Origin of the sequence: Hydrogenophaga atypica (genome assembly GCF_042665215.1) — a bacterium.
GTDB classification, from domain to species: Bacteria; Pseudomonadota; Gammaproteobacteria; order Burkholderiales; family Burkholderiaceae_C; genus Hydrogenophaga; species Hydrogenophaga defluvii_A.
On record NZ_JBHTCA010000013.1, the window covers coordinates 57,672 to 107,170 of the forward strand.

The 49,499-nt window shown below is 65.2% G+C and carries 43 protein-coding genes and 3 tRNA genes (1 of these 46 only partly in view); 14 read left to right on the forward strand and 32 right to left on the reverse strand.

What is annotated here, in order from left to right; genetic code table 11:
* From infC to ACFQPB_RS15465, 3 genes are all read right to left on the reverse strand, one after another.
* Positions 1-16, reverse strand: the start of a protein-coding gene (gene infC / locus ACFQPB_RS15455; RefSeq protein ID WP_382203733.1) for a translation initiation factor IF-3. The gene continues 587 nt to the left of window position 1, outside the view; 16 of the gene's 603 nt are visible here — the first part of the coding sequence; its start codon is at positions 14-16; the stop codon falls past the left edge of the window.
* 93 nt (positions 17-109) lie between these two features.
* The gene (gene thrS, locus ACFQPB_RS15460; RefSeq protein ID WP_382225060.1) at positions 110-2,029 is read right to left on the reverse strand and encodes a threonine--tRNA ligase; all 1,920 of its coding nucleotides are present in this window, start codon (positions 2,027-2,029) and stop codon (positions 110-112) included.
* Between the two features lie 213 nt (positions 2,030-2,242).
* A complete protein-coding gene (locus tag ACFQPB_RS15465; protein ID WP_382225063.1) occupies positions 2,243-3,532 on the reverse strand; it encodes a sensor domain-containing diguanylate cyclase in 1,290 nt (429 codons plus the stop codon).
* Between the two features lie 204 nt (positions 3,533-3,736).
* On the opposite strand from ACFQPB_RS15465, the gene ACFQPB_RS15470 reads away from it, so the two are divergent.
* The 6 genes from ACFQPB_RS15470 (at position 3,737) to ACFQPB_RS15495 (ending at position 9,297) form a co-directional block, all read left to right on the forward strand.
* The gene (locus ACFQPB_RS15470; RefSeq protein WP_382225066.1) at positions 3,737-4,753 is read left to right on the forward strand and encodes a sulfate ABC transporter substrate-binding protein; all 1,017 of its coding nucleotides are present in this window, start codon (positions 3,737-3,739) and stop codon (positions 4,751-4,753) included.
* A complete protein-coding gene (locus tag ACFQPB_RS15475; protein WP_382225068.1) occupies positions 4,750-5,283 on the forward strand; it encodes an RBBP9/YdeN family alpha/beta hydrolase in 534 nt (177 codons plus the stop codon). The genes ACFQPB_RS15470 and ACFQPB_RS15475 overlap by 4 nt, the downstream gene beginning before the upstream one ends.
* Before the next feature lie 104 nt (positions 5,284-5,387).
* Positions 5,388-6,386: a sulfate ABC transporter substrate-binding protein gene (locus tag ACFQPB_RS15480; RefSeq protein ID WP_382225071.1), complete on the forward strand. Its 999-nt coding sequence runs from the start codon at positions 5,388-5,390 to the stop codon at positions 6,384-6,386.
* Entirely contained in the window at positions 6,387-7,289 is a 903-nt protein-coding gene (cysT, locus tag ACFQPB_RS15485; protein ID WP_382225074.1) for a sulfate ABC transporter permease subunit CysT, read from the forward strand.
* Positions 7,286-8,212 (forward strand): sulfate ABC transporter permease subunit CysW, encoded by a 927-nt coding sequence (gene cysW, locus ACFQPB_RS15490; protein WP_382225077.1) that lies wholly within the window; start codon positions 7,286-7,288, stop codon positions 8,210-8,212. The genes cysT and cysW overlap by 4 nt, the downstream gene beginning before the upstream one ends.
* Positions 8,209-9,297, forward strand: a complete 1,089-nt coding sequence (locus tag ACFQPB_RS15495) for a sulfate/molybdate ABC transporter ATP-binding protein (protein WP_382225079.1) — start codon at positions 8,209-8,211, stop codon at positions 9,295-9,297. The genes cysW and ACFQPB_RS15495 overlap by 4 nt, the downstream gene beginning before the upstream one ends.
* Here the strand turns inward: ACFQPB_RS15495 and ACFQPB_RS15500 are convergent.
* A complete protein-coding gene (locus ACFQPB_RS15500) occupies positions 9,227-10,186 on the reverse strand; it encodes a LysR family transcriptional regulator (protein WP_382225082.1) in 960 nt (319 codons plus the stop codon). The two genes, ACFQPB_RS15495 and ACFQPB_RS15500, sit on opposite strands and share 71 nt — an antisense overlap.
* 131 nt (positions 10,187-10,317) lie before the next feature.
* On the opposite strand from ACFQPB_RS15500, the gene ACFQPB_RS15505 reads away from it, so the two are divergent.
* Entirely contained in the window at positions 10,318-11,310 is a 993-nt protein-coding gene (locus tag ACFQPB_RS15505; RefSeq protein ID WP_382225084.1) for a Bug family tripartite tricarboxylate transporter substrate binding protein, read from the forward strand.
* Positions 11,307-12,440 (forward strand): M14 family metallopeptidase, encoded by a 1,134-nt coding sequence (locus ACFQPB_RS15510; RefSeq protein WP_382225086.1) that lies wholly within the window; start codon positions 11,307-11,309, stop codon positions 12,438-12,440. The genes ACFQPB_RS15505 and ACFQPB_RS15510 overlap by 4 nt, the downstream gene beginning before the upstream one ends.
* Position 12,441: 1 nt before the next feature.
* Here the strand turns inward: ACFQPB_RS15510 and ACFQPB_RS15515 are convergent, their stop codons facing one another.
* Positions 12,442-14,085 carry an acyl-CoA synthetase gene (locus ACFQPB_RS15515; protein WP_382225089.1) on the reverse strand — a complete coding sequence of 548 codons (1,644 nt, stop codon included), beginning with the start codon at positions 14,083-14,085 and terminating at the stop codon, positions 12,442-12,444.
* Between the two features lie 77 nt (positions 14,086-14,162).
* Between ACFQPB_RS15515 and dnaG the strand changes: the two genes are divergently transcribed.
* The 4 genes from dnaG (at position 14,163) to ACFQPB_RS15535 (ending at position 21,079) form a co-directional block, all read left to right on the forward strand.
* Positions 14,163-16,133, forward strand: coding sequence for a DNA primase (gene dnaG / locus ACFQPB_RS15520; RefSeq protein ID WP_382225092.1), 1,971 nt, complete (start codon positions 14,163-14,165; stop codon positions 16,131-16,133).
* A gap of 259 nt (positions 16,134-16,392) precedes the next feature.
* Entirely contained in the window at positions 16,393-18,741 is a 2,349-nt protein-coding gene (gene rpoD / locus ACFQPB_RS15525; RefSeq protein ID WP_382225095.1) for an RNA polymerase sigma factor RpoD, read from the forward strand.
* A gap of 155 nt (positions 18,742-18,896) precedes the next feature.
* On the forward strand, positions 18,897-19,784 hold the full coding sequence (locus ACFQPB_RS15530) for a DMT family transporter (protein WP_382225098.1): 888 nt from the start codon (positions 18,897-18,899) through the stop codon (positions 19,782-19,784).
* A gap of 65 nt (positions 19,785-19,849) precedes the next feature.
* Positions 19,850-21,079 (forward strand): esterase/lipase family protein, encoded by a 1,230-nt coding sequence (locus tag ACFQPB_RS15535; protein WP_382225101.1) that lies wholly within the window; start codon positions 19,850-19,852, stop codon positions 21,077-21,079.
* On the opposite strand, the gene arsA is transcribed toward ACFQPB_RS15535, so the two are convergent.
* From arsA to ACFQPB_RS15560, 5 genes are all read right to left on the reverse strand, one after another.
* Positions 21,048-22,844, reverse strand: coding sequence for an arsenical pump-driving ATPase (gene arsA, locus ACFQPB_RS15540; protein ID WP_382225104.1), 1,797 nt, complete (start codon positions 22,842-22,844; stop codon positions 21,048-21,050). The genes ACFQPB_RS15535 and arsA overlap by 32 nt on opposite strands.
* A gap of 62 nt (positions 22,845-22,906) precedes the next feature.
* The gene (locus tag ACFQPB_RS15545) at positions 22,907-24,250 is read right to left on the reverse strand and encodes a HAMP domain-containing sensor histidine kinase (RefSeq protein ID WP_382225107.1); all 1,344 of its coding nucleotides are present in this window, start codon (positions 24,248-24,250) and stop codon (positions 22,907-22,909) included.
* Positions 24,247-24,936: a response regulator transcription factor gene (locus tag ACFQPB_RS15550; RefSeq protein ID WP_382225110.1), complete on the reverse strand. Its 690-nt coding sequence runs from the start codon at positions 24,934-24,936 to the stop codon at positions 24,247-24,249. The genes ACFQPB_RS15545 and ACFQPB_RS15550 overlap by 4 nt, the downstream gene beginning before the upstream one ends.
* A 9-nt stretch (positions 24,937-24,945) precedes the next feature.
* Positions 24,946-25,227: a hypothetical protein gene (locus ACFQPB_RS15555; RefSeq protein ID WP_382225113.1), complete on the reverse strand. Its 282-nt coding sequence runs from the start codon at positions 25,225-25,227 to the stop codon at positions 24,946-24,948.
* 2 nt (positions 25,228-25,229) lie between these two features.
* The gene (locus ACFQPB_RS15560; protein WP_382225116.1) at positions 25,230-25,700 is read right to left on the reverse strand and encodes a Spy/CpxP family protein refolding chaperone; all 471 of its coding nucleotides are present in this window, start codon (positions 25,698-25,700) and stop codon (positions 25,230-25,232) included.
* A gap of 152 nt (positions 25,701-25,852) precedes the next feature.
* Between ACFQPB_RS15560 and selD the strand changes: the two genes are divergently transcribed.
* Positions 25,853-26,890 (forward strand): selenide, water dikinase SelD, encoded by a 1,038-nt coding sequence (gene selD / locus ACFQPB_RS15565; protein WP_382225119.1) that lies wholly within the window; start codon positions 25,853-25,855, stop codon positions 26,888-26,890.
* Positions 26,891-26,911: 21 nt separating this feature from the next.
* Here selD and ACFQPB_RS15570 read toward each other — a convergent pair whose 3' ends face one another.
* The 8 genes from ACFQPB_RS15570 to ACFQPB_RS15605 all read right to left on the reverse strand — a co-directional run bounded on the left by ACFQPB_RS15570 (position 26,912) and on the right by ACFQPB_RS15605 (position 33,763).
* Entirely contained in the window at positions 26,912-27,913 is a 1,002-nt protein-coding gene (locus ACFQPB_RS15570) for an aldo/keto reductase (RefSeq protein ID WP_382225122.1), read from the reverse strand.
* A gap of 72 nt (positions 27,914-27,985) precedes the next feature.
* Entirely contained in the window at positions 27,986-28,933 is a 948-nt protein-coding gene (locus tag ACFQPB_RS15575) for a Gfo/Idh/MocA family oxidoreductase (RefSeq protein ID WP_382225125.1), read from the reverse strand.
* A gap of 10 nt (positions 28,934-28,943) precedes the next feature.
* Complete coding sequence (locus tag ACFQPB_RS15580; RefSeq protein WP_382225128.1) at positions 28,944-29,810, reverse strand: class III extradiol dioxygenase subunit beta; 867 nt, start codon at positions 29,808-29,810, stop codon at positions 28,944-28,946.
* Positions 29,811-29,812: 2 nt separating this feature from the next.
* Positions 29,813-30,256, reverse strand: a complete 444-nt coding sequence (gene ligA / locus ACFQPB_RS15585) for a protocatechuate 4,5-dioxygenase subunit alpha (protein ID WP_382225131.1) — start codon at positions 30,254-30,256, stop codon at positions 29,813-29,815.
* A 2-nt stretch (positions 30,257-30,258) separates the two neighbouring features.
* Positions 30,259-31,191 (reverse strand): amidohydrolase family protein, encoded by a 933-nt coding sequence (locus ACFQPB_RS15590; RefSeq protein ID WP_382225134.1) that lies wholly within the window; start codon positions 31,189-31,191, stop codon positions 30,259-30,261.
* Positions 31,192-31,199: 8 nt separating this feature from the next.
* Positions 31,200-31,883 carry a 4-carboxy-4-hydroxy-2-oxoadipate aldolase/oxaloacetate decarboxylase gene (gene ligK, locus ACFQPB_RS15595; RefSeq protein ID WP_382225137.1) on the reverse strand — a complete coding sequence of 228 codons (684 nt, stop codon included), beginning with the start codon at positions 31,881-31,883 and terminating at the stop codon, positions 31,200-31,202.
* A 133-nt stretch (positions 31,884-32,016) separates the two neighbouring features.
* Positions 32,017-33,045, reverse strand: a complete 1,029-nt coding sequence (locus ACFQPB_RS15600) for an amidohydrolase family protein (protein ID WP_382225139.1) — start codon at positions 33,043-33,045, stop codon at positions 32,017-32,019.
* Between the two features lie 28 nt (positions 33,046-33,073).
* The gene (locus ACFQPB_RS15605; protein WP_382225142.1) at positions 33,074-33,763 is read right to left on the reverse strand and encodes a substrate-binding domain-containing protein; all 690 of its coding nucleotides are present in this window, start codon (positions 33,761-33,763) and stop codon (positions 33,074-33,076) included.
* A 131-nt stretch (positions 33,764-33,894) separates the two neighbouring features.
* Between ACFQPB_RS15605 and ACFQPB_RS15610 the strand changes: the two genes are divergently transcribed.
* On the forward strand, positions 33,895-34,788 hold the full coding sequence (locus ACFQPB_RS15610; protein ID WP_382225144.1) for a LysR substrate-binding domain-containing protein: 894 nt from the start codon (positions 33,895-33,897) through the stop codon (positions 34,786-34,788).
* Between the two features lie 12 nt (positions 34,789-34,800).
* Here the strand turns inward: ACFQPB_RS15610 and ACFQPB_RS15615 are convergent, their stop codons facing one another.
* From ACFQPB_RS15615 to ACFQPB_RS15680, 14 genes are all read right to left on the reverse strand, one after another.
* Positions 34,801-35,175, reverse strand: coding sequence for a hypothetical protein (locus ACFQPB_RS15615; RefSeq protein WP_382225147.1), 375 nt, complete (start codon positions 35,173-35,175; stop codon positions 34,801-34,803).
* Positions 35,176-35,179: 4 nt separating this feature from the next.
* On the reverse strand, positions 35,180-35,845 hold the full coding sequence (locus ACFQPB_RS15620; RefSeq protein ID WP_382225150.1) for a nucleotidyltransferase family protein: 666 nt from the start codon (positions 35,843-35,845) through the stop codon (positions 35,180-35,182).
* A 172-nt stretch (positions 35,846-36,017) separates the two neighbouring features.
* Positions 36,018-36,091, reverse strand: a tRNA-Cys gene (locus ACFQPB_RS15625).
* 71 nt (positions 36,092-36,162) lie between these two features.
* Positions 36,163-36,238 (reverse strand) — tRNA-Gly (locus ACFQPB_RS15630).
* A gap of 87 nt (positions 36,239-36,325) precedes the next feature.
* Positions 36,326-38,758: an endopeptidase La gene (gene lon, locus ACFQPB_RS15635; protein ID WP_382225152.1), complete on the reverse strand. Its 2,433-nt coding sequence runs from the start codon at positions 38,756-38,758 to the stop codon at positions 36,326-36,328.
* A 150-nt stretch (positions 38,759-38,908) separates the two neighbouring features.
* Entirely contained in the window at positions 38,909-40,174 is a 1,266-nt protein-coding gene (clpX, locus tag ACFQPB_RS15640) for an ATP-dependent Clp protease ATP-binding subunit ClpX (protein WP_382225154.1), read from the reverse strand.
* Between the two features lie 122 nt (positions 40,175-40,296).
* Entirely contained in the window at positions 40,297-40,911 is a 615-nt protein-coding gene (gene clpP / locus ACFQPB_RS15645) for an ATP-dependent Clp endopeptidase proteolytic subunit ClpP (RefSeq protein ID WP_382198232.1), read from the reverse strand.
* Between the two features lie 141 nt (positions 40,912-41,052).
* Positions 41,053-42,363 carry a trigger factor gene (gene tig / locus ACFQPB_RS15650; RefSeq protein WP_382198230.1) on the reverse strand — a complete coding sequence of 437 codons (1,311 nt, stop codon included), beginning with the start codon at positions 42,361-42,363 and terminating at the stop codon, positions 41,053-41,055.
* A gap of 67 nt (positions 42,364-42,430) precedes the next feature.
* Positions 42,431-42,517, reverse strand: a tRNA-Leu gene (locus tag ACFQPB_RS15655).
* Positions 42,518-42,609: 92 nt separating this feature from the next.
* Positions 42,610-43,266, reverse strand: a complete 657-nt coding sequence (locus ACFQPB_RS15660) for an aspartate/glutamate racemase family protein (protein WP_382225168.1) — start codon at positions 43,264-43,266, stop codon at positions 42,610-42,612.
* A 1-nt stretch (position 43,267) separates the two neighbouring features.
* Positions 43,268-45,835, reverse strand: a complete 2,568-nt coding sequence (locus tag ACFQPB_RS15665; RefSeq protein ID WP_382225157.1) for a TRAP transporter permease — start codon at positions 45,833-45,835, stop codon at positions 43,268-43,270.
* Positions 45,836-45,913: 78 nt separating this feature from the next.
* Entirely contained in the window at positions 45,914-46,882 is a 969-nt protein-coding gene (locus tag ACFQPB_RS15670) for a TAXI family TRAP transporter solute-binding subunit (RefSeq protein WP_382225171.1), read from the reverse strand.
* 221 nt (positions 46,883-47,103) lie between these two features.
* Positions 47,104-48,459, reverse strand: a complete 1,356-nt coding sequence (locus tag ACFQPB_RS15675; RefSeq protein ID WP_382225159.1) for an aspartate aminotransferase family protein — start codon at positions 48,457-48,459, stop codon at positions 47,104-47,106.
* Positions 48,456-49,313, reverse strand: coding sequence for a MurR/RpiR family transcriptional regulator (locus tag ACFQPB_RS15680; protein ID WP_382225162.1), 858 nt, complete (start codon positions 49,311-49,313; stop codon positions 48,456-48,458). Before ACFQPB_RS15680 ends, ACFQPB_RS15675 begins: the two co-directional genes overlap by 4 nt.
* Positions 49,314-49,499: the final 186 nt, after the last annotated feature.

Here is a 49,499-nt window from a genome sequence, read left to right on the forward strand (position 1 = left end):
GAAAGTTGGTAGCGATGGTGAAATCCTTTTCCTGTAGTAAGTCGCAAACGACAAAAAACCGTGGCCGAGGGTCAACTCAGGCCATCCAGGCGATCACACACGAGGGAAATCACACCTTGGATGCCAGGTCTGCCGCGATGAGTTGCACGAACGCATCAAGCGACATCACACCGAGGTCTTTGTTGCCCCGGGCCCGCACGGCTACAGCGCCAGCCGCCTTCTCTTTGTCGCCCGCGACGAGGATGTAAGGCAGCTTTTGCAACGAATGCTCACGTATTTTATACGTAATTTTCTCGTTGCGCAGATCCGTCACCACCCTAAGGTCTTGATTTGGCAGCGCTTTTTTGAGCTTTGCGGCAATTTCGCGACAGTAATCGCCCTGCGCATCGGTGATGTTGAGCACCGCGACCTGCGTTGGCGCCAGCCACACAGGCAGTGCACCGGCATGCTGTTCGATGAGGATGCCGATGAAGCGCTCCAGGCTGCCGACGATGGCACGGTGCAGCACGATGGGGCGGTGGCGGTTGCCATCTTCACCCACGTATTCCACGTCCAAGCGCTCGGGCAAGTTGGGGTCCACCTGGATGGTGCCGCACTGCCACTCGCGGCCAATCGCGTCCTTGAGCGTGTACTCGATCTTGGGGCCGTAGAAGGCGCCTTCGCCCGGCAGGTACTGGAATTCGCAGCCCGATGCGCGCAGGCCGTCGGCCAGGGCGTTTTCGGCGCGGTCCCAACTCTCGTCGCTCCCAATGCGCTTTTCAGGCCGCGTGGACAGCTTGTAGATGATGTTGGTGAAGCCAAAGTCCTTGTAGACCTTTTGCAGCAGTGTGGTGAAGGCGACGACCTCGGACTGGATCTGGTCTTCGGTGCAGAAGATGTGGCCATCGTCCTGCGTGAAACCGCGCACGCGCATGATGCCGTGCAGACCGCCGCTGGGTTCGTTGCGGTGGCAGTTGCCGAACTCGCCGTAGCGCAGCGGCAGATCGCGGTAGCTCTTGATGCCCTGTTTGAAGATGAGCATGTGGCCGGGGCAGTTCATCGGCTTGAGCGCGTAGTCGCGCTTTTCCGATTCGGTCACGAACATGTTCTCGCGGTACTTGTCCCAGTGGCCGGTTTTCTCCCACAGGCTTTTGTCCAGGATTTGCGGGCCCTTGACTTCGAGGTAGCCGTTGTCGCGGTAGACCTGGCGCATGTACTGCTCCACCTCCTGCCACACGGTCCAGCCCTTGGGGTGCCAGAACACGGTGCCGGGCGAGTGTTCGTCGAGGTGGAACAGGTCCAGCTCGCGGCCCAGCTTGCGGTGGTCGCGCTTCTCGGCCTCCTCCAGCATGGTGAGGTAATTCTGCAGGTCTTCCTTGTTGGCCCAAGCAGTGCCGTAAACACGCTGCAGCATCTCGTTGCGGTGGTCACCACGCCAGTAGGCGCCGGCCACCTTCATGAGCTTGAAGTGCTTGAGCTTGCCCGTGCTGGGCACGTGCGGGCCACGGCACAGATCCTCAAAATTGCCTTCACGGTACAGGCTCACGTCCTCGTTGCTGGGGATGCTGGCGATGATCTCGGCCTTGTAGTGCTCGCCCAGGCCTTTGAAGTAGGCCACCGCCTCGTCGCGCGGCAGCACGCGGCGCACCACCGGCTCGTCCTTGGCAGCCAGCTCGGCCATGCGCTTTTCGATGGCGGCCAAATCTTCAGGCGTGAAAGGCCGCTTGTACGAGAAGTCGTAATAAAAGCCGTTGTCGATGACGGGGCCGATGGTGACTTGCGCCTCGGGGAACAGCTCCTTGACGGCATAGGCCAACAAGTGGGCGGTGGAGTGACGGATCAGCTCCAGGCCATCGGCGTCTTTGGCGGTGACGATGGCCAGGGCGGCGTTCTGCTCGATGCGAAAGCTGGTGTCCACCAGCTTGCCGTCCACCTTGCCGCCCAGCGCGGCCTTGGCGAGGCCAGCGCCGATGGAGGCAGCGACCTCGGCCACGGTGACCGGGCCGGGAAATTCACGTTGAGAACCGTCGGGGAGCGTGATGTGCAACATGGGGCATCCAGAAAACAAAAAGCGCGGCATGGGCCGCGCTGATGAGAGTGAAAAAGACAAATGGGCAGGCGCGAACTGCGGGCCTTAGCAGGCCAGGAGGGTGCCTCGTGTAGTTCGCGGTGTCATAACCAGGGTGCCTTTCTCGCTCTTGAAAATTCGCTACTGAATAACGAAAGCCGCACTATTTTCCCACAACTCGCAGGCCGTACGCCCTCAAGCCGCCCATTCCACGCGGTTTCGGCCGTTGCGCTTCGCGCGGTAAAGCGCCGCATCGGCATCGAACAACAAGTGCTGTGCGTCCAGGCGATCGCCCTCGGCAACCGCCACACCCATGCTGACGCTGACAGGCACATCGCGAACCTGCACGGCCGCCTGCACCTCGACACGCAGCTTGTCAGCCAACTGCATCACCCCCTCCGGCGTGGTGCCCGGAGCGATCAACACAAACTCTTCGCCACCCCAGCGGCACACCCGGTCCGAGCTGCGTATGCCGGAGCGCAGCACGTCGGCGATGCGCTGCAACACGGTGTCGCCCGTCCCGTGGCCAAAACGGTCATTGATGGTCTTGAACGCATCAACGTCAATGAACACCACCGCCAGCGGCAGCGCCATGCGCCGGCACAAGCTGAGTTGCGACTCCAAAAAGCGCAGGCCTTCGCGACGATTGGGCAGCCCGGTCAGCACGTCGTGTGCGGCCATCTGCTGCAACTGCGCCTCCAGCTCCTTCTGGTCGTTGATGTTGCGCACCGTGCCGACCACCCGGGCCGGCGAGCCATCGGGCGCGTGGTCGCAGACGCGGCCGCGGTCGTGCACCCAGATGTAGTGGCCGTTGCGGTTGCGCAGGCGGTACGCCGCCTCGTACCGTTCGCGCTTGCCATGCAAATGCGCCTGCAAGGTGCCTATGACCGAGGGCTTGTCTTCGGGGTGCACGTTGTCTGACCAGGTGCTCAACACCGGCGCCATTTCGTCCGGCCCGTAGCCCAGCATGCGCTTGAGCTGTGGGCTGAAAAAGAGCTGCCCGGTGGGAACGTCCCAGTCCCACAGCCCATCGCTGGCCTCGTTCAAGGCAAACCAGAGCTGGCGTTCTCGGGACTGCGCGTCGCGCTCCTGCTCCACCCGGTTGGTGATGTCGCGCGCCACCGACAGAAAGTAGGGCCGGCCGTCCATGCTGAAGTGGGTGGTGTTGACCTCCACCACCACCTCGTGGCCGTCCTTGTGCCGATGCCGCCCGTTGAAGCGGTAACAGTCGGTGGCACGGATGGCGGCGGCAATTTCGGACCACTGCGGCATGCCGTGCACATCTTTCTGCAGACTCAGCACGCTGTGGTTGAGCACTTCTTCGGCACTGAGGCCCAGGCTCTCCCACGCTTTGCGGTTGCCCCAGACGATGTTCGAGGTGTCCGGGTCCAACAAATACACCGCGTCGGCCATCTGATCAAACAGAAGGTGCAGTTGCGCGGCTCCAGTGACGGGTTGCGACGACATGGCGTGTGTGGTGGACATTTTTGTATACAGCCTGTCCACATCCTACCCGTTTGCCCAAGCTTACCCCCCTGGGTAGGTTTGGCACTGGCGCGTTACGCGTTGCGCCACAAGGTTTTTTTCTTCAGATGATTCCGTAATAAACAACCAAAAAACGATTGGTTCCGTTTATGAACGAATCTCCAGATCATGCGAACACCCGATGTTCTCCAAAGGATGTTTTCCATGATCTCCCGCCGCCAAACCCTGCGCCTGCTGAGCGCCGTCACCCTCGTCGCCGCCGGCACCGCCGCACTGGCCCAAGCCCCCGCCCCGGTCACCTTGCTCAACGTGTCCTACGACCCCACGCGTGAGCTCTACGTCGAATACAACGCCGCCTTCATCAAACACTGGAAGGCCAAGACCGGCCAGGACGTCACCATCAAACAAAGCCACGGTGGCTCGGGCAAGCAGGCACGCTCCATCATCGACGGCCTGGACGCCGACGTGGCCACCCTGGCCCTGGCCGGCGACACCGACGCGCTGCACACCAACGGCAACTGGATCCCCAAGGACTGGCAAAAGCGCCTGCCCCTGAACAGCTCGCCCTACACCTCCACCATCGTGCTGGTGACACGCGCCGGCAACCCCAAAAACATCAAGGACTGGGACGACCTGATCCGCCCGGACGTGAAGGTCATCACGCCCAACCCCAAGACCTCGGGCGGCGCGCGCTGGAACTACCTGGCCGCGTGGGAGTTCGCCAAACGCAAGTACGGCGGTGACGCCAAGGCCAAGGAATTCGTGGCCAAGCTCTACAACAACGTGCCCGTGCTCGACACCGGTGCGCGTGGCTCGTCCATCAGCTTTGCGCAACGCAACCAGGGCGATGTGTTCATCAGCTGGGAGAACGAGGCCTATCTGCTGGAGAAGGAGTTCGGCAACAAGGTGGACTTCGTCTACCCCAGCCTGTCCATACTGGCGGAGCCGGCAGTGACGGTGGTGGACAAAAACGTGGACAAAAAAGGCACCCGTTCTGTGGCCGATGAATACCTGAAGTTCCTCTACACCGAAGAAGCGCAAGACATCATCGGCAAACACTTCTACCGCCCGACCTCGGCCAAAGCACAGGCCAAGTACGCCAAGCAGCTGCCCAAGCTCAACCTGTTCAAGATTGAAGAGGCCTTTGGCGGCTGGGAGCAAGCGGCGAAGGTGCACTTCGCGGACGGCGGCAGCTTCGACCAGATCTACACCACCAGATGAGCACGGTGGTCATCGTTCCGGGCTGGAAAGGCTCGGGCCCTGGTCACTGGCAAAGCCTGTGGGCACAGCAGCTCGAAGGCGCGGTGCGCGTGGAACAAGACAACTGGGCCGCCCCCAACCGGCGCGACTGGGTGCAGCGCCTGGCCGACACCATCCTGGCCCAGCCGGGGCCGGTGGTGATCGCAGCGCACAGCCTCGGCTGCATCACCACCGTGCACCTGCCGCCGGCGGCGCTGGCCCGCGTGGCCGGCGCCTTGCTGGTGGCCCCTGCGGACCCCGAACGCCGTGGCGTGCTGGCCGACTTCGCGCCCGTGCCCTACCAGCCGCTGCCGTTTCGCAGCGTGCTGGTGGCCAGCGACAACGACCCCTATTGCCCGGTGCGCCTCGCCGGCGCCTATGCACGCGCCTGGGGCAGCGACTTTGTGCGGCTGCCCCATGCAGGGCACATCAACATCGAATCGGGCCACGGCGACTGGCCGCTCGGCCTGGCTTTGTTGCGGTCGCTGGCGCCCGCCACCGTCGTGGCCTGATTCTTTATGTGTTTTTGAACATAAAGAAACAAGAACAAAGTCGTTTGTATTTGTGAAGCGCGTCTTCAGAATCGCGCCCATTCCCTGATTTCCTGGAGCTGTTCATGACCGTTTTTTCCCTGCGCACCACCGTGGCCGCCTTGGCACTCGCCACCTCGTCGCTGGCCGGTGCCCAGACTTTGCTCAACGTCTCGTATGACGTGGCGCGCGAGTTCTACAAAGACCTCAACGTCGCCTTTGTGGCGCAGCAGAAAAGAGCCACCGGCAAAGACATCAAGGTGGACCAGTCGCACGCGGGCTCCAGCGCCCAGGCGCGTGCCGTGGCCGATGGCCTGGAGGCCGATGTGGTGACCTTCAACACCACCACCGACGTGGACTTCCTGGCCGACAAGGGTGTGGTCGCCAAGGACTGGCGCCAGAAATTCCCCAACGGCGCGGCGCCCACCACCTCGACCATGCTGTTCCTGGTGCGCAACGGCAACCCCAAGGGCATCAAGGACTGGGACGACCTCATCAAGCCCGGCGTGCAGGTGGTGGTAGTCAACCCCAAAACCGGCGGCAACGGCCGCATGGCCTACCTCGCCGCCTGGGGCCAGGTGCGCGCCAAAGGTCGCACCGACGCGCAGGCAGCCGAGTTCGTGAGCAAGCTCTACAAAAACGTGCCGGTGTTGGCACGCGGCGGGCGCGACGCCACGGGCATCTTCCTGCAACGCAACATCGGTGATGTGCTGGTGACCTTCGAATCCGAGGTGGTGTCGGTGGACAACGAATTCGGCAAAGGCAAAGTCGACGCCATCCACCCCAGCGCCTCCGTCATTGCGGAGAACCCGGTGGCCATCGTCGAACGCACCGTGGCCAAGAAAGGCACGGGCGAACTGGCCAAGGCCTACCTAGATTTCCTCTACAGCCCCGAGGGCCAAGAGATCGCCGCCAAACACAACATCCGCCCGCGCAACGAAGCCGTGCTGAAGAAATACGCCAGCGCCTTCAAGCCCATCAAACTGTTCAGCGTGAACGACTACTTCGGCTCCCTGGCCGAAGCGCAGAAGGTGCACTTCAACGACGGCGGCCAGTTCGACAAGCTCTACACCGCGGGCAAATAAATGTCGCAGTCCGTCACCCTGGCCCTGCACGGCTCGGAGGCGCTGGACGCGCCGCCGCCCGGCCACAACAGGAAACGCGCGGCCAAGCGCGTGTTGCCCGGCTTCAACCTCACGCTGGGCTACACGGTGTTCTACCTGAGCCTGATCGTGCTGATCCCGCTGTCGGCCCTGGTCATCAAGACCTTCTCGCTGACCTGGCCGCAGTTCGTCGAGGCCGTGACCGCGCCGCGCGTGCTGGCCTCGTACCGCCTGACCTTCGGCGCTTCGCTGATCGCGGCGTTGGTCAACGTGGTGTTTGGCCTGCTGGTGGCCTGGGTGCTGGTGCGCTACAGCTTTCCGGGCAAGAAGATCGTGGACGCCCTGGTGGACCTGCCCTTCGCCCTGCCCACGGCCGTGGCCGGCATTTCGCTGACCGCGCTGCTGGCCGGGAACGGTTGGATTGGTCAGTACCTGGAGCCCCACGGCATCCAGCTCGCCTTCAACCCCAACGGCGTGGTCATCGCCCTCATCTTCATTGGCCTGCCCTTTGTGGTGCGCACGGTGCAGCCGGTGCTGGAAGACGCTGAGAAGGAACTGGAAGAGGCCGCCATGTGCCTGGGCGCCACACGCTGGCAGACCTTCACCAAGGTCATCCTGCCCAGCATCGGCCCGGCCCTGCTGACGGGTTTTGCCATGGCGTTTGCGCGCGCCATCGGCGAGTACGGCTCGGTCATCTTCATCGCCGGCAACATGCCCATGGTGTCCGAGATCACGCCACTCATCATCATCGGTAAGCTTGAACAGTACGACTACGCGGGCGCCACCGCCGTGGCCTCGGTCATGCTGGGCATTTCCTTCATCCTGCTGCTGGTCATCAACGGCCTGCAGACCTGGCAACGCAAGCGTTCGGGGGCCTCGTCATGAGCGCGCCGATCAAAAAATCGCCCCACACCACCGAGGCGCCGTGGGTGCGCTACACGCTCATCGGCGTCGCGCTGACCTTCATGTTCCTGTTCCTGGTGCTGCCGCTGGCTGCCGTGTTCACCGAAGCCCTGCGCAAGGGCTGGGACGCCTACTGGGAAGCGCTGAAAGAGCCCGATGCCTGGGCCGCCATCCGCCTGACCCTGATCACCGCCGCCATCGCCGTGCCACTGAACCTGGTGTTCGGCATCGCGGCGGCCTGGTGCATCGCCAAGTACGAGTTCAAGGGCAAGTCCTTTCTCACCACCTTGATCGACCTGCCCTTCTCGGTGTCGCCCGTGGTGGCCGGCCTGATTTACGTGCTGGTGTTTGGTGCGCAGGGCTGGCTGGGGCCGTGGCTGATGGCACACGACATCAAGATCGTGTTTGCCGTGCCCGGCATCATCCTGGCCACCATCTTCGTCACCTTCCCCTTCATCGCGCGCGAACTCATCCCGCTGATGCAGGCGCAAGGCAATGAAGAAGAACAGGCCGCCCAGGTGCTGGGTGCCACGGGCTGGCAGACCTTCTGGTTGGTGACCCTGCCCAACATCAAGTGGGGCCTGATCTACGGCGTCATCCTGTGCAACGCGCGCGCCATGGGCGAGTTCGGCGCGGTGTCGGTGGTGTCTGGCCACATTCGCGGCCAGACCAACACCATGCCCCTGCACGTGGAGATCCTCTACAACGAGTACCAGTCGGTGGCGGCGTTTGCCGTGGCCTCGCTGCTGGCCCTCTTGGCCATCGTCACGCTGGCCATCAAGAGCGTGGTGGAGTGGAAACACGAACGCGAAATGAAGGCGATTGCCGAGCTACCGCCTGAAAACCCGGCGGGCCGCGACACGCCAGCAAGCGTCGCCCCCCTGACCCTGAAAGCCGCACCATGAGCATCGAAATCCGCAACGTCAGCAAACAGTTCGGCGACTTCCGCGCCCTGGGCGATGTGAGCCTGGACATCGGTTCGGGCGAACTGGTCGCCCTGCTGGGGCCCTCGGGCTGTGGCAAGACCACCTTGCTGCGCATCATCGCCGGCCTGGAGACAGCCGACGCCGGCAGCATCCACTTCAGCGGCGAGGACGCCACCGAGAAACACGTGCGCGACCGCAACGTGGGCTTCGTGTTCCAGCACTACGCGCTGTTCCGCCACATGACGGTGTTCGAGAACGTGGCCTTCGGCCTGCGCGTCAAGCCGCGCGGCCAGCGGCCCAGCGAAGCGCAGATCAAGGCCAAGGTGACCGACCTGCTCAAGCTGGTGCAACTCGACTGGCTGGCCGACCGCTACCCCTCGCAGCTCTCGGGCGGCCAGCGCCAGCGCATCGCCCTGGCCCGCGCCCTGGCCGTGGAGCCACAGGTGTTGCTGCTGGACGAGCCCTTTGGTGCCCTGGATGCCAAGGTGCGCAAGGAACTGCGCCGCTGGCTGCGCCGCCTGCACGACGAACTGCACGTGACCTCCATCTTCGTCACCCACGACCAGGAAGAGGCGCTGGAAGTGGCCGACCGCGTGGTGCTCATGAACCGCGGCCAGATCGAACAGATCGGCAGGCCGCAGGACGTGTGGGACCACCCGGCCAGCCCGTTTGTGTACGGTTTCCTGGGTGACGTGAACCTCTTCCATGGGCGCGCGCACGAAGGGCTGCTGCACCTCGATGGCGTGTCGATCGACACCCCCGAACACGCCGGTGCGCAAGACGCCAAGGCCTTTGCCTATGTGCGCCCACACGACCTGGACGTGCGCCGCTACACCCCGGGCGAAAGTGGCATCGTTGCCGAACTGCAGCGTGTCATCGTGGTCGGGCCCATTGCACGGCTGGAACTGTGGCCGCTGAACGACCAGGCGCCCGGAGGACACGACCCGCTGATCGAGGCCCAGATGCCAGCCGAACAGTTCCGCGCGCAAGGCTTCAAGGACGGCGAGAAGCTGGTGGTTTCACCACGGCGCGCCCGCGTTTTCCTGCAGCCACAGCCGGCGTGAGGCTGCCCTGCGCCACCGTCAACAGGCCATCGGCAAATTGGCGCGCGGCCGGCGTCAGCCCGCCCATGTGCTGACTGACCAGTGACACGCGCAGCTGCGGCAGCCGCTCCCTCAGCGGAAGCGGCACGATGGTCTGCGCCAGCTGCGGGTCGTCCAGCACCACGTTGGACATGAGCACCAGCGCGTCGGTGCTGCGCACCAACGACAACGCGATGTACAGCGACTGCACCATCATCACCTGACGCGGCGGCTCGCCACACAAGGCCAGCATCCTGTCCACAATCACGCGCTGCCCGTAGCCCGGCAACAGCCACAGGCAGTCGCGCAGCTCGCTCAGCAACCGTGCCTGCGCCAATGGATGGTTGCGCCGCGCCATGACCTGAAGCGGCACGCGAAACAGCACCTGGCGGTCCAGTTGATCGTCCACCGGCTCATCCAGTTCGCTGATCACCGCAAAGTCGTACTGCCCCACCTTCCACAAGTCACGCGGATCGCTCAGCGACAGTTCGTGGATGTCCAGGCGCACACCCGGCCGGGCTTGCCGGAAGGCGTCCAGCGCAGGGGCCAGCACACGCGCGGCAGCCCCCGAACTGAAAGCCAGCCGCAACGAGCCGCTGCTGCCGTCGCGCAGTTGCGCGAGTTCATCCTGCGCCTGACGCCATTCTTCCAGCAGGCGCAGCGTGCGCCGATGCAAGGATTCACCCAGCGGCGTCAGCACCACACCACTGGTCTGGCGCAGCAGCAGCGCCGCCCCGGCCTGGCGCTCCAACTCACGCACCACATAGGTCACGGCGGGCTGGGTCAGGCCCAGACGGCGCGCGGCCGCACGGATGCTGCCGCACTCCACCACCACCGCAAACACTTCCAGTTGACCCGTATTGAACTTCATGCTGAACACGTCCTTTCAGTGAAAGAATTTTCTTTTCTTTATGCCATAAATTTTGTCTTTTACTTATCTCTACAAGTGCCTAAAGTTCGCGACACCAACGATCCTTCAACCCCTGTTTGCCGGAGAAAACCTTGAGCACTTCATGCCCCAACACCCGCCGCCGCCTGCTGGGCGCAGCCACCGCACTCACCTTGAGCCTGGGCCTTGCGGCCCCCGCGCTGGCGCAAAGCAGCGCCCAGCCGGTGCGCATCCTGGTCGGTTTCCCGGCAGGCGGTGGCGTGGATGCCGCCTCGCGCCACGTGGCAGAGGTGCTGTCGCAACAGATGGGCCAATCCTTCGTGGTCGACAACCGCACCGGCGCGGGCGGCCAGATCGCTGCCGTGGCTCTCAAACAGGCGGCCCCCAACGGGCAGACCCTGTTCATGTCCAACGACCACACCGTGGTCATCGTGCCGCAGACCATGAAGTCACCTGGCTTCAACCCGGCCACCGATTTCGTGCCGGTGGCGCGCGTTGTCCAGATCGCTTTTGGCCTCGCCGTGCACCCTTCCACACAAGCCCACCGTCTGGCCGACTACGGCAAGTGGGTGCGCGAGCAGGCGGACCGTGGCGCCGTTGGCGTGCCCGCGCCGGCCAGCGTGCCTGAGTTCACCACGGGCCTGCTCGGCCAGCACCTGGGCGCCGCCACGAACGCGGTGCCCTACCGGGGCGGCGCGCCGATGGTGGCCGACCTGATCGGTGGCCAAATCCCCGCCGGCATCACATCGCTGAGCGAATTGCTGCCCCAGCAGAAAGCCGGCAAGCTGCGCGTGATCGCGGTCTCCGGCACCCAGCGCTCGGCTTTGCTGCCCGACGCACCCACCTTCGCCGAACAGGGCGTCAAAGGCGTGGAGCAATCCAATTTCCTGGCGTTGTACGCGCCGGCCGGCACCCCCGCCCCGGTGATCAAGCGCTACCAGGATGCCTTGCGCGAGGCACTGGCACAGCCCGCGCTGCGTGAAAAGCTCGAGGGCCTGGGCATGCAGGTGGATTTCGCCGCTGGCGACGTGCTGGGCCGCCAGATGACTCAAATGACCGAGACGTGGGGTCAACTGATCCGCGCCAGCGGCTTCAAGCCCCAATGAGCGCGCACGTCATGCCCCTGCAAGCGCCCCCGCCCGCGCATTGTTTCCCGGCCGACTACGCCCAGGGCCGCGCCCGCTTCCTTGAGGCGGCCATCGCTGCTGGTGCAACACTCACCCACCATGTGCTGCCCGGTCACCGAGGCCGTCAGGGCGAAGAACTGGCGCTGGACGCTGCCCTGTTGCCGGCCCGCGCCGACGCAGACGGGCGTGCGCCTTTGCTCATCGTCTCCAGCGGTGTGCATGGGGTGGAGGGCCTGTGTGGCTCGGGTTGCCAGCAACACCTGCTGCACGATGCCGAGCTGCTGGCACTGGCGTGGGCGCGGGGGGTGGACGTGCTGATGCTGCACGCCATCAACCCGCACGGCTTCTCGCACCTGCGGCGTGGCAACGAAGACAACGTCGACCTGAACCGCAATTGCATCGACTTCAATGCGAGCGGTGTCACGCCCAACCCCGGCTACGCCACGCTGCACCCGCTGCTGGTGCCCCCGAGTTGGCCGCCTGCGCCCGAGATCGCGCGGGCACTGAACGACACCATCCATCGCCTGGGCGTCGCGGCTTTTCGTCGTGCGGCCACGGCGGGCCAGGCCACCCACCCGGACGGGCTTTTTCACAGCGGCCACGCACCGAGCTGGAGCAACCGCACGGTGCGCTCACTGCTGCGCGCGCACGGTGCACAACGCACCGAGGTTGCGTGGGTGGACCTGCACACCGGCCTGGGGCCACGTGGTCACGGCGAAAAAATTCACGCGGGCCGCACCGAGCAGGCCGACCTGATGCGCGGCCGGCGGCTCTGGGGCGCCGATGTGGTGGCGGCCTGGGAAGGCCAGTCGGCCTCCGAGCAGGTGCGAGGCCCGGTGGTGAGCTGCATCTACGACGAATGCCCCCAAGCCGACGTGGCCGCGGTTGCGCTTGAGTTCGGTACCGTGCCTTACGACACGTTTCTCGACGCCTTGCGCGCAGACCAATGGCTGCACAACCACCCCAACGCACCGGCCGACCTGGCGGCCAGCATCCGTCAGGGCATGAAAGACGCCTTCTACGTCGATGCCGACGACTGGCGCGGCATGGTGGCGGCCCAAGCCCGGGTGGCGGTGCTTCAGGCCTGCCTGGGCTTGGGACGACGCTGAATCAGACGTCAATCGCCGCCGCCGACCCCGCCGCCTTGCGCAGTTCAAACTTCTGGATCTTGCCGGTGCTGGTCTTGGGCAATTCGCCAAACACCACCGCGCGCGGTACCTTGAAACCCGCCAGGTGCTTCTTGCAATGGGCCACGATGTCCTCGGCCGTGGCGGTGGCGTTGGCCTTGAGTTCGATGAAAGCGCAAGGCGTTTCGCCCCAGCGCGCGTCGGGCTTGGCCACCACGGCAGCGGCCAGTACGTCGGGGTGGCGGTACAACACGTCTTCCACCTCAATGGAAGAGATGTTCTCGCCGCCCGAGATGATGATGTCCTTGCTGCGGTCCTTGATCTTGATGTAGCCGTCGGGGTACTGCACCGCCAGGTCCCCGCTGTGGAACCAGCCGCCCTTGAAAGCCGCCTGCGTGGCCTCGGGGTTCTTGAGGTAACCCTTCATGGCGATGTTGCCGCGGAACATGATTTCACCCATGGTCTCACCGTCCCAAGGCACGGGTGCCAACGTCTCGGGGTCGAGCACCTGCACATCGCGTTCCAGGTGGTAGCGCACGCCCTGGCGGGCGTTGAGGCGGGCGCGCTCGCCCACGTCGAGTGTGTCCCATTCGGGGTGTTTCACACACACCGTGGCCGGGCCGTACACCTCGGTCAGACCATAGACGTGGGTGAGGTCAAAACCCAGGTGCTCCATGCCCTCGATCATGCTGGCCGGCGGCGCGGCGCCGGCCACCATGGCCTTGATGCCGGCCGGCACGCCGGCCTTGAGGTCCGTCGGCGCGTTCACCAGCAGGCCATGCACGATGGGCGCGCCGCAGTAGTGCGTGACGCCGTGATCGCGCATGGCATCGAAGATGGCCTTGGCCTCAACCCGGCGCAGGCACACGTTCACACCCGCCCGCGCCGCCAGCGTCCAGGGGAAACACCAGCCGTTGCAATGGAACATGGGCAGCGTCCACAGGTAGACGGCGTGTTTGGGCATGTCCCATTCCATCACGTTGGACAAAGCGTTCAAGGTCGCGCCCCGGTGGCTGTAGACCACACCCTTGGGGTTGCCGGTGGTGCCACTGGTGTAGTTGAGCGCGATGGCGTCCCACTCATCGCCAGGCAGTGCCCATTCAAATGCAGCATCGCCCTGGGCCAGAAAGGCCTCATAGCTTTGGTTGCCCAAGGCGTCACCCGGACCATGAACCGCGTCCTCTGCATCGATCACCAGCAGCGGTGTGGTGGCCTTGCGCAGCGCCAGGGCCTTTTTCATCACCGGCATAAACTCCACGTCCACGATCACCGCCTTGGCCTCGCCGTGGTCGAGCATGAAGGCCACGGTCTCGGGGTCCAGGCGGGTGTTGATCGCATTGAGCACGGCACCCGCCATGGGCACGCCGAAGTGGGCCTCCACCATGGGCGGCGTGTTGGGCAACATCACGGCCACGGTGTCGTTCTTGCCAATGCCGTGGCGTTGCAGGGCACTGGCCAGTTGGCGGCAGCGGCGGTAGGTGTCGCCCCAGGTCTGGCGCAGGGCGCCGTGCACGATGGCCAGGCGGTTGGGGTGCACCTCGGCGCTGCGCTGCAAAAAGGACAGGGGCGACAGCGGCGCATGGTTGGCTGCGTTCTGCGGCAGATCACGCTCATACATGTGGGTCATGGGGTCTCCAGTTGCACGGGAATCAGCCCGCAATTTAAGCCATCCGGCTGACGCAGGGGGCAAGGCAAAATACCCCCATGGCCATCCCCCCATCCTTTATCCAGGAACTGCTCTCCCGCGTGGACGTGGTGGAGGTGGTGGGTCGGCACGTGCAGCTCAAGAAGGGCGGCGCCAACTTCATGGGCTTGTGCCCGTTCCACGGTGAAAAGTCGCCCTCGTTCAGCGTCAGCCCCAGCAAACAGTTCTACCACTGCTTCGGCTGCGGTGTCAGTGGCGACGCGATCAAATTTCTGACCGAGCACACGGGCGTGAGCTTCATCGAAGCGGTGAAGGACCTGGCTGGACAGGTGGGCCTGCAAGTGCCCGAGGACGAAGCCTCGCCCCAGGACCGTGCCCGCGCCGCTGCTGCGCGCGAAAAACAGGTCACGCTGACGGATGTGCTGGAGAAGGCCGCCCACGCCTATGCAAAACAGCTCAAGGGCGCGCCCCGTGCGGTGGACTACCTGAAAAAGCGCGGCCTCACCGGCCAGATTGCCAAGACCTTTGGCCTGGGCTACGCACCCGAAGGCTGGCGCTTTTTGTCCACGGTGTTCCCCGACTACGCCGATGCCCGGCTGGAGGAAAGTGGCCTGGTCATCGTGCATGAGAACGAAGGCGAGGAAACCAAGCGCTACGACCGCTTCCGTGACCGCATCATGTTCCCCATCCGCAACGTCAAGGGCGAGGTCATCGCTTTTGGTGGCCGCGTGCTGGACCAGGGCGAGCCCAAGTACCTCAACTCGCCTGAGACGCCGGTGTTCAGCAAGGGCCGCGAGCTGTACGGTCTGTTCGAAGCCCGCACCGCCATGCGCCAGCTCGGCTACGCGCTCGTCACCGAGGGCTACATGGACGTGGTGGCCCTGGCCCAGCTGGGCTTTGGCAACGCGGTGGCCACACTGGGCACGGCGTGCACGGCCGAACACGTGCACAAACTGTTCCGCTTCACCGACGCGGTGGTGTTCAGCTTCGACGGCGACGCCGCCGGCCGGCGCGCCGCGCGCAAGGCGCTGGACGCCGCCCTGCCCCTGGCCACCGACACCCGCAGCGTTAAGTTCCTGTTCCTGCCAGCCGAACACGACCCGGACAGCTTCATCCGCGAACACGGCGCCGAGGCCTTTGCCGCCGCCGTCAAAGGCGCGCTGCCGCTGAGCCGCTTCATGCTCGACGCCGCCAGCGCCGACTGCGACCTCGACACCGCCGAGGGGCGCGCCCGGATGGCCAGCCAGGCCCGCCCGCTGTGGACCGCCATGCCCGATGGCGCGCTCAAGCGCCAGTTGCTGGGCGACATCGCCGACATGGTGCAGCTGGGCCAGCACGAGCTGGGCGAGCTGTGGCAGTTGCCGGGCCAGGGCGCACCCCGCAAAGGCAGCGCGAACAAGCGCCCACCCGCACCCGACTACCACTCGGAGGGCGGCTACGCACCCGACGAACCCAGCGGGTACAGCCCAAGCCCCCGCTACAGCAACAACGCTGGCGGCTATGGGGCAAGCACCCGCACCCGGCGCGACGGCAAACCCTGGCCCAACAAACCCACGACCGACCGACCGCGCCGCCCGCCCGGTGGCCGCTCGCGCCCCGCCAGCCGCAGCGACCGCGCGGTGGGTCTGCTCCTGGCCAACGCCCAGGCCTGGGAGAGCCTGAGCGCCGAAGACCAGGCCATGCTGGCCCACCTGCCCGACCCGCACGGGGCGCTGTTGACGTGGCTGGAGGCCCAGCTGCACGAACACGGCGCCCAGCCCTGGGCGGCGCTGCGCGAGGGCCTGCGCGGTCACCCCTTCGAATCCTTTGCCCTCCAACAGGTCGAGCAGGCCACAGCGGGCAACGACGCCGAGGCCGAGCTGGTGGAGCTGCGCGACGTGATGGACCGCATGCGCCTGGACCAGTGGGAAAACGAAGCCAGCGAGCTGGCCACGCTGGCGGCCGACGACCCCGCCGCCCTGCAACGCCTGCGCGAACTCAGCGCCCGGATTCGCGCCCACAAAACCCCAAAATCCGGGACGCCGGTATAATCCAAGGTTTCCCGCAAGCGCGACAGCAGCACCTCCGGACCAGCCTACCGTCCACCAGCGACGACCGAGCCACCACACTCGACAGGCCCACCGCCCCATGACCCCGTCGTGGCGGCCCCGCAAGGACTGCACACCAAATGTTCGCCCACACAGCTTGCACCCAGGCCCTGCCTTCAGCAGGCGCTTGACCGAGCCCCATTGGCTCGGGCGTTCCGTGTTCCCGCCCGTTCGTGTTTGTCCCGACATTTTTGAGGTCCGCATGCCCCAGAAGAAGTCCAGCCCGTCCGCCGCTGCCCGCACCACGCCCGCCAAAAAGGCCGCGTCCAAGCCCGCTGAAGCCGTGCCCAAGCCCAAGACGAAAGCCCCCGCTGTGACCGCCAAGACCCCCGCCCCTGCTGCCAAGGCCGCCAAACCCCTGTCCAAAGCCGCTCAACTCAAACAAGCCGCTGACGAACTGCTGGCCAGCGCAGCTGAAGCCGAGCCCAAGAAAAAAGCCGGCCGCCCGGCCAAAGCCGCAGCCGCCCCCAAGGCAGACAAACCGGCCGCCAAACGGGGCCGCAAGCCCAAGGCGGCGGCGGCCAAAGACAGCGATGGGCTGGACGATGCCGACCTGTCGGACATCGAAGACCTGACGGAAGAGGTGGCGGAAGAAGCGGTGGCAGAGACCACCGAAACGACCGAAAAGGTCAAGCCGCTGCGCATGAAGATCAGCAAGGCCAAAGAGCGCGCGCTGATGAAGGAGTTTGGCCTCGACGACACCGTGTTGTCGGAAGAGGAAGCCAAGCTGCGCCGGGAACGCCTGAAGACCCTGATCAAGCTGGGCAAGACGCGCGGCTACCTGACCCACGGTGAAATCAACGACCACCTGCCCGACAAGCTGGTGGAAGCCGAGACGCTGGAAGTGGTGGTCTCGCTGCTCAACGACATGGGTGTGGCCGTTTATGAACAGACGCCCGACGCCGAAACGCTGCTGCTGAACAACACCGGCCCCACCGCCGCCACCGAAGAAGAAGCCGAGGAAGAAGCCGAAGCCGCCCTGTCCACCGTGGACAGCGAATTCGGCCGCACCACCGACCCGGTGCGCATGTACATGCGCGAAATGGGCACGGTGGAGCTGCTGACGCGCGAAGGCGAAATCGAGATCGCCAAGCGCATCGAAGGCGGCTTGAACGACATGATGGCCGCCATCAGCGAAAGCCCGGCCACCATCGCCGAAATCCTGGCCATGGCCAACGAAATCCGCGATGGCAAGGTCGTCATCTCCACCGTGGTGGACGGTTTTGCCGACGCCGACGCGGCCGACGACTACGTGGCCGAAGAAGACTTCGATGACTACGACGAGGCCGACGACGACGATGGCAAGGGCGGCTCCAAGGCACTGACCCGCAAGCTCGAAGAACTCAAGCGCGAAGCGCTGAGCCGCTTCGACAGCATCGCCGAGCTGTTTGAAAAGCTGCACAAAACCTACGACAAGGAAGGCTACGGCGGTGCGCACTACATCAAGACCCAAAAGGCCATCACCGAACAGCTGATGAGCATCCGCTTCACCGCCAAGGCGATCGAGAAGCTGTGTGGCACGGTGCGCGATCAGGTGGACGGTGTGCGCAAGAAAGAACGCGAACTGCGCCGCATCATCGTGGACAAATGTGGCATGCCGCAGGAGAAGTTCATCGCCGACTTCCCGGCCAACCTGCTCAACCTGCAATGGGTGGAAAAGCAGGCCGCCGCTGGCAAGCCCTGGAGCACGGTGATGGCACGCAACATCCCGCCCATCCAGGAACTGCAACAAGGCCTGATCACCTTGCAGTCCAGCGTGGTGGTGCCACTGTCGCACCTGAAGGACATCCACAAGCGCATGAACGCGGGTGAATCGTCATCGCGCGACGCCAAGAAAGAAATGATCGAGGCCAACCTGCGCCTGGTGATTTCCATTGCCAAGAAGTACACCAACCGGGGCCTGCAGTTCCTGGACCTGATCCAGGAAGGCAACATCGGCCTGATGAAGGCGGTGGACAAGTTCGAATACCGCCGTGGCTACAAGTTCTCGACCTACGCCACCTGGTGGATTCGCCAGGCCATCACCCGCTCGATCGCAGACCAGGCGCGCACCATCCGCATCCCGGTGCACATGATCGAGACGATCAACAAGATGAACCGCATCAGCCGCCAGCACTTGCAGGAGTTCGGCTTCGAGCCCGATGCGTCCATCCTGGCGGCCAAGATGGAGATTCCCGAGGACAAGATCCGCAAGATCATGAAGATCGCCAAAGAGCCGATCTCCATGGAAACGCCGATTGGGGACGACGACGACAGCCACCTGGGCGATTTCATCGAGGACAGCGCCAACACCGCGCCCATCGATGCCGCCATGCAGGCCGGCCTGCGCGATGTGGTCAAAGAAATCCTCGACAGCCTGACCCCGCGCGAAGCCAAGGTGCTGCGCATGCGCTTCGGCATCGAGATGTCCACCGACCACACACTGGAAGAAGTGGGCAAGCAGTTCGACGTGACGCGCGAACGCATCCGCCAGATCGAGAGCAAGGCGGTGCGCAAGCTCAAGCACCCGAGCCGCTCGGACAAGCTGCGCAGCTTCATAGATAGCCTGTGACCCCCCTGCGCCGCGCCTAAGGGCGCGTCACCCCCCCAGGGGGCGACACCAGCCGTCCGGCAAAGCCGGCCCGGCGGTGTCCCCGGATGGGGTGTTTGGTGCGCTGATATTGTTTCGCCCCGGCCACATGGTCGGGGTCATTTTTTTGTGGGCTTATGAACGCAGAAAACCGGCGCGGCATCGTGATGATGTCGGCGGCCATGGCTTTTTTCATCGCCAACGACGCGCTGGTCAAGCTCGTGAGTGCCTCGCTGCCCACGGCCCAACTGATCTTCGTGCGCGGGCTGCTGACCACGCTGCTGCTCGGTGGCGTGGTGCTGGGCAGTGGCCTGGCGGCGCAGTGGCGGCACATGCTGCAGCCCACCGTGGCGCTGCGCGCGCTGTTCGATGCGGGCGCCACCTTCACCTACCTCACCGCACTGTTCCACCTGCCCATTGGCAACGCCACGGCCATCAACCTGTCGGCGCCGCTGTTCCTCACGCTGTTCGCGGTGTTTCTGCTGGGTGAACGGGTCGATGCCAAGCGTTGGGCGCTGATCGTGCTGGGCTTTGTGGGCGTGTTGCTGGTGGTGCAACCCAGCGCCGAGGGCTTCAACGCCTATGCGCTGCTGTGTGTGTTCGCCACCTTGCTGCACGCGGCGCGCGACCTGCTCACCCGCCGCGTGCCGGCGCAGGTGCCCTCGCTCATCATCACGCTGGCCACGGCCTGCACGGTCACGGTGCTGTCGGGTCTGTGGAGCCTGGGCGGCGAGTGGCGCCCCATGGGCAGCGCCTCGATGGCGCAACTGGCCGGTGCCGCCCTGTGCCTGGCCGCCGCCTACCACCTGCTCACGCTGAGCATGCGCGCGGGCGACATGAGTGTGATTGGCCCCTTCCGCTACAGCGGCCTGCTGGTGGCGCTGCTGCTGGGCTACCTGCTGTGGGGCGACGTGCCCAACGCGCTGGCCTGGGGTGGCATCGCGCTGCTGGTGGCGGCCGGCCTGGGCATGCTGCACAGCGAGCGCCAGCGCTCACGTGCCGCGCTGGACGCGGCGACGGACTGAAGCGACGCTCCCGTTGTTGGGTGCGCTCCTCTAACGCGCCGGGCGTCTCGGGCCCACAATGGCCCATGACCAAGCCCGCTATCCCCCAACACCTGCGCCGCTCTGACCTGCGCGCCACCGCCCAGCTGTTGACGCTGGCCACCCGCCAGGTGGCACAGGTGGTTGAAGGCATGCACCGCGCGGTGTTTGACCGCATTGGGCTGCCCGGCGCCGATGCACCAGGGCGCACGCGCGGCATCACGGGCTTGGTGTACCGCAGCATCGACGGCGTGGCGGCTGGGGTGGGCATCGGCGCCGAAGCGCTGCTCGCAGGGGCCGAGCGTTGGCTGCCCCCCGCCCCTGACGGGCCGGACTCACCCCAGCGCCTGGCGCTGCGCGCCGCACTCAACGGCGTGATGGGCGACCGCCTGGCGGCACAGGGCAACCCGCTGGCCCTGCCCATGCAACTGGTCCACGCAGGCACGGTGCTGGACACCGCCACCCGCCTGACACTGCCCGGGGCACCAGCGCGGCTGCTCATTGTCTTGCACGGCTTGTGCATGAACGACCAACAATGGACCGCCACCAACGGCACAGACGTGACGAACCACGGCGACACCCTGGCACAGGCCATGGGCGCCACCCCCCTGTTCGTGCGCTACAACACCGGCCGCCACATCAGCGACAACGGGCGCGAACTTGCGGCCCAACTCGAAGCCCTGGTGCGCGCCTGGCCCGTGCCCGTGACCCAGATCACCCTGATGGGCCACAGCATGGGCGGCCTGGTGGCGCGCAGCGCCGTGTTTGCCGCCCAACAGGCGCGCCTGGCCTGGCCTGGCCAACTGCGCCACCTGGTGACCCTGGGCACGCCCCACCATGGCGCGCCGCTGGAGCGCGCCGGGCAGTGGGTGCACACCCTGCTGGGCGCCCTGCCCCACACCGCGCCGCTGGCCACACTGGCGCGGCTGCGCAGCGCCGGCATCACCGACCTGCGGTTCGGCCAGGTGAGCGACGATACGCCCACGCCCACCGACCGCTTTGCCCACACCGACGACCGCCGCCAGCCCCTGCCCTTGCCCGAGGGCGTGGCCTGTTTTGCCATGGCCGCCACCCTGGCAGGCCAACGCAGCCGCGTCGCCGAACGTTTGCTGGGCGACGGTCTGGTGCCGCTGCGCAGCGCACTCGGTCAACACGACGACCCGGCCCACCAACTGGCGTTTGCGCCCGACCACCAATGTGTGCTTTACCGCACCGGGCACCTGGGCCTGTTGAGCAGCCCGGCCGTCACGGCGCAGTTGCTGCGTTGGCTGGCCTGACGAGGGCGCCCAAAGCGGCCACACCCACCGGCGCCTGCGGCAACCACGGCAGCACAAAGGTGCGCTGCGCCAGGCCGCTGGCAATGCGTTCGGCCTGCCTGTGTTCGCCCACCAGCCGCGCCTGCAGCAGTGGGTCGTGGGTGCCGGTGGCCGCCAGGCTTTTGTTGATGACCCAGGCCCAGGGTTCGATGTGGGCACGCCGCAAGTCGTCCTGCAAGGCGGCGGCCTGGCTCACCGGCGTGACCTCGGGCAAGGTGACGATGAGCACGCGGGTCATGTCGGCATCCTGCAAGCGCATCAGCGGCGTGATGAGGTGGGCCGTGCCACCCTTGCCTTCGTACTGGCTCATCATCTGCCGGTGGTAGGCGCCGGTGGCGTCCATCAGCAGCAGGCTGTGGCCGGTGGGGGCGGTGTCCAGCACCACAAACGCGGTGCGCGCCTCGTTGACCACACGGCTGAAGGCGTGGAACACCGCCACCTCTTCGGTGCAGGGCGATTGCAGGTCTTCCAACAGCAGGGCGCGGCCGGCATCGTCCAGCGCCTTGCCACGCGTGGCCATCATCTTGGCGATGTAGGCCTCGGTCTCAGCTTTCGGATCGATGCGGCCCAGCTTCAGACCTGGCAGCGCGCCGGCCAAGGCATCGGCCACGTGTGCGGCCGGGTCGGTGGTGGTCAGGTGCACCGCGTGGCCGCGCTGCACCAGGCCCACCGCCAGGGCAGCGGCGATGGTGGTTTTGCCCACGCCGCCCTTGCCCATCACCATGACCAGGCCATGGCCGTGGGCCGCCAGCTCATCGACCAGGTGCGCGAGCGGCTCGCCCGACAGCGCGATCTCGGATGCCGAGACCCGCGTGGTCGGTGCCGTGTCACCACTCAGCAGCGCCCGCAGCGCGGGCACGCCCACGGTGTCGAAGGGCCGCAGCGGCACCTCATCGAGCGGCAGCGCTGCCAGCACCGCGGGCAAATGCCGCACCGCGTCGCGGCCCAATGCTTCGATGGCGTTGGCAATGGGGTCATTCGGATCGGAGGCATGAAACACCCCGTTGACGGCCAGACGCTGGTGGCTCAAACCCAGGGCGCTCAGTTCCTCGGCCGTGCGCGCGGCTTCCTGCATGGGGCGCGGATCGGGCCGCGTGACCAGCACCACGGTGGTCAGCGCCGGGTCGCTCAGGGCGCGCAGGGCGGCGTTGAAGCGCGCTTCCTGCATCTTCAGGCCCGAGTGCGGCCCCAGGCACGAAGCACCCCGGTCGTTGCCGGCCAGAAAACCGGTCCACGCCTTGGGCAGGCTGAGCAGACGCAGGGTGTGCCCGGTGGGCGCGGTGTCGAACACCACGTGGTCATGCGGGGTGCCACCGCCCTCGCCGGCCAGCAGCGCGGCAAACTCGTCGAAAGCGGCAATTTCGGTGGTGCAGGCGCCCGAAAGCTGCTCGCGCACAGTCGCGCGCTCCTGCTCACTGGCGCTGGCCGCCAGTTGCGCCAGCACGCGCTGGCGGTAGGCCTCGGCGGCGGCATCGGGATCGATGTTAAGCACTTCGAGCCCGGGCACGCCAGGCACGGACACCGGCTGGTTGGACAGCGGCACGCCCAGCATCTCGTCGAGGTTGGATGCGGCGTCCGTGCTGACCAGCAGCACGCGCCGGCCACCGTCGGCCAGCGCGATGGCGGTGGCGGTGGACAAGGAGGTTTTGCCCACACCGCCCTTACCTGTGAAGAAAAGAAAGCGGGTCGGGTCGGTGGCAAAGCCGGGCAACGTGAGCGTGTTCATGTGGTCAGCATCGCACAGCCCGGCGTGGCCCGCACTGACGCGGGTCAAGGCCAGGCCTTGTGTCAGGGCCTGGGCAGGGTGACGGTGGCACGCAGGCCCGGGCCCGCGTTCTCGAAACACAACCCACCCCCATGCGCTTGCGCCACCAGCTTGCACAGGTACAGCCCCAGGCCCACGCCACCGGCGCTGCGGGTGCGGGCGCTGTCGGGGCGGTAGAAGGCTTCGCTCAAGCGGTGAAGTTGCTCGTCGGGCACGCCCGACCCATGGTCGCGCACCACAAGCTGCACCTGGCCCGCCTCCACCGCCAGCGACAGCTCAGGTGCTTGTGTTGACGCCGCCCCGTGGCGCAGCGCGTTGTCGAGCAGGTTGCGCAGCAGCAGGCGCATGCGCACCCGGTCCAGCAACAGACTGGGAAAGTGCGGCGGTACCCGCACGCGCACCTCAGCCGCTCGCACATGGCGCGCAGCCAGTTCGGTCAGCACCTCGTGCGCCAGCGCGGGCAGGTCCACCGGCTCGCGCTGCAGGGCCGCGTGCGGGCTGGACAGGCGCTCGCTCTCCAGCAGGTCAGTGATCTGGGCCGACATCTCCTGCAGGTCGCGCAGCAGGGCCTGGCGCTGGGGCAACACGTCCTCGCTTTCGGGCAGCAATTCGGTGTTGAGCCGCGCGCGCGTCAGCGGGCTGCGCAGCTCGTGGCTGATGGCCAGCAGCAGCGCACGCTTAGCGTCCAGCATTTGCTGGATGTCCTGGCCCATGGTGTTGATGGTGGCGGCCAACTGACCCAACTCGTCGGGCCGGTTCGCGTGCTGCACGGGGATGGGTTGCGAAAAGTCCCCGGCGCCAAAACGGCGTGCGCCAGCGCGTATGTCGTCCAGTGGGCGCAGCATGCGGCGCACGATGAGGAAAGCGGCGAGCGTGAGCAACAGCAGCGTGACCAGGGTCAGGCCAATCAAGCGCGGGCGGCGCTGGAAGGCATCGTCGTTGAGACCGAACTCGATCTGATGGCCATCGGCCGTGGTGCGACGCAGCAGGCGTGACCAGTCAGCGTCCTCGCCGGCGTTCGACTCCCGCTTCCAGCGCGCGCGCTCGTGGTCGGGGTGTGAACGCCAATTGACGCGGGGGCCCTGGACGTCGATGGTCAGCGGCAGGCGTTCGGTGAGGGCCTGGGCGCGTGCCAGGTCGGGCGCGCCGCCCACCGCGATATCGGCTGCCAGGTGGTCCACATAGTCCATGAGCAGCGGCCGCGCCGCCTCGCGCCAGCCCACCGAGAAGGCTTTCTGCGCGCCAAACAGAAATGCGGCGGCGACGGTCAGGGCCAGCAGCAGGAAGATCAGCACCAGGCGCAGCTTGATCGAGTGGCCCACCGCCTGGCGGGCGCGTCGGTGCCAGGGCGGGCGACGCGCCGTCATGGCAAGCGGCGAAGCGCCAGCGCGTAGCCGGCGTTGCGCAGGGTCTTGATGGCATCCAGCGGTTCGAGCTTTTTGCGCAGGCGGCTTACCACGATGTCCACCGCGCGGGTGTAGAGCTCGGCTTCGTGCCCACGCAACTGGTTGAGGATGTCGTCGCGATTGAACACACGTCCCGGCTCGCGCGCCAACAGCAGCAGCAGCTCGAACTCGGTGCCGGTGAGTTCGACCTCGGTGCCTTCGCGCAACACCCGTCGGCGTGTGGGCGCGATGCTGAGGCCACCTTCAAAACGCCATTCATCGGGGTCCAGCTCGGCCGGCGCGGCGGTGCGGCGGCGGCGCAGCACCGTCTGCACCCGCGCCACCAGTTCGCGCGGCTCGAAGGGTTTGGGCAGGTAGTCGTCGGCGCCCAGTTCCAGGCCCACCACGCGGTCCATCACATCACCGCGCGCGGTGAGCATGAGCACCGGGATGTCGCTGGTCTTGCGCAGCGTGCGGCACAGCTCGAAGCCGTCCATCTCGGGCAACATCACGTCCAGAATGGCGGCGTCAAAACCACCCTGGGCCAGCAAGGCCAGGCCTTCGCTGGGCCGCAGCGCCTGGGTCAGCGCCAACTCAAAGCGTTGGAAATAGGCGGCCAGCGGTGGACCAAGCTGTTCGTCGTCGTCGATGAGCAAGATGCGGGGCATGCGCCATTCTCACATCAGCACACGTTGCCGATGGCGCAGGATGAGGCGGCGCAGGCGCTGCTGGGCGGGTGCGCCCAGTGTGTCAAAGTGGTCGGCCGCCGACAACAGCTGTGGCAGCACCGGCAGGGCGGCCTGGGGCTGACGCTGCGACAGCCGGGCCCACAGGCCCAGCGCGTGCTCGCGGTCGAAGCGTGGGCCCCACACCAGGGCCAGCAGCTCGGCATGGGGGTCGTCGGTGCCGGCCAGCAAGCTGGCGCCACAGGCGCGCAGGTCGTGGGTCAGCGGTGACATGTTCAGCCCCGGCCCCAGCCACCGTGGCCACGCTTGTCCAGGCGCTCGCGCACCTGCTGCTGCTGGGCCGGGGTCAGGCTGTCGTAGAAGTCGCCAAAAGCGGCAATCACCTTGGGGCCGGCGCCTTGCACCTGTTGGGTCTTGCGCTCCAGCAGGCCCTGGGCAGCAGAGCGGTCGAACTTTTCACCCGCGATCAAGGCCTTGATCTCGGCACGCGGTTCACCGCCCTGTGCACGCCAGGCCTTGCGCTGTGCGATCAGCTCGTCGGCCAACACGCCCAGTTTCTGTTTCTGCGCCTCGTTGAGTTCGAGCTTGTTGCTGATGCGGGCTATGGCCTTGCCTCGCATCTCGGTCACGCGTTCGTCGCTCCAGCCACGGGCGTGGTCGCCACGCGATCCGCAGGCGGTCAAACCGCCCAGAACGATGGATGCGCCGAAGACAGCGATCAGGGATTTTTTGAGCCAGGGTTTCATGGTGAAGTCCTTTGTGAGCACGGGTTGAACATGGCCTCCATGGTGCCGGCCGGTCGGCGCTTCGTGGTCTCGGTGCGGTATCGCTTTATTTCGTTTTGTATCGACCGGCGCGCGGGCTTGCTACAGTTCAGCCTCCCCGACCGAGACACGACATGAGCACCGCCCCCATCCGACTCACCCAATACAGCCACGGCGCCGGTTGCGGCTGCAAGATCAGCCCGCAGGTGCTGGACGTCATCCTGGCCGGCAGCGGCGCGCAAAACCTGGACCCCAAGCTGTGGGTCGGCAACGCCTCGCGCGACGACGCCGCCGTTTACGCACTGGACGACGAACGCGGCGTGGTCTCGACCACCGACTTCTTCATGCCCATCGTCGACGACCCCTTCGACTTCGGGCGCATCGCGGCCACCAACGCAATCAGCGACATCTATGCCATGGGCGCCGACCCGCTGATGGCCATCGCCATCCTGGGCTGGCCGGTCAATGTGCTGCCGCCCGAGGTGGCGCGCGAGGTGGTGCGCGGCGGCCGCGCCATCTGTGACGAGGCCGGCATCCCGCTGGCCGGCGGCCACTCCATCGACGCTCCCGAGCCTATCTTTGGCCTGGCCGTGACGGGCGTGGTGGACAAGCGGCACATGAAGCGCAACGACACCGGCACCTTGGGCTCGCGCCTGTACCTGACCAAGCCGCTCGGCATCGGCGTGTTGACCACGGCCGAAAAGAAGGCGCTGCTGCTTCCCGAGGACGTGGGTGTGGCGCGCGACTGGATGTGCACCCTCAACCGCCCCGGCCGCCTGTTCGGCCGCCTGGCGGGTGTGAGTGCCATGACCGACGTGACCGGCTTTGGCCTGCTGGGCCATCTGGTGGAAATGGCCGAAGGCAGCGGCCTGACCGCCGTGTTAGACGACAGCGCCGTGCCGCGCCTGCCCGGCATCGATGCCTACATTGCCCAGGGCTGCGTGCCCGGTGGCACCCAACGCAACTTCGACAGCTACGGCCACAAGGTGGCGCCCATCACCCTGGCCCAGCAACAGCTGTTGTGCGACCCTCAGACCAGTGGTGGCCTGCTGGTGGCGGTCACGCCCGAAGGCGAGGCGGAATTCCTGCGTGTGGCCACCGAGGCGGGTCTGTCGCTCGCCCCGATTGGCGAGCTGGTGGCACGTTCAGCGCACGCGGTCGAGGTGCGCTGAACGCGCCACCTCACCCGGGGTTCAGAACACCTCGGTGTCCACCTCGCGGTTCGCCTGTTCGGTGTAGCGGTTGCCGGCCACCGTCTTGTTGTTGATCAAGGCCTCCAGACGGGCCATCACATCGGGCGACAAGCGCACCGCGTCGGCACCCAGGTTGTCCAGCAGGTGATCGACCCGCGAGGTGCCGGGGATCGGCAGGATGTGTGGCGCCTTGTGCAACAGCCAGGCAATCGCCAGCTGCGCGGGCGAACAACCCACCTCCTGCGCGATGGCCAGATAGGGTGACAGCAGGCGCTGGTTGGCGACAAAGTTGTCAGGCGCAAAACGCGGCATGGTGCGGCGGATGTCTTTGGCATCGAAGGCGCTGGTGTCCAACGGCCCGCACAAAAAACCGCGCGCCACCGGGCTGAAGGCGACGAAGGCGGTGCCCAGCTCGCGGCAGGCGTCGAGCACCGCGATCTCGGGGTTGCGTGTCCACAGCGAGTACTCGGTCTGCACCGCCGCGATGGGGTGCACCGCATGCGCGCGGCGCAAGGTGGCAGCCGACACCTCGCTCAATCCGATGCTGCGGATCTTGCCCTCACGCACCAGATCGGCCAGGGCGCCCACGCTGTCTTCCACGGGCACCTGCTTGTCCCAGCGGTGCAGGTAGTAGAGGTCGATGACATCGGTGCGCAGGCGTTGGAGCGCGGCCTCGCAGTTGGCCCTCAGCGTGGCCGGGCGGCCATCGATGACACGCACCAGTTGCCCGTCGCCCTTGAGGTCGGCACCGAACAGGCCACACTTGCTGGCCAACGTGAACCGGCTGCGGTGGGGCGCGAGTACCTTGCCCACCAGGGTCTCGCTGGCGCCAAAGCCATACAGCGCGGCGGTGTCGAAGTGGGTCACGCCCGCGTCCAGCGCGGTCAGCAGCAAACGTTCGGCATCGGCCTCAGGCACCGGCGGGCCATAGGCGTGGCAGATGTTCATGCAGCCCAGGCCAATGGCGCTGACGGTGAAGGGGCCGAGTTGTCGTTGTTGCATGGGTTCGCTCCTGGATGAAAAAACGGCCCCAGGCCATCGGGCGTGGGGCCGCAGCGCGTCGATGATAGGCAATCAGGCCAGCTGCTGCTCCAACTGATGCAACACCTGGTAGCAGGGCAGCACCTGGGCCACGCTGGCGTTGGGTTCGCGCCCTTCGCGGATGGCGGCGAAGAACTCGCGGTCTTGCAACTCGATGCCGTTCATGCTCACATCCACCTGGCTGACGTCGATCTTCTCGTCCTTTCCATTGAACAGGTCGTCGTAGCGGGCGATGTAGGTCGCGCTGTCGCCGATGTAGCGGAAGAAGGTGCCCAGCGGGCCGTCGTTGTTGAAGGACAGCGACAGCGTGCAGATGGCACCGTTGGCGGCCTTGAGCTGGATGCTCATGTCCATGGCAATGCCCAGCGTCGGGTGGATGGGGCCTTGCAGGGCGTTGGCCTTCACGATGGGGCTGCCGGCCTGGTACGCGAACAGGTCCACCGTGTGGGCGGCGTGGTGCCACAGCAGGTGGTCGGTCCAGCTGCGTGGCTGGCCCAACGCGTTCATGTTGGTGCGGCGAAAGAAGTAGGTCTGCACATCCATCTGCTGGATGTTGAAGTCGCCCGCCTGTATCTTCTTGTGCACGTACTGGTGGCTGGGGTTGAAGCGGCGGGTGTGGCCACACATGGCCACCTTGCCCGTCTGCTTTTGCAGGGCCACGATCTCCTCGCCCTCGGACAGAACGTCGCACAGCGGAATTTCAACCTGCACGTGTTTGCCTGCTTGCAAACAGGCCTTGGTTTGTGCGGCGTGCATCTGCGTGGGGGTGCACAGGATGACCGCGTCCACTTCCTGGATGGCCAGGCTGTCGGCCAGGTCGGTGGTCACGTGTTGGATGCCGTACTTGTCGGCCACTTCCTGGGTCTTGGCCAGGTCGCGGCTGATCAACGAGACAACTTCGACGTCGGGAATGTTCTTGATGCCGTCCAGGTGCTTGATGCCGAAGGCACCGGCACCGGCAAGCGCCACTTTGATGGTCATGGAGAGGTCCTCAGACGGTTTCGAGAATGGCGTGGCCCACCGCCGTGTTGCTGGCAGGCACATGGTAGAAGCGGTGCTTGAGCACGGGCTTGGGTCCGCCGGCCGCGTCGGCCATGGCGCCACGCGCGATCAGCCACATCACGAGTTCGATGCCCTCGCTGCCGGCCTCGCGCACGTAGTCGATGTGGGGCACTGACGCGCAGGCCTCGGGGTCGTTGATCAGCTTGTCCAGCCAGGCGTTGTCCCACTCGCGGTTGATCAGGCCAGCACGTGGGCCCTGCAGCTGGTGGCTCATGCCGCCCGTGCCCCAGATGTGGACATTGAGGTCTTCGTCAAAGCTCGCGACCGCGCGGCGGATGGCCTTGCCCAACTCGTAGCAGCGGCGGCCGCTGGGCACGGGGTACTGCACCACGTTGACGGCGAAGGGGATGACCGGACAGGGCCAGGCCTCCTTGACCGGGTCCTTCTGGCCGAACATCAACGACAACGGCACGGTCAGGCCATGGTCCACCGGCATCTTGTTGACGATGGTGAGGTCGAAGTCCTGCTGAATGACCGACTGCGCGATGTGCGAGGCCAGCTCTGGGTGACCCATGACCTTGGGCACGGGGCGTGGGCCAAAGCCTTCATCGGCCACCTCGTACTCGGCCGCGGTGCCGATGGCGAACGTGGGGATGAGGTTCAGGCTGAACGCGGTGGCGTGGTCGTTGTAGACCAGAAAAATCACGTCGGGTCTGTTGTCCTTGACCCACTGCTTGCCATAGTCGTAACCGGCAAAGACCTTCTGCCAATAGGGTTCGTGGGTCTTGCCCAGATCGAGTGCGGCGCCAATGGCGGGCACGTGCGAGGTGTAAACGGATGCGGTGATGCGTGCCATGTTCAGGCTCCTTGTGTCTTGCCAGCGGAGCCTTGCGGCTGATGGTGCGGCTGGGCGTCCCCGTCCTCGCCGATGTAGCGGTTGCCCTCGGCGCTGCGTCCTCCGTTGATCATCATGTCCCGGTACTCTTCCTCGGTCATGCCGGTCATGGAGCCAGCCATCTGCTGGAAACTCTTGCCATCGGTGGAGCCGATCTTGGCCAGGAAGTAGATGTTGCCGCCGGTGCGCATGCACCAGTTCAGATCGCGCGCCAGCACGGCCTGCTTTTGCTCCTCGGTCATGGGCCACTCGTCGAGGTAGGCGCGTTCTTCGGCCTTGAAGCGGGCCCGGTTCTCGGGCTTCATCAGGCTCATGCAGAACTGGTTGAGCCAGTAGCCTTTGCGGCTTTGCTCGGCATCAAAAATGATGGTGCCGGGCACGTCCTTGTAGGGTTTTTCCAGAGCCATGCTCAGTTCTCCTCAGGCCAATAAAGGCGCATCGGGTTTGCAACCAGCAGCTTGTGTTGCAGCTCGGCGGTCGGGGCGATGTGCGGGATGAAATCGACCAGCAGCCCATCGTCGGGCATGTGGTCCTTGAGGTTGGGGTGGGGCCAGTCGGTGCCCCACAACACGCGGTCGGGAAACAACTCGACCACGCGCCGCGCAAAGGGCACGACGTCGCGGTAGGCCGCCTGCTCGCCATTCAAGGCCTTGGGGCCGCTGACGCTCAGCCGCTCGGGACAGCTGACCTTGCTCCACACATTGGGGTGTTCGCGCATGAACTTGAGGAACAGCTCGAATTCCGGTCCGTCGATGTGCTTGCTCACGTCGGGCCGGCCCATGTGGTCCACCACCACGGTGGTGGGCAGGGCGGTGAAGAAGTCCCACAGCTCGGGCAGGTCCACCGCCTCGAAGTAGATCACCACGTGCCAACCGAGCTTGCCGATGCGGGCGGCGATCTCCATCAACTCGTCCTTGGGCGTGAAGTCCACCAGACGCTTGACGAAGTTGAAGCGCACGCCGCGCACGCCGGCGGCATGCAGGGCTTGCAGCTCCTCATCGGTGACCGAACGCTTGACCGTGGCCACCCCACGCGCCCTGCCACCGCTGGCCAGGCATGCGTCAACCATGGCGCGGTTGTCGGCGCCGTGGCAGGTGGCCTGCACGATCACGTTGCGCGCAAAGCCCAGATGGTCACGCAAGGCAAACAGCTGCTGTTTGCTGGCGTCGCACGGGGTGTACTTGCGCTCGGGTGCGTAGGGAAATTCGGCACCGGGACCGAACACGTGGCAATGCGCGTCCACACTGCCAGCCGGCAGTTGAAAGCGGGGTTGGGTCGGGCCGTCGTACCAGTCCAGCCAGCCGGCGGTCTTGGTGAAATCCCCTGTGGTGGGTTTGTTCATGGGTGCCTTCAGTCGATGTAACGCAGGCCGGCGGCGGCCAGCGGCTCGCGCATCTTGTACATGTCCAGGCCCAACACGCCGCTGGCCAGTTTGGCGCGTTTTTCGCCTTCGAAACTCTCGCGCTTGCGGGCCGCTTCCAGCGTTTGCACGGCAAGCGCGGCGGGCACACACACCACCCCATCGTCGTCGGCCACGATCACGTCGCCCGGCGTCACCAGCATGCCCGCACACACCACCGGGGTGTTGACCGACCCCAGCGTGGCTTTGATGCAGCCTTTGGCTGAGATGCACTTGCTCCACACCGGAAAATTCATTTCCTGTAGGGTTTTCACATCGCGCACACCGGCGTCGATGACCAACGCGCGAGCGCCGCGCGACTGGAACGACGTGGCGAGCAAGTCGCCAAAGTAGCCGTCGCCACATTCGGCGGTGACGGCGGCCACCACGATATCGCCCGGCTGGATTTGTTCGGCCGCCACATGCAGCATCCAGTTGTCGCCCGGTTGCAGCAACACGGTGACGGCCGTGCCAGATACCTGCGCCCCCGGGTAGATGGGCCGCATATATGGCTTGACCAAGCCCACACGGCCCATGGCCTCGTGCACCGTGGCCGAACCCAGAGCGGCCAGACCATCGGCGGCTGCGCGGTCGGCGCGGGTGATGTTGCGGTAGACAACGCCCAGTTCGTACATGTTGTTTTCTCCTTCAATGAGTGGCCTGTGGTGTGTGTGCGTTTTGCGTAGGTAAAGGAGGAGCCCGCGAAGCGGGCGGGGGACACGAAGCAAACCGCGCGCGCACCACAGGCCTGGTTGGTCGCTCGACAGGCTACTTTCCGGCGGCCTTCAGGCGCGCGTCCAGGCGCGGGAATACCCGGCGCGCGTTGCCTTCGTAGATCTTGTGGCGGTCGTCGCCGACGACGATGGTGGACGCCTCGATGTAGCGCTTGGTGTCGTCGTAGTAGTGGCCGGTTTCGGGATCGATGCCGCGCACGGCGCCGATCATCTCGCTGGCAAACAGGATGTTGTCCACCGGGATCACCTTGGTCAGCAGGTCGATACCCGGCTGGTGGTAGACGCAGGTGTCGAAGAAGATGTTGTTGAGCAGGTGGTCCTTGAGCAGCGGTTTCTTCAGCTCCTGCGCCAGGCCCCGAAAGCGGCCCCAGTGGTAGGGAACGGCGCCGCCGCCGTGCGGGATGATGAACTTCAGCGCCGGGAAGTCCTGGAACAGATCGCTGGTGAGGCACTGCATGAAAGCCGTGGTGTCGGCGTTCAGGTAGTGGGCACCGGTGGTGTGGAAACACGCGTTGCACGATGTGCTCACGTGGATCATGGCGGGGATGTCGTGCTCCACCATCTTTTCGTAGATGGGGTACCAGTGGCGATCGCTCAGGGGTGGGCTGGTCCAGTGGCCGCCGCTGGGATCGGGGTTGAGGTTGATGCCCACATTGCCGTAGTCCTTGACGCACTTTTCCAGTTCGGGAATGCAGGTGCGTGGGTCCACGCCGGGACTTTGCGGCAGCATGGCGGCGGGGACGAAGTTGTCAGGGAAGAGCTGGGAGACCCGATAGCACAGCTCGTTGCAGATGGCAGCCCAGGTGGACGAGGTGTTGAAGTCGCCGATGTGATGCGCCATGAAGCTGGCACGCGGGCTGAAGATGGTGAGGTCGGAGCCACGCTCCTTCATCAGGCGCAGCTGGTTGGTTTCGATGGACTCGCGCAGCTCGTCGTCGCTGATTTTCAGATCGGTCACCTTGGGGCCCAGCTCGGGCGTGTTGAGGTGGGCAATCTGGGCGTTGCGCCAGTTTTCCAGCGCCTTGGGTGCGGTGGTGTAGTGGCCGTGGCAGTCGATGATCATGGGGGGGCTCCTGTGCAATGTCGAGGTGTCAGGCCGGCTCCATGCCCTGACGGCGCTTGGCTGCGTCCGCCTCGGGCGAGGCCATGAAAGCCAGCATCGCGCGCGCCGCATCGGCCTGCGCCGAGCCGCTGCACACGCCGGCAGAAAACGTGGTGGTGATTTGTATGGCCGGTGGCAGCGCGCCAGCCACCGTGATGCCTTCAACGTGGATCAGCTCGCTGAGCTGCTGAAAGCCCAGGTCCACCTCGCCCTGTGCGACCAGCAACCCGACAGGTACACCGGGTGGTGGGGTCACCAGCCGCGCCCGGATGTCGTCGGCGATGCCCCAACGTTCAAACAGCTGGGCCAGTGCCACGCCACTCGGGCCGGTGGAGCAGCTGATGCGGGGCGCAGCCAGCACAGCGGCGCGGACCGCCGCTTCGCTGGACAGGTCGGGCAAAGGCGCACCCGCGCGCACGGCCACAGCCACGCCAGATCGCACCAGATCCACCCGGCTGTCGGCGTCAATGTGGTCACTGGCCGTCAGCCGCTCGATGGCGTCCAGCGCCAGCACCACCACATCAAAACGCTCGCCTGCGGCGACGCGCTTGGCGGCGTCCACCCCCCCCACCGACTCGAAACGTACCGCTTGCCCCGCACGTTGTTGGTAGGCGTCGGCCAGTTCGGCCAACACCTGTCGGGTGGCCATGGACGATATGCCGGTGAGTGTGGAGGTCATGGGGCGGTGATGCAATCAGGGCAAGGTGGGAGCGCCATTGTCGGGACACGGCCCAGGCTTTCCAAGTCCGGCGGTGCGCTAACTGCTATCGCATTTCGGCATAATCGAGCAAAAGCTATTCCCAGATCAGCATGGACCTCAAGCAACTGGAGTATTTTGTCCGCGTGGCCGAGCTGGGCAGCTTCACACGCGCCGCTGCCGCGCTGAATGTGGCCCAGCCGGCGCTCAGCCGCCAGGTGCGCCTGCTCGAAGTGGAGTTGCGACAAAACCTGTTGGTGCGCAATGGGCGCGGCGCCAACCCCACCGACGCGGGCAAGCTGTTGCTCGACCACGGGCGTGGCATCCTGCACCAGGTGGAACGTGCCAAGGAAGAGTTGGGCCGCGTGCGCGGCGCGTTGGCGGGCCGTGTGGCCATTGGCCTGCCCACCAGCGTGGCCAAGGTGCTGACCGTGCCGCTCACGCGCGAGTTTCGCCAGCGCCTGCCCGACGCGTCCCTGTCGATCAGCGAGGGGCTTTCGGCCAGCATGCTCGAAGGCCTGTTGACCGGGCGCCTGGACCTGGTCGTGCTCTACAACGCCACACCCTCGCCCGACATCGAACTCACCCCACTGGTGGAAGAAGACCTGTACCTGATACAGGCACCCGGCACCCCCGTGCTGCCAGCGGGGCACACGCTGCGCGAAGTCTCGGCGCTGCCGCTGGTCATTCCCAGCCGGCCCAACGCCATCCGCATGCTGGTGGAAACCGAGCTGGCCAACATCGGATGCCGACCGAAGATTGCGCTGGAAATCGACGGCGTGTCGGCCATCCTGGACCTCGTGGCCGATGGCGCCGGTAACGCGGTTTTGTCGCGAAATGCGGTCCGCACCTCGGCGCACGCCGGCACCCTGGTGGTGAGCCCGGTGCATTCGCCCCGGCTGCGCACGCGGCTGAGTGTGGCTGTGAGTGCACAGCGCCCCACCACCTTGACCCAACAGGCGATGCTGGAGCTGATCGGTCAGTTGGCACCCCGCCTGCTGGCCTGAGCGCAGCGGCCCTCACTCGCCGAGAAATTGGACGCTGAAGTCGGTGGCAAATGCCTCGTGGCCGCTGACCACCAGCGTCGCCACCCAACGGCTGTGTGTGCCGCCAGACGGTTGAAGGCGCAAGTCAGCGCGCTGCGGTTCGTAGTGTGTGGCCATGGGCTCAGACCACTCGCGTGTCACCTGAAGGTCGACGTCCCACTCGCCCCCATCGTCCAGGGCCAGCGGCTCGGGTGCCCCGTGCGCACGGCCCCACGCGTGGCACCAGGCCAGCACCTGCGTCAGCTCGGCCTGCAGCGCCGGCCAGCGCGCCTCGTTGACCGACGCCATGGCCTCGAAACTGCGCACACCTTCCGCAGATTCGTGGCTGTCAAACTCCAGGTAGTCCAAGTGCTCACTCCTTCGCCAGATCGGCCGGCCACACCAGGCGCACGCCTGTGCGCGCAGCCAACATGGCCACGTCGTCCATGGTGTCCACATCCAAGCGGTAGTGGCTGTTGGACGTCGCCCAGCGGAACACCGCAGCCGGGTGCTGCGCCTGCCACTGCGCCCCCCCCATGTCGGGACCTCCGGCCAACAGGGCAAGCGCTACAGCGCTCGAAAACACCACCGGGTTGCCAGGCAACCCATCCACCACCGGCCGCACAAAAGCGGTGCCCGGTGGCCGTGTGGCGTAGGCCGCCAGCAGATCGCGGATGTCCTGATCGTTGACCAAGGGTTGGTCGGCCAGCAGCACCACCACGGCATCGGCCGACTCCGTCAGGGCTCGCAACCCCAAATGCAGAGACGACACCTGCCCTTGATCGGGGGCCGGGTGGTGAACCAGCTGCACGGGCACGTCCTTGAGCAAGGGCGCGATGCGGTCCGCATGGTGCCCCAGCACCACCACCACCGACACCACACCTGCCTGCCAAACCGCGTGGACTTGGCGACGGATCAACGCCTGGCCATCGATCTCAAGCAGGCACTTGGGCCGGTGACCCATGCGCGAGCCGGCGCCGGCGGCCAGTACCAAGGCCGCCACACGGGCTGTGGCAGACGGAGAAACTGGATCACTCATCGGCGGTCTTGTGGGATAGGACGCTTCCAAAACGGACAAACCAGTCCGACAAACAGTAGCAGTGCTGCGAATTACGGTAGCAGAGCCACGCATTCAGGCGCACTTTTGGGGATGAGCGGAAACAAAAAAGCCGCTTTGCAGCGGCTAAATTGTTGATTTCAATGTAGAAATCTGGAGGCGCGATCCGGAGTCGAACCGGACTAACCGGATTTGCAATCCGGGGCATAACCGCTTTGCTATCGCGCCATGTGTGGCTCCATGTCATGCCCCCGTGGGCTCTGACAAAAAAGGGAAGCCTGGGCTTCCCTTTTTGAATCTGGAGCGGGAAACGAGATTCGAACTCGCGACCTCAACCTTGGCAAGGTTGCGCTCTACCAACTGAGCTATTCCCGCGTTTTTCAAACATCAACTTGAGCTTGCTGTCTGAAGCTGAAATTATAGCCATATTTTTGGCCTTCAGTCAAAGCACCCAAAAAATTTTCAGTGCTTCACCGAACCCGGCGCCTGCACACCCGTGGCAGCCGTCGTCGCCACGGCTGCGGCGGCCACCTCTTCATCGGTCAGCGGCACGGTCAGGCGCTCCAGTGCAATTTCCAGCACCTTGTCAATCCACTTCACTGGCACGATCTGCAGGCCACTCTTCACGTTGTCGGGAATCTCGGCCAAGTCCTTCACGTTTTCTTCGGGGATGATCACCGTTTTGATGCCCCCGCGCAGCGCGGCCAACAACTTTTCCTTCAGGCCACCGATGGCGGTGACTTCACCGCGCAGGGTGATCTCACCGGTCATGGCCACGTCGCCGCGCACCGGGATGCCCGTCAATGCCGACACCAGGGCCGTCGTCATGGCCGCACCCGCGCTGGGGCCGTCCTTGGGCGTGGCACCGTCGGGCACGTGGATGTGGATGTCGCGTTTTTCGAACATCTCGTCCTTGATGCCAAGGGCGCGCGAGCGGCTGCGCACCACGGTGCGCGCGGCCTCGACCGACTCCTTCATGACGTCGCCCAGCGAGCCGGTGCGGGTGATAACCCCCTTGCCAGGCATCAGCGCGGTTTCGATGGTCAGCAGATCACCGCCCACCTCGGTCCAGGCCAGGCCCACCACTTGGCCGACCTGGTTCTGCCCTTCAGCACGACCGTAGGTGTATTTGCGCACACCCAGGAAATCGGGCAGGTTGTCTGCCGTGACCTGCACGGGTGCTTGCAGCTTCTTGAGCAGCAGGCCCTTGACCACCTTGCGGCAAATCTTGGAGAGTTCGCGTTCAAGCGAGCGCACGCCGGCTTCGCGGGTGTAGTAGCGCACGATATCGCGCACCGCCGCCTCAGCCACTTGCATTTCGGCGTCTTTCACACCGTTGTTCTTCATCTGCTTGGGCAGCAGGTACTTCACGGCGATGTTGGTCTTCTCGTCCTCGGTGTAGCCCGACAGGCGGATGACCTCCATGCGGTCCAGCAGCGCGGGCGGGATGTTCATGGAGTTGGAGGTCGCCACGAACATCACGTCGGACAGATCGAAATCAACCTCGACATAGTGATCGCCGAAAGTGTGGTTCTGCTCGGGGTCCAGCACCTCCAGCAGCGCGCTCGACGGGTCACCGCGGAAGTCGGTGCCCAGCTTGTCGATCTCGTCGAGCAGGAACAGCGGGTTGCGCGTGCCCACCTTGGTCAGGCTCTGCAACACCTTGCCCGGCATGGCGCCGATGTAGGTGCGGCGGTGACCGCGGATCTCGGCCTCGTCGCGCATGCCGCCCAGGGCCATGCGCACGTACTTGCGCCCGGTCGCCTTGGCGATGGACTGCCCCAGCGAGGTTTTGCCCACGCCCGGTGGGCCGACCAGGCACAGGATAGGCGCCTTGACCTTGTCCACGCGCTGTTGCACCGCGAGGTATTCGAGGATGCGGTCCTTGACCTTCTCCAGGCCGAAGTGGTCTTCGTTGAGCACGCCTTCGGCCAGGCCCAGGTCGTGTTTGATCTTGGTCTTCTTGCTCCAGGGCAAACCAGTGAGCACGTCGATGTAGTTGCGCACCACCGAGGCCTCGGCCGACATGGGCGACATCAGCTTGAGCTTCTTGAGCTCGGCGTCGGCTTTCTTGCGCGCCTCGGCCGGCATCTTGGCCAGCTTGATCTTTTTCTCGACCTCTTCGATGTCGGCGCCCTCTTCGCCCTCGCCCAGCTCTTTCTGGATGGCCTTGACCTGTTCGTTCAGGTAAAAGTCGCGCTGGTTCTTCTCCATCTGGCGCTTGACGCGGCCACGGATTTTTTTGTCGACGTTGAGGATGTCCACCTCGCGCTCAAGCTGCGCGAACAGGTTCTCCAGACGGCGCGCCACCTGCTCCAGGCCCAGCACCTCCTGCTTGGATTCGAGCTTGAGCGGCAGGTGAGCGGCGATGGTGTCGGCCAGGCGGCCGGCGTCATCGATGCTGGAAATGGACGTGAGGATTTCCGAAGGGATCTTCTTGTTGAGTTTGACGTACTGGTCAAACTGCTGCATCACGGCACGGCGCAGGGCTTCAAGCTCGGCGGTGTCGGTGTCGGCCAGCTCCTGCGTGGCCTCCAGCGGGTGCACCGAAGCGGTGAAGTGGCTTTCGCCGTCCTCGACCGACAGCACCTGCGCGCGCTGCACACCTTCCACCAGCACCTTCACGGTGCCGTCGGGCAACTTGAGCATCTGCAGGATGCTGGCCACGCAGCCCATCTCGAACATGTCGTCTGCCGTGGGCTCGTCCTTGGCGGCGGCTTTCTGGGCCACCAGCATGATGCGGCGCTCCACCTCCATGGCGGCCTCAAGGGCCTTGATGCTTTTGGGTCGTCCTACAAACAGCGGGATGACCATGTGCGGGAACACCACCACATCACGCAAGGGCAGCAAGGGCAGCGTGGTGGGGGTGGGGGGCAAGGGGGTTTGGCCGGACATATCTACCTCAACAAATTCGTACTCACTTGGGGTCGCTGGCACCAATGTCAATAGACACTGTACGCCTCCGCCCAAGCACCTGCCACATCCCTGCGGCCAGCAGGTGAATCATCGGCGCGTTGCATGTGGGTCAACGCGCCGGAAGAAAGCTCACGCCTGCTTGGCGGCTTCGCGGTACACCAACAGCGGCGGCTTGTTCTCTTCGATGGTGGACTCGTCCACCACCACACGCTCCACGTTGCTGGTGCTGGGCAACTCGTACATGGTGTCGATCAACGCCTGCTCCATGATCGAACGCAAACCACGCGCACCGGTCTTGCGGGCCAACGCACGGCGGGCAATGGCCTTGAGCGCATTGGGCCGAACTTCCAGCTCGGCGCCTTCCATGGCCAGCAACTGGGCAAACTGCTTGACCACCGCGTTCTTGGGCTGGGTCAGGATATCCACCAGCGCGTCCTCGGTGAGTTCGGCCAACGTGGCCACCACCGGCAAGCGGCCCACCAGTTCGGGGATGAGGCCAAACTTGATCAGATCTTCGGGCTCGACCTCGCGGAACACATCGGTCAGGCTGCGCTGCTTCTTGCTCTTGACCGAAGCGCCGAAACCGATGCCCGAGGCCTCGGTGCGGTTCTCGATCACCTTCTCCAGTCCGGCAAACGCACCGCCACAAATGAACAGGATATTGGTGGTGTCCACCTGCAGGAAATCCTGGTTGGGGTGCTTGCGCCCGCCCTGTGGCGGCACGCTGGCCATGGTGCCTTCCACCAGTTTGAGCAAGGCCTGCTGCACGCCTTCACCCGACACATCGCGGGTGATGGACGGGTTGTCGGACTTGCGGGTGATCTTGTCGATCTCGTCGATGTAGACGATGCCCTGCTGTGCGCGCTCAACGTCGTAGTTGCAGCTTTGCAGCAGCTTGGCGACGATGTTTTCCACGTCTTCACCCACGTAGCCGGCCTCGGTCAGGGTGGTGGCATCGGCCATCACAAAAGGCACGTTGAGCATGCGTGCCATGGTCTGGGCCAGCAGCGTCTTGCCCGAGCCGGTGGGGCCGATCAGCAGGATGTTGCTTTTGGCCAGCTCCACCTCGTCCTTGCGCGCCTTGGTCTTGTGGCGCAGGCGTTTGTAGTGGTTGTACACCGCCACGGCCAAGGCTTTTTTGGCTGGGTCCTGCCCGATGACGTAGTTGTCCAGGTTGCCCTTGAGCTGGCTGGGTGTGGGCAAGGCATCGCCCGATTCGGCCGTCAGTGCGTTGCCCGGCAGCTCGTCACGAATGATGTCGTTGCACAGGTCAATGCACTCGTCGCAAATGAAGACCGAAGGCCCGGCGATGAGCTTCTTGACCTCGTGCTGGCTCTTGCCGCAGAAAGAGCAGTAGAGGGATTTTTCGCTGCTGGTGCCTTTTTTGTCGGCCATGTGTGAGGTGCCTTGATCGGTCGAAAACGGTGTTTGTCAATGATAAGCCATCGCCTCAGACGCAAAAAAGCGGGTCCGGCCCAAGGCCAGCCCGCCTGTCTGAAAACGTGGCAAGAACAGGGTCAGACAGCGCCGCGCTTGTCGATGACCTTGTCGATGAGGCCGTACTCCTGCGCTTCCACAGCCGACAGGTAGTAGTCGCGCTCGGTGTCGCGCTCGATCTTTTCCAGCGGCTGGCCGGTGCGCTCGGCCAGGATCTTGTTCAGTTGCTCGCGCGTCTTGAGGATTTCGCGGGCGTGGATCTCGATCTCGGTGGCCTGGCCCTGCGTGCCGCCCAGCGGCTGGTGGATCATGACCTTGGAGTTGGGCAGTGAAAAACGCTTGCCCTTGGCACCCGCAGCCAGCAGGAAGGCGCCCATGCTGGCGGCCATGCCGGTGCACAGCGTGGACACGTCGGGCTTGATGAAGTTCATGGTGTCGAAAATGGCCATGCCCGCGCTCACCGAACCGCCCGGCGAGTTGATGTAGAAGGAGATGTCCTTGTCGGGGTTCTCGCTCTCCAGGAACAGCAGCTGGGCCACCACCAGGTTGGCGCTCTGGTCGTTGACCGGACCCACCAGGAAGATCACGCGCTCTTTGAGCAGGCGCGAATAGATGTCGTAGGCGCGCTCGCCGCGGCCCGATTGTTCGATCACCATGGGCACCATGCCCAGGTTCTGGATGTCCATCACACTCATTGTTGGCTCCGTAAGGGTACAGCGGCTACTTTAACCAAACCGCCGGTGGCGTTTGGGGAACATGGGGACAAAACACCAAAAAGAAAGGGGGCAGACGCGCTGCCCCCTTCTCGGCGTTCACGGCGCGCGCGGCGCCTGGGCTCAGCCCTGGCCCATCAGTTCGTCAAAAGCGACTTGTTTGTCGGTGACCTTGGCTTTGGCCAACACGAAGTCGGTCACGTTGTTTTCCAGCACGATGGCTTCGACTTCGGCCATGCGGTTGCGGTCGCCCTGGTACCAGCGCACCACGTCGGCCGGCTTTTCGTAGGAAGCGGCCAGCTCGTTGATGTGGGCCATGACCTGCTCGGGCGTGGCCTGCAGGTTGTTGGCCTTGACCAGCTCGGCCACCACCAGGCCCAGGCGCACGCGGCGCTCGGCTTGTGGGCGGAACAGCTCCTCAGGAATAGGCGCCTTGTCGGCGTCCTTCACACCACGCTGCTTGAGGTCGGCGCGGGCACCTTCCACCAGGCGCTCCAGCTCGGACTGCACGCTGGCCTTGGGCAGGTCCAGCTCCGACTTGGCCACCAGCGCGTCCATGGCGGCCTGCTTGTTGCGGGCCAGCACGCGGAACTTGACTTCGCGCTCCAGGTTCTTGCGGATGTCGGCGTGCAGGCCTTCCACGGTGCCATCGGCAATGCCCAGGGCCTTGGCAAACGCCTCGTCCACTTCGGGCAGGTTGGCGGCTTCGATCTTGTTCACGGTGACCAGGAAGTCGGCGGTTTTGCCGGCCACGTCCTTGCCGTGGTAATCGGCCGGGAAGTTCAGCGGGAAGGTCTTGCTTTCGCCCGACTTCATGCCACGCACGGCGTCTTCGAACTCCTTGAGCATCTGGCCGTCGCCCACGATGAACTGGAAGCCTTCGGCTTTGCCACCTTCAAAGGGTTCGCCGTCGATCTTGCCTTCGAAGCCGATGGTCACGCGGTCGCCATCTTGTGCGGCCTGGTCTTGCGCGCGCTGGGCAAAGGTGCGGCGCTGCTTGCGCAGGATGTCCACGGTCTTGTCGACGGCGGCCTGGCTCACTTCGGTGCTGACCTTCTCGATTTCGGCGGTGGACAGGTCACCGATGGTGACTTCCGGGAACACCTCAAACACGGCGTCGAAAGCCACCTGGCCTTCGGGCGATGCTTCACTTTCACTGATGCGCGGCTGGCCGGCCACTCGCAGCTTGGCTTCGTTGGCGGCCACGGCAAACGCCTCGCCCACCTTGTCGTTCATCACTTCATAGTGCACCGAGTAGCCGTAGCGCTGGGCCACGACGTTGAAGGGCACCTTGCCCGGACGGAAGCCGTCCATCTTGACCTGGCGGGCCATGCGCTTGAGGCGGGTGTTCACCTCGTTCTGGATCGCGTCCACCGGCAGGGTGAGGGTGATCTTGCGCTCGAGCTTCTCGAGGGTTTCAACGTTCACGGTCATCTATGACTCCTGTTCATGTTCAAGGCCGCGCTGTTCTGGCGCGACACGGCATCCGGATTTTTTTGTGTGGTGCGCGGGGGGGGACTCGAACCCCCACAGTGTTGCCACCGTCAGGACCTAAACCTGGTGCGTCTACCAATTTCGCCACCCGCGCGACACAACGGTGGTCTTCCACCGGCAAACCTGCGATTGTACGGCTTGCCGCCCACCGCTTGCGATCGGCCCCGCCTGACGGCTTCAGCCGCGCTACAACAAACGCCGCCGCAAGGCGGTCACGGCGCTGTCGGGAGTGGTCAGCACCGGCACGGTTGACGGCAACTCACGCCGCAGCAGTGGCGCAGCGCGCGCCATGCTGAACTGCGCCAAGGCGATGGCGCCACAGCCCTGCGCCACCAGGGTCTGCGCCGCCGCCAAAACGGCGGCATCGTGCGCCTCACCATCCCCTTGGTCCAGCGCGGCCATGGCCTGCGCCACCAAGGCGGTGCGCAGTTCCACGCCCGCCGGAAATTCGGGGGGCATGCTATGCAAGGTCGGGGCAAACGAGGCGATCAGCCCCACGCGCTGGCCACTGGCCACGGCATCGGCCACCATCGCCTCGTTGGGCTTGAGCACCGGCATGTGGGGCCGGCGCGCTGCTGCCGCTTCGATACAAGGCCCGAAGGCCGAGCAGGTGAACAAGATGCCCTGGGCACCGGTGCGTTCAGCGTAGGCACACAAATCCTCAAAGCGCTGGTGCATGGCGGTGTCCAGCCCATCACCGCCCGCAGCACCGGTGCGCGCCAGATCGGCCGACAGACTGTCGTCAAGCAGGTTCATGCGCACCGCCTCGGGCCAGGCCTGGGCCATGGCCTGGTTGATGGGACCGACCGAGTGAGCCAGCGCGTGGATGAGGGCAATGCGCATGTCAGACAACACGCTTCATGCGCCGACCCTGGTTCCACCAGACAAAGCCGATCAGCAGCAGCGCCGGAAGGTAGAACCAGTGGGCGGTCGGGCGGTCGGTGGGCACTTGCACGGCAGACACGTCCCAGCCCTGTTCGAAGCCCGACTTGGCTGCACGGGTACCGAACTTGACCTGGCCGATCTGCACCGCATCACCCAGCGGCACCAGTTGCAGACCAGCATCCAGCAGGCGCTTGCGACCGTCGGCACCGGCCTCGCCCAGTTGCAGGGCAACCGTCTTGGCGATGTCTCGGCCTTCGATGGTGCTGCCCTGAATCACCATGACCACACGGTCGTCGGACGCCACCTTGCCGGCCACCTCGAACACCTGCGCCGCAGGCACGCTCTGGTAGGCGGGGTGCAGGCGGTCCATGAAGAAGTCGGGGCGGAACAGCAAGACCACGGCCACCAGCAGCAGCGCGGTTTCCCACAGGTGACTCTTGACGCGGAACCAGTTCATGGTCACGGCGGCAAAGATCAGCGTGGCCAGGGTGCATGCCACCAACAGCCGCACCAACTCGGCCCAGCCGTGCACATCGATCAGCAACAGCTGCGGGTTGAAGATCCAGATGAAGGGCAGGATCACCGTGCGCAACGCGTAAACGGAGCCCTGGATGCCGGTCTTGATCGAGTCTTCACCCGAAATAGCCGCTGCCGCGAACGTGGCCAGCCCCACGGGCGGCGTGATGTCGCCCATGATGCCGTAATAGAAAACGAACAGGTGCACCGCAATCAACGGGATGATGAGCCCACTTTGTGCGCCCAGCTCCACCACCACCGGCGCCATGAGTGTGGCCACCAGCACGTAGTTGGCGGTGGTGGGCACGCCCAGACCCAGCACCAGGCACACGAAGGCGATGAACAGCAGCATCACCATCACGTTGCCCTGTGCCACGAACTCGACGAACTCGGTCATGCGCAGACCCAGGCCGGTGAGGGTGATGGCACCCACGATCACGCCTGCCGTGGCGGTGGCCACGCCAATGCCGATCATGTTGCGCGAACCGTCGTTGAAGCCATGCACCACCGACATCCATCCGTGTGACCAGGCCTCCGCCGTTTTGTGGCCACGGAACCATTCGACCAGTGGACGCTGCGTGAGCATGAGCACCACCAGCACCGTGACCGCCCAGAAGGCGGACAGCGCTGGCGACATCTCCTCGACCATCAGGCACCAGATCAGCGCGCCGATGGGCATGATGTAGTGCAAGCCGGCCTTGACCGTGGGCCAGGTTTCCAGCGGCTTGGGGTTCTCGATGTCGATGTCGTCGGGCAGGTCCGGGCAGGACGCCGCCTGTTTGAGCGCATACACATACATGGCCAGCAGCACCACCGCCGTGGCGAAGGGTGCCGCCGGGCCCAGCGTGGCCTTGATGGCCTGCAACACGTAGTACAGCCCGCAGACCACAGCAACGCTGCCGGACAACCCCAGACCGATGCGCATCAGGCGCGCCGACCACGTGCGCTGAACCGCCTGCACGATGGGCTGCATGCCCATCTTGAGCGCTTCGAGGTGCACGATGTAGAGCAGGCCGATGTAGGACAAAGTGGCCGGCAACACGGCGTGTTTGACGATCTCCGAATAAGAGATGCCCACGTACTCCACCATCAGGAACGCCGCAGCCCCCATCACAGGCGGCATGATCTGGCCGTTCACCGAACTCATGGTTTCGATCGCGCCGGCCTTGACGCCACCGTAGCCCGCCTTCTTCATCAGCGGGATGGTGAAAATGCCACCCGACACCACGTTGGACACCGAGGAGCCCGAGATCATGCCGTTGAGCGCCGAGGACACCACCGCCACTTTGGCCGGGCCGCCGCGCAAGTGGCCCAGCGCCGCAAAGCTGACCTGCATCATGTAGTTGCCACCGCCCGCGCGGTCCAGCAGCGCGCCGAACAGCACGTACACAAAAATGGTGCCGGCCGACACCCCCAGCGCAATGCCATACACACCTTCGGTGGTCAGCCACATGTGCGAGATCAGGCGGTTGAGCGAAGCCCCCTTGTGCGCCAACACGTCGGGCATCCACGGCCCCAACAGGCAGTAGGCCAAAAAGATGGCGGCCAACGCGGCCATGGGCCAGCCCACCGCGCGGCGCGTCGCCTCCAGCAACAGCACCACACCGGCCAGCGAGACCACCACGTCCACCGTGGTGGGCTGCCCGGGGCGCGTGGCGAGCTGGGCGTAAAACAACATCAGGTAGGCGCCGGCAAAGGCCGCAACAAGCGCCAAGCCCCAGTCCACGAGCGGCACGCGGTCGCGCGGCGATGACTTGAGCGCCGGCCAGGCCAGAAAGGCCAGGAACAGCGCAAACGCGAGGTGGATGGCCCGCGCTTCGGTGTCATTCAAGATGCCGAAACCCAGGGCAAATGGCAGGGGCGAGGCGTACCAGAACTGGAACAGCGCCCACAACAGCGCCACGCCAAAAATGAAAGCGGCCGTCGCGCCGGTGGGCTTGCGCCCGCCGGTGTCGTTGTCGGCCACGAGTTGCTGCAAGGCCTCGGGGGCTTTTTCGATGTCAGTGCTCATCGCGGAACTCTTCAGGATCGGGAACAAAAAAGGGCGAAGTCGCCTTCGCCCTCACGTTGGCTCAAGCGGACAGCGTCCTTACTTGATCCAGCCCTTTTCCTTGTAGTACTTGGCGGCACCTTCGTGCAGAGGCGCGCTCAGACCGTCCTTGATCATGCTCTCAGGTTTGAGGTTGGCCAGCGCCGGGTGCAGCTTCTTGAACTCGTCAAAGTTCTCGAACACGGCCTTGACCACGTTGTAAACGGTGTCGGCAGGCGTCTTGGCCGAAACCACCACGGTGGCCAGCACACCATAGGTGCTGGTGGGCTGCGGGTTGTTGGGGTACAGGCCGCCCGGGATGGTGACCTTGGCGTAGTAGGGCTTGTCGGCCACCAGCTTGTCCACGGCCGGGCCGGTCAGCGACACCAGCTTGGCGCCGCAAGACGTGGTCGGGTCCTGGATGTTGGCGCTGGGGTGGCCCACACCGTAGAAGAAGCCGTCGATCTTGCCGTCGCACAGGGCCGGGCCATGTTCGTCGGCCTTCAGCTCAGAGGCCAAAGAGAAGTCGGCCAGCTTCCAGCCCATGGCGCCCAACATCTCTTCCATGGAAGAACGGGTGCCGGAGCCGGGGTTGCCCACGTTGAAGCGTTTGCCCTTGAAATCCTCGAACTTGGTGACGTTGGCTTCCTTGCGGGCCAACACGGTGAAGGGCTCGGGGTGCACGGCAAAGGCGGCACGCAGGTCGCCAACAGCACCACCGTCCTTGAACTGGTTCAGACCTTTGACGGCGTTGAATTGCACGTCGGACTGGGTGAAGCCGAAATCCAGTTCACCGGCCTTGATGGTGTTGACGTTGAAGACCGAGCCGCCGGTGGACTCCACCGAGCAGCGGATGCCGTGTTTCGCGCGGTCCTTGTTGACCAGGCGGCAAATGGCGCCACCTGCCGCGTAGTACACCCCCGTGACCCCGCCGGTGCCGATGGTCACAAACTTCTGTTGCGCCTGTGCCGCCATGGGCACCAGGCTGGCGGCAGCTGCGGCAGCAGCCACCAAGGCGGCGGGAAACATCTTTTTCATGCGAATCTCCTTGGGTTGAGGTGTGCGGGCGCGGTTCGCCCGACCGGGAATCTGCTGACCGGGCCTTGTGTGCCCCACCAGCAAGAACAGTGCCGCCCATCGGTTGATGTGCCCGCTGCACCCGGCTTGTTTCACGGGTGGCGATGGTACACCGACCAGCGGACGAGCAGGCTTGGTGAAAGCACCATGTAAGTTTGACGGTCTTTGAATATTCACATCGACGTGACGGCTTGTATGGACTCGACCAGACGCGCCACCAGGAAGTCGATCTCCGCTTCGCTGCAGATGAAGGGCGGCGCCAGCAACACGTGGTCACCGGCTTGGCCGTCCACCGTGCCGCCCATGGGGTAGACCAGAATGCCACGCGCCATGGCATCGGCCTTGAGCTTGGCATGCAGTTTGCGCGCCGGGTCAAACCATTGTTTCGTGTCTCTGTCGGCCACCAGCTCCACCCCCCAAAACAAGCCGCGCCCGCGGATGTCGCCCACGTGTGGGTGCTGACCCAGTTCGGCGCGCAAGCGCTGTTCGAGGTAGCTGCCAAGCACCTGCACCCGGTCGAGCAAGCCGTCGCGTGCGATCACCTGCTGCACCGCCAGCGCGGCGGCGCAGGCCACGGCGTGGCCCAGGTAGGTGTGGCCATGCTGGAACAGGCCGCTGCCCTGGCGGAACGCGTCCACCAGCCGGTGGTGGGCCAGCACCGCGCCAATGGGCTGGTAGCCGCCGCCCAGGCCTTTGGCAATGGTCAACAAATCGGGCACCACACCTTCGGCTTCGCAGGCGTGCAGCGTGCCGGTGCGGCCCATGCCACACATCACCTCGTCGAGGATGAGCAGGATGCCATGGCGGTCGCACAGCTCGCGCACCGCCTTGAAGTAACCGGGCACCGGCGTCAGCACACCGGCAGTAGCGCCACCCACGGTTTCGGCCACAAAAGCGATCACGTTCTCACCGCCCAGCTGGTCGATGGCCTGAGACAACTCGCCCACCAGGCGTTGCCCGTACTGTTCGGGCGTTTCGGTGGGGGCCTGGTCGCGGTAGGGGTAACACGGCGCGACGTGGGTCACATCGATGAGCAGGGGCTGGAACTGCGCGCGCCGCCAGGCGTTGCCGCCCACGGCCAGCGCGCCCAGCGTGTTGCCGTGGTAGCTCTGGCGGCGTGCGATGAAGTGCTGGCGCTGCGGTTGTCCGATTTCGACAAAGTACTGGCGTGCCATCTTCAGCGCCGCCTCCACCGCCTCCGAACCACCGCTGACGAAGTACACATGGCTCATGCCCTCAGGTGCGGTGGCCACCAGTTGGTCGGCCAGTTGTTCGGCCACCTCGGTGCTGAAAAAACTGGTGTGAGCGTAGGCCAGCCGGTCGATCTGGGCGTGCATGGCGGCCAGCACGTCGGGGTGGGCGTGGCCCAGACAGGACACGGCCGCGCCGCCCGAGCCATCCAGGTAGCGTTTCCCATCGGCACCGATCAGCCAGGCGCCTTCGCCGCCGACCGCCAGTGGCAAGCCGCTGCGCAGCTGTCGGTGCAGGATGTGGGTATCTTCTTGTGAGACATGGGTCAGGGTGTTCATGTGAAGCTTTCTTTCAAAGGGCGTTTTTCCCAATAGGCTTTGTGGGCGTGCTGACGGGCCTGCACCTCGGCCAGGCGACGCACCACCGGTTCGCCGCCACGTGCGGCCACCGCGGCCACCAGGGTTTCTGCGAGCGCCTGAGCGCCTGCCATGGAATGGAAGAAGGACGGGGACGCCGCGTCAAACAACAGCGTGTGCCGCGCCAGCCGCGCCAGGGGCGACAGCGGGTTGTCAGTCAGGGCAACGATGGGCACACCCGCTGCGTGCGCCACGTGTGCACACTCGACCGTCTGCCGGGTGTAGGGCGCCTGGCTCACCACCACCAAACCATCGGCTTCGGTGAGCTGGGCGATTTGGTCCACCAGCGCACCGCTCGCGTCCCCGGCCAGCAGGGTGCCTGGCCGCAACCAGTCGCAGGCGTAACGCAGGTGGTGGGCAATGCCAAAACTGGCCCGCAGCCCCAGAAACGTCAGTTGCCGCGCACTCAACAGCAAATCGGCAGCGGCATTCACCACCTCCACCGGGTTGCGCGCAGCGGTGGAGGCCACGTTGCGCAACTGCGCCTGGGTCAAAGGACGCGCGGTTTCATCGGGCGTGCCATGCCCGCTGCCCACGCCCCGCGCCAATGCCTCCACCACCGGCCGGCGCATGGCCTCGAAATCGGCCAAGCCCAGCGCGTGCGACAGACGTGACAACGTGGCCGGCGCCACACCCGCCGCCCGTGCCGACGCCCGCAGGGACTGCAAGCCCAATTCGGCCGGGTGCTCGCGCACCCAGCGCGCGGCGCGCTGCAACTCCGGGCTCAATGCCTCGAAATGGCTGTCGATCAGTTGGGTCAGCGCGTGGTATGGCATGGTGATATGAAACAATTATTTCTCATTTTCATTTTGGAAACAAGTGTTTCAAAACAAACTGTCAGCAGCAAATGAGTTGTCCGGTTCGTAGCAAGTAATCTGTCCGGTTTGTGGAGGAGCGATGCAACACGCCCCCATGAGCCGGGCCCGCTACATGCAGGAGAACCGGAAGATGAGATTCACAGA

Excerpts from the sequence above, each read along its gene's own strand:
- lon (WP_382225152.1), bottom strand. The coding sequence starts at position 38,758 with ATGTCCGGCCAAACCCCCTTGCCCCCCACCCCCACCACGCTGCCCTTG.
- ACFQPB_RS15545 (WP_382225107.1), bottom strand. The coding sequence starts at position 24,250 with ATGACGGCGCGTCGCCCGCCCTGGCACCGACGCGCCCGCCAGGCGGTG.
- ACFQPB_RS15515 (WP_382225089.1), bottom strand. The coding sequence starts at position 14,085 with ATGACCCACATGTATGAGCGTGATCTGCCGCAGAACGCAGCCAACCAT.
- selD (WP_382225119.1), top strand. The coding sequence starts at position 25,853 with ATGAGCACCGCCCCCATCCGACTCACCCAATACAGCCACGGCGCCGGT.
- ACFQPB_RS15480 (WP_382225071.1), top strand. The coding sequence starts at position 5,388 with ATGACCGTTTTTTCCCTGCGCACCACCGTGGCCGCCTTGGCACTCGCC.
- clpP (WP_382198232.1), bottom strand. The coding sequence starts at position 40,911 with ATGAGTGTGATGGACATCCAGAACCTGGGCATGGTGCCCATGGTGATC.
- ACFQPB_RS15590 (WP_382225134.1), bottom strand. The coding sequence starts at position 31,191 with ATGAACAAACCCACCACAGGGGATTTCACCAAGACCGCCGGCTGGCTG.
- ACFQPB_RS15470 (WP_382225066.1), top strand. The coding sequence starts at position 3,737 with ATGATCTCCCGCCGCCAAACCCTGCGCCTGCTGAGCGCCGTCACCCTC.
- ACFQPB_RS15570 (WP_382225122.1), bottom strand. The coding sequence starts at position 27,913 with ATGCAACAACGACAACTCGGCCCCTTCACCGTCAGCGCCATTGGCCTG.
- ACFQPB_RS15535 (WP_382225101.1), top strand. The coding sequence starts at position 19,850 with ATGACCAAGCCCGCTATCCCCCAACACCTGCGCCGCTCTGACCTGCGC.
- ACFQPB_RS15500 (WP_382225082.1), bottom strand. The coding sequence starts at position 10,186 with ATGAAGTTCAATACGGGTCAACTGGAAGTGTTTGCGGTGGTGGTGGAG.
- ACFQPB_RS15680 (WP_382225162.1), bottom strand. The coding sequence starts at position 49,313 with ATGCCATACCACGCGCTGACCCAACTGATCGACAGCCATTTCGAGGCA.
- ACFQPB_RS15475 (WP_382225068.1), top strand. The coding sequence starts at position 4,750 with ATGAGCACGGTGGTCATCGTTCCGGGCTGGAAAGGCTCGGGCCCTGGT.
- dnaG (WP_382225092.1), top strand. The coding sequence starts at position 14,163 with ATGGCCATCCCCCCATCCTTTATCCAGGAACTGCTCTCCCGCGTGGAC.
- ACFQPB_RS15575 (WP_382225125.1), bottom strand. The coding sequence starts at position 28,933 with ATGACCATCAAAGTGGCGCTTGCCGGTGCCGGTGCCTTCGGCATCAAG.
- cysT (WP_382225074.1), top strand. The coding sequence starts at position 6,387 with ATGTCGCAGTCCGTCACCCTGGCCCTGCACGGCTCGGAGGCGCTGGAC.
- ACFQPB_RS15550 (WP_382225110.1), bottom strand. The coding sequence starts at position 24,936 with ATGCCCCGCATCTTGCTCATCGACGACGACGAACAGCTTGGTCCACCG.
- ACFQPB_RS15555 (WP_382225113.1), bottom strand. The coding sequence starts at position 25,227 with ATGTCACCGCTGACCCACGACCTGCGCGCCTGTGGCGCCAGCTTGCTG.
- ACFQPB_RS15560 (WP_382225116.1), bottom strand. The coding sequence starts at position 25,700 with ATGAAACCCTGGCTCAAAAAATCCCTGATCGCTGTCTTCGGCGCATCC.
- ACFQPB_RS15670 (WP_382225171.1), bottom strand. The coding sequence starts at position 46,882 with ATGTTTCCCGCCGCCTTGGTGGCTGCTGCCGCAGCTGCCGCCAGCCTG.
- thrS (WP_382225060.1), bottom strand. The coding sequence starts at position 2,029 with ATGTTGCACATCACGCTCCCCGACGGTTCTCAACGTGAATTTCCCGGC.
- ACFQPB_RS15660 (WP_382225168.1), bottom strand. The coding sequence starts at position 43,266 with ATGCGCATTGCCCTCATCCACGCGCTGGCTCACTCGGTCGGTCCCATC.
- arsA (WP_382225104.1), bottom strand. The coding sequence starts at position 22,844 with ATGAACACGCTCACGTTGCCCGGCTTTGCCACCGACCCGACCCGCTTT.
- ACFQPB_RS15465 (WP_382225063.1), bottom strand. The coding sequence starts at position 3,532 with ATGTCCACCACACACGCCATGTCGTCGCAACCCGTCACTGGAGCCGCG.
- tig (WP_382198230.1), bottom strand. The coding sequence starts at position 42,363 with ATGACCGTGAACGTTGAAACCCTCGAGAAGCTCGAGCGCAAGATCACC.
- ligA (WP_382225131.1), bottom strand. The coding sequence starts at position 30,256 with ATGGCTCTGGAAAAACCCTACAAGGACGTGCCCGGCACCATCATTTTT.
- ACFQPB_RS15510 (WP_382225086.1), top strand. The coding sequence starts at position 11,307 with ATGAGCGCGCACGTCATGCCCCTGCAAGCGCCCCCGCCCGCGCATTGT.
- rpoD (WP_382225095.1), top strand. The coding sequence starts at position 16,393 with ATGCCCCAGAAGAAGTCCAGCCCGTCCGCCGCTGCCCGCACCACGCCC.
- ACFQPB_RS15675 (WP_382225159.1), bottom strand. The coding sequence starts at position 48,459 with ATGAACACCCTGACCCATGTCTCACAAGAAGATACCCACATCCTGCAC.
- cysW (WP_382225077.1), top strand. The coding sequence starts at position 7,286 with ATGAGCGCGCCGATCAAAAAATCGCCCCACACCACCGAGGCGCCGTGG.
- ACFQPB_RS15530 (WP_382225098.1), top strand. The coding sequence starts at position 18,897 with ATGAACGCAGAAAACCGGCGCGGCATCGTGATGATGTCGGCGGCCATG.
- ACFQPB_RS15600 (WP_382225139.1), bottom strand. The coding sequence starts at position 33,045 with ATGATCATCGACTGCCACGGCCACTACACCACCGCACCCAAGGCGCTG.
- ACFQPB_RS15610 (WP_382225144.1), top strand. The coding sequence starts at position 33,895 with ATGGACCTCAAGCAACTGGAGTATTTTGTCCGCGTGGCCGAGCTGGGC.
- ACFQPB_RS15620 (WP_382225150.1), bottom strand. The coding sequence starts at position 35,845 with ATGAGTGATCCAGTTTCTCCGTCTGCCACAGCCCGTGTGGCGGCCTTG.
- ACFQPB_RS15665 (WP_382225157.1), bottom strand. The coding sequence starts at position 45,835 with ATGAGCACTGACATCGAAAAAGCCCCCGAGGCCTTGCAGCAACTCGTG.
- ACFQPB_RS15605 (WP_382225142.1), bottom strand. The coding sequence starts at position 33,763 with ATGACCTCCACACTCACCGGCATATCGTCCATGGCCACCCGACAGGTG.
- clpX (WP_382225154.1), bottom strand. The coding sequence starts at position 40,174 with ATGGCCGACAAAAAAGGCACCAGCAGCGAAAAATCCCTCTACTGCTCT.
- ACFQPB_RS15580 (WP_382225128.1), bottom strand. The coding sequence starts at position 29,810 with ATGGCACGCATCACCGCATCCGTTTACACCTCGCACGTGCCCGCCATT.
- ACFQPB_RS15495 (WP_382225079.1), top strand. The coding sequence starts at position 8,209 with ATGAGCATCGAAATCCGCAACGTCAGCAAACAGTTCGGCGACTTCCGC.
- ligK (WP_382225137.1), bottom strand. The coding sequence starts at position 31,883 with ATGTACGAACTGGGCGTTGTCTACCGCAACATCACCCGCGCCGACCGC.